The 51,464-nt window shown below is 49.7% G+C and carries 47 protein-coding genes and 2 tRNA genes; 30 read left to right on the top strand and 19 right to left on the bottom strand.

Annotated features, from left to right (window positions below; genetic code table 11):
* Positions 1-172: 172 nt before the first annotated feature.
* From HMPREF9370_RS01250 to HMPREF9370_RS01295, 10 genes are all read right to left on the bottom strand, one after another.
* Positions 173-1,012, bottom strand: coding sequence for a class I SAM-dependent methyltransferase (locus HMPREF9370_RS01250; protein ID WP_009115437.1), 840 nt, complete (start codon positions 1,010-1,012; stop codon positions 173-175).
* A 336-nt stretch (positions 1,013-1,348) separates the two neighbouring features.
* Positions 1,349-1,726 (bottom strand): hypothetical protein, encoded by a 378-nt coding sequence (locus tag HMPREF9370_RS01255; protein WP_009115438.1) that lies wholly within the window; start codon positions 1,724-1,726, stop codon positions 1,349-1,351.
* A gap of 271 nt (positions 1,727-1,997) precedes the next feature.
* Positions 1,998-2,222, bottom strand: coding sequence for a SlyX family protein (locus HMPREF9370_RS01260; RefSeq protein ID WP_009115439.1), 225 nt, complete (start codon positions 2,220-2,222; stop codon positions 1,998-2,000).
* Positions 2,222-3,604 (bottom strand): Na+/H+ antiporter family protein, encoded by a 1,383-nt coding sequence (locus tag HMPREF9370_RS01265; RefSeq protein ID WP_009115440.1) that lies wholly within the window; start codon positions 3,602-3,604, stop codon positions 2,222-2,224. Before HMPREF9370_RS01265 ends, HMPREF9370_RS01260 begins: the two co-directional genes overlap by 1 nt.
* A 305-nt stretch (positions 3,605-3,909) precedes the next feature.
* Positions 3,910-4,584: a TIGR02117 family protein gene (locus HMPREF9370_RS01270; protein ID WP_009115442.1), complete on the bottom strand. Its 675-nt coding sequence runs from the start codon at positions 4,582-4,584 to the stop codon at positions 3,910-3,912.
* Between the two features lie 8 nt (positions 4,585-4,592).
* Positions 4,593-5,210 carry a 3'-5' exonuclease gene (locus HMPREF9370_RS01275; protein ID WP_009115443.1) on the bottom strand — a complete coding sequence of 206 codons (618 nt, stop codon included), beginning with the start codon at positions 5,208-5,210 and terminating at the stop codon, positions 4,593-4,595.
* A gap of 10 nt (positions 5,211-5,220) precedes the next feature.
* Positions 5,221-7,026 (bottom strand): DUF294 nucleotidyltransferase-like domain-containing protein, encoded by a 1,806-nt coding sequence (locus HMPREF9370_RS01280; protein ID WP_009115444.1) that lies wholly within the window; start codon positions 7,024-7,026, stop codon positions 5,221-5,223.
* Positions 7,027-7,287: 261 nt separating this feature from the next.
* Positions 7,288-7,363: transfer RNA gene (locus HMPREF9370_RS01285), tRNA-Ala, on the bottom strand.
* Between the two features lie 6 nt (positions 7,364-7,369).
* A tRNA-Met gene (locus tag HMPREF9370_RS01290) sits at positions 7,370-7,446 on the bottom strand.
* A 151-nt stretch (positions 7,447-7,597) separates the two neighbouring features.
* Positions 7,598-8,755, bottom strand: a complete 1,158-nt coding sequence (locus HMPREF9370_RS01295) for a class I SAM-dependent methyltransferase (protein WP_009115446.1) — start codon at positions 8,753-8,755, stop codon at positions 7,598-7,600.
* Between the two features lie 328 nt (positions 8,756-9,083).
* Between HMPREF9370_RS01295 and mraZ the strand changes: the two genes are divergently transcribed.
* The 20 genes from mraZ to murG all read left to right on the top strand — a co-directional run bounded on the left by mraZ (position 9,084) and on the right by murG (position 26,423).
* Positions 9,084-9,539, top strand: coding sequence for a division/cell wall cluster transcriptional repressor MraZ (gene mraZ, locus HMPREF9370_RS01300; RefSeq protein WP_009115447.1), 456 nt, complete (start codon positions 9,084-9,086; stop codon positions 9,537-9,539).
* A complete protein-coding gene (gene rsmH / locus HMPREF9370_RS01305; RefSeq protein ID WP_009115448.1) occupies positions 9,536-10,498 on the top strand; it encodes a 16S rRNA (cytosine(1402)-N(4))-methyltransferase RsmH in 963 nt (320 codons plus the stop codon). Before mraZ ends, rsmH begins: the two co-directional genes overlap by 4 nt.
* A gap of 39 nt (positions 10,499-10,537) precedes the next feature.
* Positions 10,538-10,798, top strand: coding sequence for a cell division protein FtsL (gene ftsL, locus HMPREF9370_RS01310; RefSeq protein WP_009115449.1), 261 nt, complete (start codon positions 10,538-10,540; stop codon positions 10,796-10,798).
* A 17-nt stretch (positions 10,799-10,815) separates the two neighbouring features.
* Positions 10,816-12,582 carry a peptidoglycan D,D-transpeptidase PBP2 gene (penA, locus tag HMPREF9370_RS01315; protein WP_009115450.1) on the top strand — a complete coding sequence of 589 codons (1,767 nt, stop codon included), beginning with the start codon at positions 10,816-10,818 and terminating at the stop codon, positions 12,580-12,582.
* Between the two features lie 19 nt (positions 12,583-12,601).
* Entirely contained in the window at positions 12,602-14,077 is a 1,476-nt protein-coding gene (locus tag HMPREF9370_RS01320) for a UDP-N-acetylmuramoyl-L-alanyl-D-glutamate--2,6-diaminopimelate ligase (protein WP_009115451.1), read from the top strand.
* A 130-nt stretch (positions 14,078-14,207) separates the two neighbouring features.
* Positions 14,208-15,227: a hypothetical protein gene (locus HMPREF9370_RS01325; protein WP_040666756.1), complete on the top strand. Its 1,020-nt coding sequence runs from the start codon at positions 14,208-14,210 to the stop codon at positions 15,225-15,227.
* Positions 15,228-15,302: 75 nt separating this feature from the next.
* Positions 15,303-15,824 carry a M23 family metallopeptidase gene (locus HMPREF9370_RS01330; RefSeq protein ID WP_009115453.1) on the top strand — a complete coding sequence of 174 codons (522 nt, stop codon included), beginning with the start codon at positions 15,303-15,305 and terminating at the stop codon, positions 15,822-15,824.
* Between the two features lie 55 nt (positions 15,825-15,879).
* The gene (locus HMPREF9370_RS01335; RefSeq protein ID WP_050795366.1) at positions 15,880-17,043 is read left to right on the top strand and encodes a PIN domain-containing protein; all 1,164 of its coding nucleotides are present in this window, start codon (positions 15,880-15,882) and stop codon (positions 17,041-17,043) included.
* Positions 17,044-17,101: 58 nt separating this feature from the next.
* Positions 17,102-18,466, top strand: a complete 1,365-nt coding sequence (locus tag HMPREF9370_RS01340; RefSeq protein WP_040666758.1) for a UDP-N-acetylmuramoyl-tripeptide--D-alanyl-D-alanine ligase — start codon at positions 17,102-17,104, stop codon at positions 18,464-18,466.
* A gap of 58 nt (positions 18,467-18,524) precedes the next feature.
* Entirely contained in the window at positions 18,525-18,965 is a 441-nt protein-coding gene (locus tag HMPREF9370_RS01345; protein WP_009115456.1) for a lipoprotein N-acyltransferase Lnb domain-containing protein, read from the top strand.
* Positions 18,962-19,225, top strand: coding sequence for a hypothetical protein (locus tag HMPREF9370_RS01350; protein ID WP_009115457.1), 264 nt, complete (start codon positions 18,962-18,964; stop codon positions 19,223-19,225). Before HMPREF9370_RS01345 ends, HMPREF9370_RS01350 begins: the two co-directional genes overlap by 4 nt.
* A 47-nt stretch (positions 19,226-19,272) precedes the next feature.
* Positions 19,273-19,593, top strand: coding sequence for a hypothetical protein (locus HMPREF9370_RS01355; RefSeq protein WP_009115458.1), 321 nt, complete (start codon positions 19,273-19,275; stop codon positions 19,591-19,593).
* Positions 19,594-19,618: 25 nt separating this feature from the next.
* On the top strand, positions 19,619-19,789 hold the full coding sequence (locus HMPREF9370_RS12165; RefSeq protein WP_169311356.1) for a hypothetical protein: 171 nt from the start codon (positions 19,619-19,621) through the stop codon (positions 19,787-19,789).
* 95 nt (positions 19,790-19,884) lie between these two features.
* Complete coding sequence (gene mraY / locus HMPREF9370_RS01360; protein WP_009115460.1) at positions 19,885-20,967, top strand: phospho-N-acetylmuramoyl-pentapeptide-transferase; 1,083 nt, start codon at positions 19,885-19,887, stop codon at positions 20,965-20,967.
* 16 nt (positions 20,968-20,983) lie between these two features.
* Complete coding sequence (locus HMPREF9370_RS01365) at positions 20,984-21,481, top strand: group II truncated hemoglobin (protein ID WP_009115461.1); 498 nt, start codon at positions 20,984-20,986, stop codon at positions 21,479-21,481.
* Between the two features lie 203 nt (positions 21,482-21,684).
* A complete protein-coding gene (locus HMPREF9370_RS01370) occupies positions 21,685-21,975 on the top strand; it encodes a GIY-YIG nuclease family protein (protein ID WP_009115462.1) in 291 nt (96 codons plus the stop codon).
* A 173-nt stretch (positions 21,976-22,148) separates the two neighbouring features.
* Positions 22,149-23,486, top strand: coding sequence for a UDP-N-acetylmuramoyl-L-alanine--D-glutamate ligase (gene murD / locus HMPREF9370_RS01375; protein WP_009115463.1), 1,338 nt, complete (start codon positions 22,149-22,151; stop codon positions 23,484-23,486).
* Between the two features lie 131 nt (positions 23,487-23,617).
* On the top strand, positions 23,618-24,052 hold the full coding sequence (locus HMPREF9370_RS01380) for a hypothetical protein (RefSeq protein ID WP_009115464.1): 435 nt from the start codon (positions 23,618-23,620) through the stop codon (positions 24,050-24,052).
* 139 nt (positions 24,053-24,191) lie between these two features.
* Entirely contained in the window at positions 24,192-25,352 is a 1,161-nt protein-coding gene (gene ftsW, locus HMPREF9370_RS01385) for a putative lipid II flippase FtsW (RefSeq protein WP_009115465.1), read from the top strand.
* A gap of 3 nt (positions 25,353-25,355) precedes the next feature.
* Positions 25,356-26,423 (top strand): undecaprenyldiphospho-muramoylpentapeptide beta-N-acetylglucosaminyltransferase, encoded by a 1,068-nt coding sequence (gene murG, locus HMPREF9370_RS01390; protein ID WP_009115466.1) that lies wholly within the window; start codon positions 25,356-25,358, stop codon positions 26,421-26,423.
* Positions 26,424-26,508: 85 nt separating this feature from the next.
* On the opposite strand, the gene HMPREF9370_RS01395 is transcribed toward murG, so the two are convergent.
* The 3 genes from HMPREF9370_RS01395 to amgK form a co-directional block, all read right to left on the bottom strand.
* The gene (locus tag HMPREF9370_RS01395; RefSeq protein WP_009115467.1) at positions 26,509-27,066 is read right to left on the bottom strand and encodes an opacity family porin; all 558 of its coding nucleotides are present in this window, start codon (positions 27,064-27,066) and stop codon (positions 26,509-26,511) included.
* A 344-nt stretch (positions 27,067-27,410) separates the two neighbouring features.
* Positions 27,411-28,952 (bottom strand): murein biosynthesis integral membrane protein MurJ, encoded by a 1,542-nt coding sequence (murJ, locus tag HMPREF9370_RS01400; protein WP_009115468.1) that lies wholly within the window; start codon positions 28,950-28,952, stop codon positions 27,411-27,413.
* Between the two features lie 133 nt (positions 28,953-29,085).
* Positions 29,086-30,090 carry an N-acetylmuramate/N-acetylglucosamine kinase AmgK gene (gene amgK, locus HMPREF9370_RS01405; RefSeq protein ID WP_009115469.1) on the bottom strand — a complete coding sequence of 335 codons (1,005 nt, stop codon included), beginning with the start codon at positions 30,088-30,090 and terminating at the stop codon, positions 29,086-29,088.
* 61 nt (positions 30,091-30,151) lie between these two features.
* Between amgK and HMPREF9370_RS01410 the strand changes: the two genes are divergently transcribed.
* The 3 genes from HMPREF9370_RS01410 to gnd all read left to right on the top strand — a co-directional run bounded on the left by HMPREF9370_RS01410 (position 30,152) and on the right by gnd (position 35,111).
* On the top strand, positions 30,152-32,497 hold the full coding sequence (locus HMPREF9370_RS01410; RefSeq protein WP_009115470.1) for an LPS-assembly protein LptD: 2,346 nt from the start codon (positions 30,152-30,154) through the stop codon (positions 32,495-32,497).
* Entirely contained in the window at positions 32,494-33,429 is a 936-nt protein-coding gene (locus HMPREF9370_RS01415; protein WP_009115471.1) for a peptidylprolyl isomerase, read from the top strand. Before HMPREF9370_RS01410 ends, HMPREF9370_RS01415 begins: the two co-directional genes overlap by 4 nt.
* Positions 33,430-33,662: 233 nt before the next feature.
* Positions 33,663-35,111, top strand: a complete 1,449-nt coding sequence (gene gnd / locus HMPREF9370_RS01420; RefSeq protein WP_009115472.1) for a decarboxylating NADP(+)-dependent phosphogluconate dehydrogenase — start codon at positions 33,663-33,665, stop codon at positions 35,109-35,111.
* 87 nt (positions 35,112-35,198) lie between these two features.
* Here gnd and HMPREF9370_RS12555 read toward each other — a convergent pair whose 3' ends face one another.
* The 6 genes from HMPREF9370_RS12555 to HMPREF9370_RS01450 form a co-directional block, all read right to left on the bottom strand.
* Complete coding sequence (locus tag HMPREF9370_RS12555; protein WP_009115473.1) at positions 35,199-37,490, bottom strand: NosD domain-containing protein; 2,292 nt, start codon at positions 37,488-37,490, stop codon at positions 35,199-35,201.
* 281 nt (positions 37,491-37,771) lie between these two features.
* Positions 37,772-39,424: an ArnT family glycosyltransferase gene (locus HMPREF9370_RS01430; RefSeq protein ID WP_009115474.1), complete on the bottom strand. Its 1,653-nt coding sequence runs from the start codon at positions 39,422-39,424 to the stop codon at positions 37,772-37,774.
* A 147-nt stretch (positions 39,425-39,571) separates the two neighbouring features.
* Positions 39,572-39,787 (bottom strand): 50S ribosomal protein L31, encoded by a 216-nt coding sequence (gene rpmE, locus HMPREF9370_RS01435; RefSeq protein WP_040666761.1) that lies wholly within the window; start codon positions 39,785-39,787, stop codon positions 39,572-39,574.
* 195 nt (positions 39,788-39,982) lie between these two features.
* Positions 39,983-41,392: a cysteine--tRNA ligase gene (cysS, locus tag HMPREF9370_RS01440; protein ID WP_009115476.1), complete on the bottom strand. Its 1,410-nt coding sequence runs from the start codon at positions 41,390-41,392 to the stop codon at positions 39,983-39,985.
* A 388-nt stretch (positions 41,393-41,780) separates the two neighbouring features.
* Positions 41,781-42,917 (bottom strand): GTPase ObgE, encoded by a 1,137-nt coding sequence (gene obgE, locus HMPREF9370_RS01445; protein ID WP_009115477.1) that lies wholly within the window; start codon positions 42,915-42,917, stop codon positions 41,781-41,783.
* A gap of 168 nt (positions 42,918-43,085) precedes the next feature.
* Entirely contained in the window at positions 43,086-44,024 is a 939-nt protein-coding gene (locus HMPREF9370_RS01450) for a hypothetical protein (protein WP_244963462.1), read from the bottom strand.
* 403 nt (positions 44,025-44,427) lie between these two features.
* Between HMPREF9370_RS01450 and HMPREF9370_RS01455 the strand changes: the two genes are divergently transcribed.
* The 7 genes from HMPREF9370_RS01455 to HMPREF9370_RS01485 form a co-directional block, all read left to right on the top strand.
* A complete protein-coding gene (locus HMPREF9370_RS01455) occupies positions 44,428-45,663 on the top strand; it encodes a LysM peptidoglycan-binding domain-containing M23 family metallopeptidase (RefSeq protein ID WP_370992367.1) in 1,236 nt (411 codons plus the stop codon).
* A 1,157-nt stretch (positions 45,664-46,820) separates the two neighbouring features.
* Positions 46,821-47,180: a hypothetical protein gene (locus HMPREF9370_RS01460; protein ID WP_009115483.1), complete on the top strand. Its 360-nt coding sequence runs from the start codon at positions 46,821-46,823 to the stop codon at positions 47,178-47,180.
* Between the two features lies 1 nt (position 47,181).
* Entirely contained in the window at positions 47,182-47,571 is a 390-nt protein-coding gene (locus tag HMPREF9370_RS01465; RefSeq protein ID WP_009115484.1) for an acyl-CoA thioesterase, read from the top strand.
* On the top strand, positions 47,568-48,056 hold the full coding sequence (locus HMPREF9370_RS01470) for a peroxiredoxin family protein (protein WP_009115485.1): 489 nt from the start codon (positions 47,568-47,570) through the stop codon (positions 48,054-48,056). The genes HMPREF9370_RS01465 and HMPREF9370_RS01470 overlap by 4 nt, the downstream gene beginning before the upstream one ends.
* A 198-nt stretch (positions 48,057-48,254) precedes the next feature.
* A complete protein-coding gene (gene aroG, locus HMPREF9370_RS01475; protein WP_009115486.1) occupies positions 48,255-49,298 on the top strand; it encodes a 3-deoxy-7-phosphoheptulonate synthase AroG in 1,044 nt (347 codons plus the stop codon).
* 271 nt (positions 49,299-49,569) lie between these two features.
* Positions 49,570-50,574 carry a serine hydrolase domain-containing protein gene (locus HMPREF9370_RS01480; RefSeq protein WP_009115487.1) on the top strand — a complete coding sequence of 335 codons (1,005 nt, stop codon included), beginning with the start codon at positions 49,570-49,572 and terminating at the stop codon, positions 50,572-50,574.
* A gap of 38 nt (positions 50,575-50,612) precedes the next feature.
* Positions 50,613-51,464 (top strand): ParB/RepB/Spo0J family partition protein (locus HMPREF9370_RS01485; protein WP_040667317.1); only part of this gene is annotated, 852 nt, incomplete at its 3' end.

Raw genomic sequence — 51,464 nt, forward strand, 5'->3', positions numbered from 1 at the left:
TTTGTATTCCCGTTATTTTAAGATTGCGCTTTATGGCCGCGCGGCCTTGTTCCCCCGAAAATCACGCTCCGTTCGGCGGCGCCAGCGGGCGAGCAGTAATCGGCAAGATTTGCTAATGATTTAAGCATATGATTTTTTAAGTTGATTGACTTTACTTATTTGTAAAGCAAGATCAGCGAATGCCTGTCTGAAAACCCGCCACACGCAGATGAACAATCTGCATATCCAGATTGCGCAGCCCCCAAGCCGTCAGATAAATCAGGCGCAGCAGCCACGGGTAGCGTTTCCGGCAGATGCTGCTCAAACCTGTTTGCGACAGCAATTTAATCCCGCTGTGTAAGCCTTCTAAATCGGAAGCCTGAGCAACGCCCCATTTAAATTCCGGCGGCTTGGTGTTCATTTTGCTCAGCGCATCATGCTGCTTAGCGTGCCCGACCAGTTTTTTGGGCAAGATATCCAGAACCACTTCAGCACCCGGCAGCTTGCGGGAAACCATATCGAAAAAGGCTTTTACTTCATGCTCTTCGAAATACATCAACACGCCTTCCAGTAATACCGGCTTGCCATGTGTGGCCACGGAGTCTGCCCACGCTTCGTCAAACAATGAGGCGCCAATATAATGGTTGCTGCTTTCGGGCAGCAAACGGCGGCGCACTTCAATTACTTCAGGTAAATCCAAGTCATACCATGCGGCGATAGCCGGCCTACCCAAGCGCTCGAAGCGTGCGTCCAAGCCTGCGCCTAATTGAACGACCACTGCTTGCGGGTGCTCAGCGATAAAGTTGCGGGTGATATTGTCGATTAAGTATGCGCGGCCGCAACCGCCTACTTGGGAGGTTTTGGCTTTGGTAAATTTATCAAAATCATAGTCGATCAAACCCATCATCCGTAGGGCTTCGGCATCGTGCAAAATGCCGTCGGCGCGCATGGTTTCGGTTGCTTTCGCCCATAATGTAATCAACATGGTTTCGGAAAGCGCGGTTATGGAATCGGGCGAAAAACGGGTAGTCATGACTGCTCCTAAATAAGAATGATTTTAAATCATAGGCTTGTGGGGAGTGTTTGCCAAGCGTTTTAACGATAGGGAGTTTTATCGCTCAATATCAATCGGTAGGGAAATGCCGGAAGAAAGCTTTTGTTTATTTGTTATAGTTAAACCGCTTAATCTTGGTGACAGCTCCGTCATACTCGGGCTTGACCGGAGTATCTGGAGTTTCAGTAAATTTTGGGATACTCGGGTCAAGCCCGAGTATGACGTATGTACTTTTCCTTAAGTTGATTGGCTATATAAAACAATGCCTGTCTGAAAAAGTTTTCAGACAGGCATCATAAGTACGCTACGCAGGCGCTATGCCTTATCGAGCTCCAAATCGGCTTTGTACTCGATAATGCCGTGCTGCTTCTGCTCAATGGAAATATCCAATTCTTGGTTTTTGCGTTTGAATTTTAAATCGGCATCGTTCTGCTGCACGGCTCCGCGTACTTCTTTAAATCCATGGCTTTTGGCATGTCTGCGTACGGCTTGAGCCAGATTTTCTACGCTGGTGTGGCGGCTGTTGACACGGAATTTCACTTCAAACTCGCCGCTGCCGGGCAGCTCTGATCTAACGACAACGGCATCGGCAGGGCTGTAAATTTCGTGCGGAATCGGAGAGGTGGCAAATGCGCTGCTGGAAAACAGAGCGAGAATGCCGGTAAGCGCGGCGGCTTTGGTTGGGTATTTCATCAAACTATCCTTCTGAAGCCTGTTTTAAAGTGATTGATCGCTAAGCTTGTAAGCTCGTATAAGGTGTTTCAAATAGCCATATGGCATTAAAAAAGCCTGACAAAAAAGGAAGCCTGAAGGCTTCCTTGTTTTATTGCGGTTCAAATCATAGTAGAGGGCTATGTTATATGACAACAGTGTGTACATCTTTTTACCTGCTGTCCGACATATTCACTTTTCATTACGCTTTTTTGCGTCCATACTTGTGAACTTTCGGCGTACGCAGCTGCATTTAATAATGCGGCGGAATGTTTTCAGACAGGCTGTAAGACGCATCATCATCCTGCTCTTTGTCTTGCAAACGGTTGTAGAGCAGGCGTAGTTGGGCTTGCTGCAAATCCAGCGTTTGCTGCAAACGGGCGATGGTGTCACTCAGGCTTTGCAGCAAATCTTCCTGTAAAGCCTGCCGGATTTCCAGCTCGGTGACGCGGTTTTCCAAAGCGGTTTTGCTATCCATCACAACACCATCGCGGCTGCCCAGCCCGCCGCCATCAGAGGCAGGTTGTAGTGCAGGAAGGTTGGGATAACGGAATCGCGCATGTGGTCGTGCTGGCCGTCGGCATTCAGGCCCATGGTGGGGCCGAGTGTCGAATCGGAAGCGGGCGAACCTGCGTCGCCAAGCGCGCCTGCCGTGCCGATAATGGCAATGGTGGCCAAAGGCGAAAAGCCGAGGCTCAGGCACAAAGGCACATAAATGGCAGTGATAATCGGCAGGGTGGAGAAAGAAGAGCCTATGCCCATGGTAATCAGCAGGCCCACCATCAACATAGCCAAAGCTGCCATGGCTTTGTTGCCGGAGAACATGGCTGCGCTGGCGTCAACCAGCGGCTGGATTTCGCCTGTGGCTTTCATTACAGCGGCAAAACCCTGTGCGGCAATCATGATAAAGCCGATCATGGCCATCATTTTGATGCCCGCGCCGAACACATCATTGGCTTCATCGCGGCGCACCACGCCCAGCGCCATAAACACGGCAAAGCCCACCATCGCGCCCAAAAGCAGCGCATCGTCGTAAATTAATTGGATGGCGAAACACACCAAAATGGCCAAAGCCGCCACCAGGCTGCGGTAGCCCGAAGCTTTAGGCTGGCGCGCGGCGGCTTCGTTGCTTTCGATATCGACCTGCTTGTTTTCATAAACACGCGGTTTGCGATAGTGGAAAAACGCAAGAATCAGGCCGCACAGCATTCCGAGCGCCGGAATCGCCATAGCGTGCATCACATTGATGCCCTGCACGCTCAGGCCGGAGGATTCGATATTGGCCAGCAGGATTTTGTTTAAGAAAATGGCGCCGAAGCCGTAAGGCAGGAACATATAAGTGGTTACCAAGCCGAAAGTGATTACGCAGGCAACCAGGCGGCGGTCGACTTGCAGCCGGTTAAACACCAATAAAAGCGGCGGAATAATCATCGGAATAAAGGCAATGTGGATGGGCACGACGTTTTGACTGAGAATACCCATCACCAAAATGGCCAGCAGGATAAGCCATTTCACCGAGCCTGCGGCCGCAGAAATATGGTCGGGCTGCTTTCCGCCGTCGAGTTTGCGAACCACCACGCCCGCTAGCTGCTGCGGTAGGCCGGAGTGGGTTATCGCCATGGCAAACGCCCCGAGCATGGCGTAGGAAAGCGCGATTTTGGCGCCGCCCGCCAAGCCGTCTTGAAAATGGGTCATCACGCCTTTGGTGACCACTTCCCCCGCAGCGTTGCTCACATTGGCAAGCGGCAAGCCCGCCACCAGGCCGCCGACAAACGCACCCACCACCAGGCTGAGCACTACGTGCACCCGGGCGACGGATAAAGCCAGCATGATAACCACGGCAATCACTACTGCATTCATTGTTCAGTTTCTCCAATGCTTTTGATAAGGTTTTACAGTTAAAACCGCTTTAAGGCGTGTAGGCGTTTGCCGGCCTGCTTGGGAAGGAAACGTTAAATGCCTGTCTGAAAGCCGGTTTTAACAAAACCCAAATCATAACCTAACAGGATTTTACAAGCCAGTAGATTTGTTGCGAATGTCGGGAAATAATGGTTTGCAAGAAGATTAGGAGCCAAGGTCTGTCTGAAAAAAAGCAATGCGGGTTTTTGTGAGGCTGCGGTCAAACCGCTTATCCGCCATAAGACCGTTTTCAGACAGGCATTGGTTTATTTGCGGTAAACATCCATGACGGCGCCTGAAAAAGGTGTCCAAACCACGCTTTTCAAGCCGCTGTTTTTCAAATGCGTATTGGCCCAAGTGTTGCAGGTAACAAAAAGGCTGTATCTGCCCTGTGCTTCGTAAAACACATCGTAGCCGCTGTATCCTCTGCCTGCAATGGCGATGGCGCGGCCGTTTCTGTATTGGAATTGGGGCAGGATGCTGTTGATGAGTTTCCGGTATTCGGCAGGCTGAATCCGGATCGGGATGCTGTGGATGCCGACCTGCGGTTTAGGGGAAAACGTGGCGTGCACGGCGGTGCGGCTCAGGCCGGTGAGCGCTTTGAATGCGGTGGAGGCAGTTAAATCCGCCCAACGTGGTGTGTCTAGATAAAAAGCGCGGTCTCCCCAGCCAAGCGCTACATAATCGGACGGGGTGTGCGGATTACCTGTATCAGCGGGAGATATGACTGTGCGCCAGTCGAATTCTCTGCTGGTCAGCGGCATGGCAATATCAACGTGTATGCCATTGGAAAGCAGAAAAATGGTGATATCGCCTTGTTCGACGCGCTCGTTATTCACAGGAATGCGGCCGAGTATCCATGCCGAGGCAAAGTAAACGCCGGCGAGAAACAAAAGGGCAAGCAGGCTATTGAGCAGCAGCCGGAACATTTTTCGCAGCATACCGATGCCTACCGCCTGCCGCGGGCTTGCAGCGCCAGATACATCATCGCCACATTAATCGAATCGTTCATCGCATCGTGGCGCGGCAGATCGGGGATACCGAGTTTTTTAATCATCGGCGCCATGCGCATGTCGACATAGCTGTCGTAAAATTTCTTTCTGACTTCCTGCCGGTAGTAAATACTCGAAACTTCAATTTGCCGGTTGGGTAGCTGGATGCCGAGCATGGGTTTGAGGAATTTATTCACCATCGCCACATCGTATTCCAGAAAATAACCCACCACCGGCCTGCCGCCGATAAAATTCAGAAACAGGCGCAATGCTTCCTCTACCGGTAAGCCGTTGCTCAAATCTTTGGGACGCAGGCCGTGGATGGTAACGTTGGATGCCTCCATGATGCCTTCAGGCTTAACCAGCACATAAAACGCATCGCTGGTAAGTATCTTATTGCCGCGGATTTTTACCGCGCCGATGGAAATAATTTCCGCTTCTTTCACATCCAGGCTGGTGGTTTCGCAATCGAAACTCACCAGCTCGTCGGGGTGCCCGTCGAACAAAAAATCAAAGCTCGGATCAGTCAGTTTGCGGCGGTTGCGGTTGCGTTTGAATGTATCGAAAATACCCATCGCCGCGCTCCTAAGTGTTTAAATGGAAATGGTGGCGGACCACGCTTTTGAAGCGCTTAACCACTTGCAGCGCCTCTTTGAGCAAATCGCGCTCGAGCGTGGTAAGGCTTTGCAAATCCACTTGGTTTGGCTCGGTAACATGGCCATTGTGCATGCCCAAAAGGCCGGATTTGAGGCGCATTTCCATCAGATAGCGCAGCGCTTCGGCCACATCTTTGGCCAAATGCTCGTCGATAACGTTCATCTGCGCCAGTTTTTGCAGGCGGTCGAACGTGCCGGTATCTTCGATACGCGCTTCCAGAGCCAGCGCCCGCACACCGTGTACCACGGGAAACAGCCCCATTTTTTTGATGTCCATTTTTTCCTGGCGGTCGCGCCGCAAAAGCTGTGAGAAAAAGCCTTGTTCGTGGCTGTCGAACTGTTCTACCGCGCGGGCAAACGTCATTAACATGCCCACATCGTTGCCCAAATATTTGCGCAAATGCGCGTTCACTTCCGCCAGCAGCGAAGCGTCGCCCGCCACCGCTTTGGCATCGATAAAAATCGCCAGATTCATCATGGAAGCAGGGCTTGGCGAGCGCACCCAGCCGGCAACCATGCTTTTGAATTCATTGACAGGCTTGCGCCATTCAGGATTGTTAACCATGATTTTGCCTTTGCAAGGCGGATAGCCCAGCCGGGAAAGCGTGTCTGAAAATTGTTCGGCTGCTGCTGCGGCTTCAGCTTGGTCAAACCCCTCACGCAGAATCAGCGCATTATCCTGATCGGTTTTCAACACTTGTTCGCCGCGCCCCTCAGAACCCATCACTATCAGACAGGAGTTTTCATATAGTTCGGGCGAAGCAATCAGCCGCCAGGCTTTCTCAAACAGGCTGGAGTTTAATACCTGCATCAGTTGCGCCAGTTGCGGCGCACGCACGCCGTTTTTACGCAGCGCGCGGATAGATTCGGTCATTTGTTGCGCGATGCCCACCAAATCGTCGATGCTGTCGGCACGTTCCAAACGTTGTGCTACCAAATGGCTGTGGTTGGATACATAAGCCAATACGTCTATCTGCTCCAGTGAGCCGATAACCTCGCCGTGTTCGGTAACCACCACCCGTTGGATATAAAACTCCATCATGCGCAGCAGGGCGTTGAACACGAAGTCGTCGATGTCCACGCTGATTAGATCAAACGTTGTCAATTTATGTACGGCTTCGCTTGAAGGGATGCCGTCAATCAAAATATTGCGGAACATCGACTCTGTAAACAGCCCCACGCGGCCTTCATGGCGGATCAGCAGCGATTTGGTTTTGCCTTCTTTCATGGCGACGGCTGCCTCTAAAATGCTGGCATTGCCGTCCAGCCAAACGCTGTTTTGGCGGTAGGCATCGCGTACGCGGGCGGTAAACAGGCTGGCAAACTCTTCCTCGCTCTTGTTGCCCGACAAGCTGGCCAGCTTTTCCGCTACCGAGGCGTAAAAATAAGCACCGAATTGTGCATTCGATTCCACCAGCTCGGTTACCACTTTTTTCGGAATCAGATAAACCAAAGCTTCTTCCGCCACCACAAAGCGGTTTTGGCTCGCGCCTTCCACCAATGCGCGGGCTTCAAACGTGTCGTGCGCGTGATACAGCGCCACCACTTCTCCGTCTTTATTGATTTCTTTGATTAAGCCTTTGATCACCACATATAGATGCTCAATCGGCTGCTGCGGCTCGATAATGCAGGTGTCTTCATCGAAAAACGCAATGTCCACCGCTTCCTGCAAAATGCGGCGCTGCTGGCTGTTCAGGCTGTCGTAGGGGGCATAGCCGAAGTCGAAACGCTCCATAGGTTTTCTCCTTGTTTCCTTTTATATTCAGGCTTTTTGTTATGATTTTTGGATTATTATGCCATGTTTTCAGCATAAATAAATGCCTGTCTGAAACCGGTTTCAGACAGGCATGGATGTATATGGCAAATAAACTTAACTTGTGCGCCGTTATTGCTGCCCTGTATCAAAAAGAAGTTTATTTGTTATAGGAACACGCTTCAAGAAATACGGAAATGAATAAAGCCTGCTGATGTTCAGCAGGCTTCGATTTTGTTTCACTGGTGGAGGTAAGCGGGATCGAACCGCTGACCTCTTGCATGCCATGCAAGCGCTCTACCAACTGAGCTATACCCCCGGAATTTGGTGGCGAATCAGGGACTCGAACCCCGGACACAAGGATTATGATTCCTCTGCTCTAACCGACTGAGCTAATTCGCCTTGTTTGAGAGGGCGTAATTTAATGGTTTGCTCCGATTTTGTCAAACAGTATTTTGGTGTGTTTTTATTATTATTTGATTTTATTGAAAATAATACCTGTCTGAACGTGCGCCGGCGGTTTTCAGACAGGCATGTTTGACGGTTGGACAGTTTACAGCTTGTGGCAGATATCGCCGAAGGCAAAGCCCTGCCAATCTACGTCGATTTCCCGCCCGAATGCGATAACTTTGAATAATTCGCCCATTTCGTGCTGGGCGGTCAGTTTGTGCAGGTTGGCGGCTTCGCGGATGTAGTCGGGCGAGGCGGTTGCCTGCGGCGGGAAAGTTTCCGCCAGCAATTCGGTGATGCCTAAGTTCAGTAAAAACGCGGCCTGCGTGGTGTAGCCGATGAGGTCGAGGCCGGCGTCGGTGCCGGCTTGGGCGATGTCGGTAAAGTTGACGTGGGCGGTCAGGTCGGTGAGGCCGATGTTGAAAAAAGGATCGTGAATGCTGTGGTGGCGGTAGTGGCCGATGAGCGTGCCTTCGCTGCGCTGAGGGTGGTAATACTGGGCGGCGTCGAAACCGTAATCAATCAGGATGACGGCGCCGCGCGCCAAGCGTTCGCCCAAGGTGTGCACAAATGCGTATTGCTCCGGATGCAGCTCGCTGGTGTAGCCTTGCTGCGGCGGAATGTATTGTGCGGCAGCGGCTTGCAGCCCGGGTTGTTCGAGCGCTTGGGGCGTGAGGGTGAAATGCCTGTCTGAAAGGCTGACGCCGAGGCGCTGGTAATGTGGGCTGCTGTATTGAATGAGTTCGCACGGCATGGCGTCCAGCACCTCGTTGCCGATGATGATGCCGTTGAATTGTTCGGGTAAGGCGCTGAGGTGGGTAACTTTACCGGCATGTTCGGGCGCGGTTGCGGCGATGTGCTGTTTTTGGCGCTCCGCAAGCTCGGGCGAAAGTTCGATGATGTAGTAGTGCGATAAGGTGTCGGCGCAGCTTTGCAGCAATACGGCGGCCAAGTCGCCAGTGCCTGCACCGAATTCGTAGAGGTTGCCTTCGGTTTGGGGTAAAAGGGCGTTGAGCTGTCGGGCGAGTGTCTGCCCGAATAGCGGGGTGAGGGTGGGTGCAGTGATGAAGTCGCCTGCTGCGCCGATTTTGTGAGCACCGCCGGTGTAGTAGCCGTATCGGGGGGAGTAAAGCGCCAGCTGCATGAAGCGGGAAAACGGAATCCAGCCGTTTTGGGCTTGGATTTCTTCGCGGATGATGGTTTGCAATTGCTCGCTGGCGGCAGCCGCCTCTGCGGATGGTGGCGGAAGTGTTGTTTTCATAGTGTTATATTTTGTAAAAATAAGAGTGTTTGTTCTTATTATAACGTGTGAAGCTGTTTGCTGTGTATGCCCCGCTGATTAGCCTTTTCAGACAGGCATTTTGCCTATGTGTAAGTGTTTGTTGGGTTTTTCATGCGGGGTTGGCGTGTAAGGATAGAGTGTGTGTCAGTAATGAAAGGTAAGTGCTTGTCTGAGCGGTTGTTTTTTTGGATTGTATGCGTTTGACCAATAAGAAGTTTTTTTTTATAGTGTCACAAAGTGGGGTAAAGTGTATTAAAGTGCACCAAAATCCCAAAAGAATATTATTCCGGCCTTAGGAGAAAGCATTTTGTTTGGCGGCGTTCATGAATTAAGCATAGACAGCAAAGGGCGGTTGGCGATTCCTGCCAAGTTCCGCGAGCTTTTGCTGCGCCGCTATACGCCTTCTGTGGTGGTTACGTTGGATTCGCGCAGCCGCATGCTGATTTATCCCGAAAGTGTTTGGGAGGGCGTGGCAGCGCAGCTTTTGGCTTTGCCTGTGGCCGGGAAACCTGTGTTGCAGCGTTATCAAAACCTGCTTTTGCACAATGCCGATACTTTGGAGTTGGATGGAGCCGGCCGCATCCTGCTGCCTGCCAATTTGAGAAAACGCGTTGATTTCGATAAAGAAGTCACTCTGGTTGGTCGCGCCAACCGCTTGGAGCTTTGGGGGCGTGAGCATTGGGAAGCTGAAATGGAGCAGGCCTTGGATGCTGATCCTGAAGATCTGGAAATGGAATTGGCGCAAACGGATTTGCAGCTATGACGGAGCAGGCGGCATTTCAGCATGTAACCGTTTTGCTGAACGAGGCGGTGGATGCTTTGGCAGTTCGTGAAAACGGCATTTATGTAGACGGCACTTTCGGTAGGGGAGGGCATTCCCGCCTGATTTTGTCGAAGCTGGGTGAGGCGGGCCGTTTGGTGGTGTTTGATAAAGACCCGCAGGCAATTGCTGTGGCGCAGGCGCTGGCGGAGCAGGATAAGCGCGTGAGCGTGGTGCATAACGGTTTTGCCACGTTTCAGACAGCCTTGAATGAACTGGGTATAAATAAAATTGACGGTGCTTTGTTTGATTTGGGCATTTCTTCCCCGCAGATTGACGACGGCGCGCGCGGTTTCAGCTTCCGTTATGATGCGCCACTGGATATGCGGATGGATACGACGCGGGGTATGTCGGCCGCCGAATGGATTGCGGTGGCCCAAGAGCAAGAATTACATGAGGTGATTAAGAATTATGGTGAAGAGCGGTTTAGTCGCCAGATTGCGCGCGCCATTGTTTTGCAACGCGAGGAAAGCCCTATTGATACAACCGGCAAGCTGGCGAAACTCGTGGCACAAGCCGTCCGTACTCGTGAGCGCGGCCAAGATCCGGCGACCCGGACGTTCCAAGCCGTTCGGATTTTCATCAACCGTGAGCTTGAAGAGGTAAAGGCGGTGCTGCCGCAAGTGGTGGCAAGATTAAATGAAGGCGGCAGGCTGGCTGTGATTGCGTTTCACTCGTTGGAAGACCGTATCGTGAAGCAGTTTATCAAGCAGTATTCCACTCATGCTCCGCTGCCTAAGTGGGCAGCGATAAGGGAAGCAGATTTGCCGCAGCCTCCTTTGAAGGCAATCGGTAAGGCTGTTAAGCCTTCGGATGAAGAAATCAGAATGAATCCCCGCGCGCGCTCTGCGGTGTTGCGTGTGGCGGAGCGCACAAGCGGCGTGTTTGAACAAGATGCATAAAATCAGGGCAGGGTACTATGCCTGTCTGAAAAAGTTGATATGAATAAGTTGAATATTTTGCTGCTGGCATTGGCCTTGGTATCCGGTGTGTCAGTGGTAACCGTGCAAAACCAGTCGCGCCAGTATTTTATCGCACTGGATAAAGCGCAGAAGCAAAAAACGGTGCTGGAGCAGGAATATGCCCGTTTGAAATTCGAGCAGGCCAAGTTGGCGAACCACCAGCTGATTAAGGTGGCGGCAAAAGAACAAAACCTCCGTCCGCCCGCTCAAGAGGATACACAAATCGTGGAAGTAAAATAATTTTAGAGAATAGTTGCATGTTAATCAAAAACGAATATAAACCCAAAATGCTGGCCAAACAGCCTAAGGTACCGAAAGGAATCGGCACCAACGGTCGTATCCTGTTTGTGCTTGGCGGTTTGGCAGTGGCTTTCGTGGCCTTAATCGGTCGGGGCGTTTATCTGCAAACCAGCGAACATGCTTTTCTGAAAGATCAGGGGGATCGCCGTTTTGTGCGCACCGTTGCGCTTACGGCTTCACGGGGCATGATTTCCGATAGAAACGGCGCCACGCTTGCTCTAAGCGCACCTACGGAATCGCTGTATGCCATTCCTTCGGCAATGGATGAGATGCCGACTAATGCGCAAATCATCAAACTGGCGAAATTGCTAGGTATGCCTGAGAGCGAAGTTGAGGACAAGCTGTCGAAAAAAGATAAAGACTTCATATATATCAAGCGCCAGTTGCCGCATGAAGTGGCAAAGCAGATAGAAGATTTGGGGATTAAGGGTTTGGCATTCCAAAAAGAAGCCAAGCGTCAATACCCTATGGGTAATCTCTTTGCGCATGTAATTGGTTTTACCAATATCGACGGCAAAGGCCAGGAAGGCTTGGAACTTTCGCGCGAAGAAGAATTGCGCGGCGTTAACGGCGCCAAAGTGGTTTTGCGCGATAATAAAGGCAATATTGTCGATAGCTTGGATTCACCACGCAACAGCGACCCGAAAAACGGCAATGACTTGGTTTTGTCGCTTGACCAGCGGATCCAAACGCTTGCCTATGACGAGTTGAATAAAGCCATCGACCATCACAAAGCCAAAGCAGGCAGCGCTGTTGTGTTGGACGCGAAAACCGGTGAAATTCTCGCTTTGGTCAACAGCCCTGCTTATGATCCGAACCGCCCCGGCCAAGCCAGCAGCGAGCAGCGCCGCAACCGCGCGGTAACCGATATGATCGAGCCCGGTTCAACCATGAAGCCTTTCCCGATTGCAAAAGCCATCGATTCCGGCAAAGTAAACGAAGCATCTTGGTTTAACACGCATCCTTATTCAATCGGCGGTAATGTGGTGCGCGATACCCATGTGTATGCAGCCTTGAATTTGCGCGGCATTATGCAGAAGTCTTCTAATGTGGGCACCAGCAAACTTTCTGCGATGTTCAGCCCGCAGGAAATGTATGAGTTTTACAGCAGCGTAGGCATTGGTAAGCGCATGCATTCGGGTTTTCCGGGAGAAACCGCCGGTATTTTGCATAACTGGAAACGCTGGCAGCCGTTTAGTCAGGCAACGATGTCGTTCGGTTACGGCTTGCAAACCAGTCTTTTGCAGCTTGCCCGTTCTTACACTGTGTTTACCACTGATGGCCGTTTGTTGCCTATCAGCTTTGAGAAGCAGTTGATGGCGCCGAAAGGCGAGCAGGTGATTAAACCCGAAACCGCAGCGTTGATGCGTAAAATCATGGTTTCCGTAACGGAGCCGGGCGGCACGGGCACTGCCGGTTCGGTAGAAGGCTTTAATGTGGCAGCGAAAACCGGTACGGCGCGCAAATTGGTTAACGGCCGCTATGCCAATGACAAACATATGGCAACGTTTGTCGGTTTCGCACCGGCAGAAAATCCGCGCGTGATTGTGGCTGTGAATGTGGATGAACCCACCAAAAACGGCTATTACGGCGGCACGGTAGCCGGCCCGGTATTTAAGAGTGTGATGTCGGGCAGCTTGAACATTTTGGGCGTGGCGCCTACCAAGCAGTTGACCAACACAACCACAATCCACGTTGCTGAAAAAACCAACCAAACCTTATGAATTTAAGAGAAATTTTAATATGTTCAGCGACTTAGTTCCTTTAGCTGAAACCGACTTACCGCCCTTGCTGTGTGAAAACGCAGCAGGGCGTTTGTTGCATTCAGACAGCCGTAAAATCAAACAAGGCGACATTTTCATTGCCTGTCAGGGCGAATACACCGACGGGCGCGAGTATATCCCCGCTGCCGTTGCCAACGGCGCGGCTTTTGTTTTTTGGGATGACGACGGCAAATTCGCGTGGAATCCCGAATGGAACGTGCCCAATCAAGGCATTAAAAACCTGAAAACCCGCGCCGGAATCGTCGCCGCCCAAGTGTACGGCAATCTTTCAGACGGCCTCAAAGTGTGGGGCGTAACCGGTACCAACGGCAAAACCTCCGTTACTCAATGGCTGGCGCAGGTGGCTGATTTGCTAAATGAAAAATGCGCCATCATCGGCACCGTCGGCAACGGTTTCTGGGGCGAATTGCAGGAAGCCACCCACACCACGCCCGATCCCGTTTCCGTGCAAACCCTGCTGCACCGGTTCAAACAGCAAGGCGCAAAAGCCGTAGCGATGGAAGTGTCCAGCCACGGCCTCGACCAATTCCGCGTGAACGGCGTGCCTTTTCAGACGGCCGTGTTCACCAACCTCACCCGCGACCATCTCGACTACCACGGCAGCATGGAATCCTACGGCGAAATCAAATCCCGCCTGTTTTACTGGCAAGGTTTGCAACACGCCGTGATTAATGTGGACGACCCGTTCGGCGCAGCGCTGGCAGGCCGTCTGAAAACAGAACGCCCCAAATTAAACGTGTACGGCTACGGCTTTGCAGAACAAGCCGACATCCGCATCACCCGATTCACCGCCTCTTCAGACGGCATGACCGTGCAGCTCGACACCCCGTGGGGCAGCGGCGAAGTCAAAACCCGCTTGCTCGGCCGCTTCAACGCCCAAAACCTCGCTTCGTGCGTCGGCGTATTGTGGTCGGCGGGCTACCCGTTGGACGAAGTATTGCGCGTGCTTGCCCAAATCCGCCCCGCCACCGGGCGTATGGACTGCATCATGAACCCCGGCAAACCGCTTGTCGTCGTCGATTACGCCCACACCCCCGATGCCCTCGAAAAAGCACTTGCCACCTTGCAGGAAATCAAACCGCAAGGCGCAAACCTGTGGTGCGTGTTCGGCTGCGGCGGCAACCGCGACAAAGGCAAACGCCCGCTGATGGGCGCGGCTGCCGTAGCCGGCGCGGATAAAGTCGTCGTGACCAGCGACAACCCGCGCATGGAAGAGCCTGCCGACATCATCAACGACATCCTCCCCGCCGTACCCTACCCCGAACACGTCGAAACAGACCGCCGCTCGGCCATCGAATACGCGGTTAAACACGCCGCCGCCAACGACATCATCCTGATTGCCGGCAAAGGCCACGAAACCTATCAGGACGTGCAGGGTCAGAAGCACTATTTTTCCGATTTCGACGAAGCGCAGAAAGCTTTGGCGGGAAGGTAGTTTTGGCGAAGCTCACAAAGTTCGCTTTCAGACGGCCTTAGTATGGGCATATTTCAAATGCCTGTCTGAAAAGGCTGTCTGAACAATAAAAATATTTAAAACTCACTAAACAAAACGGAAAGGAAAACGTATGGGTATTTATCGTTGCAACAAATGTGGATATTTGGCAGAACATGCTTGGCAGCCGAATATGGCGGAAGTAGGTTGTCCTAAATGTCATGCACCCAATAAGGTTTACGACACTTTGTTTTTTGTTCAAAAACTTTTAGAGCGTTATTTTGCGGTAAATCGGGAGTTGCAGGCTTTAAAAATCCAAGAGCAGGAATCCACAGAAGAGCATAATCAGCAACAAGCACAGCAAGCGGAACATGAGCAAAGTAATTTATTGATAGGTGTAAACCTTGCCGCCACCGATGTATTAGCTACGGCAGAACAGCATGAGCCGCTGAAACAATGGTTTTTTAAGCAAAATATTATGCCTACGTTTGATTATTCCGCAGTGGATATGAGCGGTTATTTCGATGAGGCTGCAGCAGAAATCGGCGATAAATACCACATTACCAAAGACATTTTAGGGCGTATTGGATGGGCATACCGCAACAGCCATACCGGCATCAACATTGATGTCGGCAAAATGGCGCAAAAAGATGCGCAATTAATCAATAATCTGTGCCGTCAGTTTTACAGCCACACATTGTTTGCGAAATATTTTTATCAAAAACAGGAAAAAGTTATCCGGTTGAATTTACAAAAAGCTGCGGCCATCAAACATTTCTTTAGCGGTGGTTGGCTGGAGTGGTACGTTTTGGGAAAAATGCTAACCGAGGCCAAGCAGCGGGGCAAAGCCTATGCTTTTTCTTGTGCTCGCAATGTAAAAATCAAGTTTGGCAATGAAGATATTTATGAGTTGGATGTGGTGTTTATGCCGCTTGGGCAGCCGCCGTTGATTATTGAATGCAAGTCGGGCGAGTTCCGCAAAGACATTGAAAAATACGTACGTTTGAAAAAAAGGCTGAACCTGCCTGCCGAGCGGTTTATCGTATTGGCAACGGATTTGGAAGCTACCCAAGCCGCTGCCTTAAGCAGTATGTATGAATTAACGTTTGCTACGCCGAAAACGTTAATGAAACATATACGGGACACTATGTAGTAAGACAGGCAACTTTTTCAGACGGCCTCTTCCTAACTCAAAGGCCGTCTGAATAAAAGAAAGGATGTTAACCAAATGATGTCGAAGTACAGTGGCCGGATATTGTGCGTTATCGGCTTAGTCTTTATATGGGGCTGCCAAACCAAACACGCCCCGCGGCCAACCCAAGAATTAGCCGCACTCAGAGCCATGCCCGCACCTACCGAGCAAAGCCTGATCAACCCCGTTAAAGGCCACTCTTTCGACGACAGTTGGCATGCACCGCGCAGCGGCGGCCGCAAACACGAAGGCGTGGATATTTTCGCCAAAACAGGCACGCCGGTACGCAGCACCACCGCAGGCATTGTTACCAAACTCGGCAAAAACCGCTTGGGCGGCAAAGTGATCGGCATACAAGGCCCGGGCGCGTGGCATTATTACGCCCACCTAGACAAATTCGCCGGCCGCAAACTCTACCGCCGCGTGAAAGCGGGCGAAGTGATCGGCTATGTCGGTAAAACCGGCAATGCTAAAAATACCCGCCCCCATCTGCATTACGGTGTTTACCTGCCGGGCGGAGCGGTGAATCCTTATCCGTTGATTGATCAGAGTAGATAGGCCGTCTGAAAAATATATAAAATAAATAATGTTACTAAATAATAAAAGGGGAATTATGAATCACTTACTGATTGATTTTGAAAACATTCGACCGGAAAATTTAAACAAGCTGAATGAAGAAAATACCCATATTTGGCTTTTTCTTGGAGTGAACCAACAGAAAAACATTGCTTTGGAACTTTGCGAATCTTTGTGCCGTTTTGGTAAAAATGTTCATTTTGTGCGTGTAGCAAAAGCAGGTAAAAATGCTTTGGATTTTTACCTGAGTTTTTATCTCGGCAAAATTACCGAGCAAGATCCTCAGGCACTTATCGGTATTCTTTCCAAAGATGGTGGCTATGATGTCCTGATAGAACATATACAGGATAACGGATTGGCAAACGGGATAGTGCGGCTGGTCAGTCTGGATGATATTCAGCTTCTGCCGAATACATCTAAGCCTTCTGAAATTGTGATTCCTAAAATTGCTGCCGGGTCAGCGGAAAGCGCGTCAGAAAATCAAATTCAATCGGGCGGTTATTCGACGAAAGATTTATTCTTGGTCATGCAGGCGTTGAGGGAACCGCAAGCGTTTCTGCCGCGCAGTTACGGTAATTTGGTCAGCAGGATTCAAAATATTATCTTGGCAGATCAATGGACAAATTACACAGATGAATTGCGTCAAACACAAGCTGAGAATCTGGTAGCCGCATTATTGAAAAAAGGCTTGATAGAGAAACAACCTGATGGTTTGCTGACCTATCATCTTGATGCTGAATTTATTTTGAAAAAAATTGAAGAAAGAGCCTTATCGAGCAAGGCTAAAACATTGGAAAAACTATACAACGTTATACGAAGCAGTTTGGCCGGTTTCGGTATTGAGGCAGATAGTCATTCTATGCAGCAGTTTGCCAGCAGCCTTGAAAAACGGCAGTTGATTAGAATAAAACAAAGCAAAATCATTTATGCACCGTTTATGCCGTCTGAAAAAATAGAAGTGTTGCCTCAAACGGAGTCGAAGATGACAGCGTATCAGCCTAATACATCTGTTTGGCAGAAAATACTGGCTTTACTGAGTAAAAAGAATCGCCCGACTAAATTAAGCGGTTTGCGTAATATTCTCAAATCGCAAGAAAAATCATTAGGTTTAAAAGACGGTGAAATAGAATTGCTGCTTACCCGTTTGCAAACTAAAAAGCATATCAAAGTGGAAAATGGAAAACTTCAATATAAAAGCTGAATTACTCTATTTTTCCGATATTTCAGGCCGTCTGAAAATACAAATTAATTGAATAATGATGAATACTTTAAATCTATCTTTTATCTGCCAAACCATAAACCTCCCGATGCCGTCTGAAAACCAAACCGTCAAACGTATCGTTACCGACAGTCGTGATATTCAAAGCGGCGATGTCTTTTTCGCGCTGGCGGGCGAACGCTTCGACGCACATGATTTTGTGGCAGACGTATTGGCAAAAGGCGCGGCCGCGGCCGTGGTGTCGCGTGAAGATTGCGCCGCGCTGCCGGGTGCGTTGAAAGTGGCCGATACGCTCAAAGCCCTGCAAGATTTGGCGCGCGCGTGGCGGGAAAATATCAACCCGTTTGTGTTCGGCATTACCGGCTCATCCGGCAAAACCACCGTCAAAGAAATGCTGGCCGCCGTGTTGCGCCACCGTTTCGGCGAAGAGGCCGTGCTGGCGACGGCGGGTAATTTCAACAACCATATCGGCCTGCCGCTCACTCTGCTCAAGCTCACGCCCGCGCACCGCTATGCCGTGATTGAAATGGGCATGAACCACTTCGGCGAGTTGGCCGGGCTTACCCGCATTGCCAAGCCCGATGTCGCGCTCGTCAACAACGCCCTGCGCGCCCATGTCGGCTGCGGCTTCGACGGCGTGGGCGATATTGCCAAAGCCAAAAGCGAGATTTATCAAGGGCTGGATTCAGACGGCCTCGCCCTGATTCCCTGCCAAGACCCGAATGCCGCTGTTTTCCAAGCCGCAACACAAGGCTTGAAATGCCAAACTTTCGGCGCGGAAGAGGGCGGTATCCATGCGGAAAATATCGTGTTGAATCCATTGTCGTGCGAATTTGATTTGGTGTGCGGCGACCAGCGCGCCGCCGTCAAACTGCCCGTGCCCGGCAAACACAACGTCCACAACGCCGTGGCCGCCGCCGCGCTCGCCCAAGCAGCCGGATTGAGCCTGCAAGAAATTTCAGACGGCCTCGCCGGTTTTGCCAACATCAAAGGCCGTCTGAATATCAAAAAAGGCATCAAAGGCACAACCGTGCTCGACGACACCTACAACGCCAACCCCGACAGCATGAAAGCCGCTATCGACGTGCTCGCCCAACTCCCCGCCCCGCGCGTGTTTGTGATGGGCGATATGGGCGAACTCGGCGAAGACGAAACCGCCGCCATGCACGCCGAAGTGGGCGCATACGCACGCAACAAAGCCATCGAAGCGGCCTATTTTGTCGGCAATGACAGCGCACACGCGGCGGAAACCTTCGGCGGCAACGGCCTGTGGTTTGCCGACAAAGACCCGCTGATTCAAGTGCTGGCACACGATTTGCCGCAAGGGGCGAATGTGTTGGTAAAAGGCTCGCGCTTTATGAAGATGGAAGAAGTGGTTGAGGCGTTGATTAATGAGAGTAAATAAGAAGTAAGCAGTTTTTAGTTATTTATCACTTTAATTATATTTATGCGTGGAGTATTTTATGGAAGAAACAGTCGAAATCTTAGTTAGTGATTCAAGTTTGCGGCATATGGGTTCTCAATTTGGACATGTTGCAGTTGATATTGACGGAACTGTTTATGGAAGAGCGGTTAGAGCTTGGGATGTCGACCACAAGGTAAACTATGTACTTAGGCAACAGTCAAGAATGCATAGAGATACTTGGGGCTATACTTTGGCTGTTACTAAGGAAGAGAAAAACGCAATTTTAAGAGAGATACAAAAGCAGAGAAAAGATAATAAACCATACAATTTGATTAATAATAGTTGCTCTTCTGCTATGGCAAATGTATTTGGTGTAACTGATATTCTTATAGTTGATCCTCGTTGGAGCTTAGGTGGAATGCTTTCTCCTTCAGACATAATGGATGGCTTAAATAAATCTCCTCGAGTAATTAAAAGAAGGATTTATCCTAAAAAATGAAAAAATATTTTTGCATGATATTTTTCCTGTTGGGTGCGTGCCATTCACAAGAAATCAAAGTAAAAGCGTTAAGAGACGTACATGGATATAACAGTACAGATGCGGCTTACAGCCTTGTGGATTTTGTTATTCCCAAGGGAAGCATATGTTTTTTAGGCGAAGAAAAATATGGTAAAACCGATCGGTTTGTAGAAATTCGTTGTGAAAATGGGCTTAAAGGACTGGTCATTGAAGACGAAGCCTTCAAGCCTGCGGAGTAAATGAATTAGAGAGATATAGCCTAAAACAGCCTCGGATAGTTTTTTAAATGAAAGTCTGGGTAGCCCATCAAATGAAGCAATACTTTTGCATGATATTTTTCCTGTTGGGTGCGTGCCATTCACAAGAAATCAAAGTAAAAGCGTTAAGAGACGTACATGGATATAACAGTACAGATGCGGCTTACAGTATATCTGATACGGGTGAGGTGGACTTATCAACTGTAGATTTCATGATACCCAAAGGAAGTGTCTGTTTTTTAGGTAATGAAAAATATGGAAAAACCGATCGGTTTGTCGAAATCCGTTGTGAAAACGGTTTAATAGGGCTGATTATCGAAGACGAAGCTTTTATGCCTTTGGATGAATAGGAAATTAAATTCAAAAATCTTAAATATGAACAAAATACTCAAAACCATTATTTTCCTCGCTGCTTTGATGGCCGCTTTTTACGCAGGCATGAAATTCCAAGCCTATGTTTATGATGATTTATGTCTGGATTTGGGCGGCGGCAAGCAGCCCGGGGATTATCCGATATGCGTGATGGAGCGCAAAACCGATCAATAAAATGCCTGTCTGAAAACAGGTTTGAAAATATTTGAAGCTTTTTCAGACGGCCTGAACAACATAAAAACACGACAACAAAAAAGGAAGTAAACCCCATGTTTCTATGGTTAGCACACTTCAGCGACTGGATTTCCGCGCTGAACGTTTTTCAATACACCACATTCCGCGCCGTGATGTCGGCATTGACCGCTTTGGTCTTTTCACTCCTGCTCGGCCCGTGGACCATCCGCAAGCTTACCGAGTTGAAAGTCGGCCAGGCCGTGCGCCACGACGGGCCGCAAACCCACCTGATTAAAACCGGCACGCCCACGATGGGCGGCTCGCTGATTCTTACTGCGATTACCGTGTCCACACTGTTATGGGGCAATCTCGGCAACATCTACATCTGGATTCTGCTGCTGGTGCTGCTGGCTACCGGTGCGCTGGGTTTTTACGACGACTGGCGCAAAGTGGTTTATAAAGACCCGAACGGCGTGTCGGCGCGGTTCAAAATGGTGTGGCAGTCGGGCGTGGCACTGGCGGCGGGCTTGCTGCTGTTTTATGTGGCGCAGAATTCGGCCAACAATATTCTGATTGTGCCTTTCTTCAAACAAGTCGCCTTGCCGCTGGGCGTGTTCGGCTTTGTGGTGTTGGCTTATCTAACCATCGTCGGCACGTCCAACGCCGTGAACCTTACCGACGGCTTGGACGGTTTGGCCGCTTTCCCCGTGGTGCTGGTGGCGGGCGGTTTGGCGATTTTTGCCTACGCCAGCGGCCACTCCGAATTTGCCGCCTATTTGCAGCAGCCGTATGTGGCGGGCGCGAACGAAGTGGTGATTTTCTGCGCGGCCATGTGTGGTGCATGTTTGGGCTTTTTGTGGTTCAACGCCTACCCCGCGCAAGTGTTTATGGGCGACGTGGGTGCGTTGGCTTTGGGCGCGGCACTCGGCACCGTGGCCGTGATTATCCGCCAAGAGTTCGTGCTGGTGATTATGGGCGGCCTGTTTGTGGTCGAAGCCATTTCCGTGATGTTGCAGGTGAGCTGGTACAAACGAACGAAAAAACGCATTTTCCTGATGGCGCCGATTCACCACCATTACGAACAAAAAGGCTGGAAAGAAACGCAGGTGGTGGTGCGCTTTTGGATCATTACCATTGTGCTGGTGCTGATTGGTTTGAGCACGCTGAAAGTGCGTTGAGGCCGTTTGAAAAGAGATGACACAACAAACCTTCTACAACTTATTGGGCGGCGAAGCGGGCGTGCGGGAATTGACCGACCGCTTCTATGATTTGATGGACTTGGAGCCGCAATACGCCGAACTGCGCGAACAACACGGCGAAACGCTGGATTATGCCCGCGAACGTCTGTTTCAATTTTTAAGCGGCTGGCTAGGCGGCCCGCCGCTGTACGAACAGGCGCACGGCCATCCGCGCTTGCGCCAGCGGCATTTTCCTTTTGCCGTAAGCATGAACACGCGCAACCAATGGATCGCCTGTTTCGCTCAAGCCTTGCAGGAATTGTCGGTTAAACCCGAGTGGGCGGAACCGCTGCTGCTGCGTCTGTTTGTGTTGGCCGACTGGATGCGCAACCAAAACGAACCGGAATACGCACCTCCCATGCCGCCGATGGCGGGGAATCCTGAAGATAGGCTGCCGGAGTTGGCGGCGGTGTTGAAGGCGTTTGGGGTGGAGGGGGTTTTTGAGGCCGTCTGAAAAAAATGATAGATATAAAAATAGCGCGTCATACTCGGGCTTGACCCGAGTATCTCCCAAACGGTAGGGAAAGGTTTTTCAGACGGCCTGACAGATAACAAGATACTCGGGTTAAGCCCGAGTATGACGACCGCTGAGACGGGTGTGTGGCAGTTGGCAGTTAAAGAGTGTTCAAACGGCGAATTGAAAAATAAGGATATAACATGAAGCAGCCGGCCGTTTATATCATGGCCAACCGCAAAAACGGCGTGTTGTATTTAGGCGTGACATCTAATTTAGTACAGCGTGCTTATCAGCATAAGCAGCATATCGTAAAAGGCTTTACCGACCGCTACAATTTGGAAATGTTGGTGTGGTATGAATTGCATAAAACAATGGAAAGCGCCATTCAACGCGAGCATACGATGAAACATTGGTTGAGAAAGTGGAAACTTGAATTGATTGAAAAAAACAATCCGGATTGGCGGGATTTGTGGCAGGAAATAATCGGTTAGTGATTGATTCGCCAAAGGCATTACCTTTTCAGACAAGCTTGTTCTGTACCGTCATACTCGGGCTTGACCCGAGTATCTCCCAAATATCAGGGGGGAGGTTTTTCAGACGGCCTTGCAGATAACAAGATACTCGGGTCAAGCCCGAGTATGACGGACATATTCAGAGTAATAAAATGAACTGGCAAAACAAAAAAATCCTAGTCGCCGGCTTGGGCGGCACGGGTGTTTCGATGATTGCGTTTTTGCAGCAGCAGGGCGCGCAGGTGGCGGCTTATGATGCCTGTCTGAAACCCGAACGCGAGGCGGAATTGAAGCAGCGGTTTAACGGCTTAAGCTGCTATGCAGGCCGTCTGAAAGATGCTTTGGCGCACGGCTTCGATATTCTCGCCCTCAGCCCCGGCATCAGCGAGCGAGTGCCTGAAATCGAAGCGTTCAAGCAAAGCGGCGGCGTGGTGTTGGGAGACGTGGAAATTCTGGCGCACGAGTTGAAAGGCAAAAGCGACAAAATCATCGCCATCACCGGCAGCAACGGCAAAACCACCGTTACCAGTTTGGTCGGTTATCTGTGCGAAAAATGTGGGCTGGACACCGTGGTGGCGGGCAATATCGGCACGCCCGTGTTGGAAGCCTATATGCAGCGCGACGGCAAAGCGGCGGACGTATGGGTGCTCGAGTTATCCAGTTTCCAGCTTGAAAACACCGACCATCTTGCCGCCGATGCCGCAGTGGTGCTGAATATTTCCGAAGACCACCTCGACCGCTACGACGACCTGCTCGACTATGCCCACGCCAAAGACAAAATTTTCCGCGGCAACGGCGTGCAGGTGCTCAATGCCGACGACGTGATGTGCCGCGCCATGAAACGTCCGAACCGCGACATCAAATGGTTTTCATTGGAAGGGCAGGCCGATTATTGGGCGGACGTTCAGGCAGGCCGTCTGAAAGCCGGAGCGGACGATTTGCTGGATACCGCCGCCATTCCCCTGCAAGGCTTGCACAACGCGGCGAACGTGTTGGCAGCTTTGGCTTTGTGCGAAGCCGTCGGCCTGCCGCGAACCGAATTGCTGCAACACATTCAAACCTTTAAAGGCTTGCCGCACCGCGTGGAAAAAGTCGGCGAGAAAAACGGCATCACGTTTATCGACGACAGCAAAGGCACCAATGTCGGTGCCACCGCCGCCGCCATTGCCGGTTTGCAAAGCCCGCTGGTGTTGATTGCGGGCGGGCAGGGCAAAGGGCAGGACTTCACGCCCCTGCGCGCCGCGCTGCACAACAAAGCCCGTGCCGTGCTGCTGATCGGTGTGGACGCGCCGCTTATCCGCCGCGATTTAACCGGCTGCGGCGTGGATTTGATTGACTGCGCAACGCTGGAAGAAGCCGTTCAGACGGCCTACAAGCTGGCGCAAAGCGGCGACATCGTTTTGCTCAGCCCTGCTTGCGCGAGCTTTGATATGTTCAAAGGCTATGCGCATCGGGCGCAGGTGTTTGTTGAGGCGTTTGAAGCTTTGTAAGGGTTTTCAGACAGGCCTTTTAAAAAAACAAACTAAAACAAAGAAACACCGGTTGGGCAGGAAAGCAGATAAAGCGCATGTCATTCATGTCCTCGGTGAATCCGATGTTTGCAGGGGATGGGGAAAATTGAATGAACGTCGTGAATCATCAACCCAAAGAGTCGTTTAAACCGTTGGAAGAGCGGGATTATTTGCTTTTGCTGCTGCTTATATGCCTTTTCGGCGGCCCTTTGGGAATGGTGGTCGTGTTCATCACCAGATTGTTTTATCACGAGCTTTTGCCCGGCAATTTGTATTTTCAAGATTTAGGCATTTTTATGTTGGCTAGCTGGTTGGTTGGTGCTTTGCCGGCCATGATGACAGGTTTTGCCGTGATGGGCTTGAGATTGTTCAGAAGCATTTGGGGCAGCGCCGTCATGACTGTGCTGGGCATGCTGTTTGCCGGCGTGTTTGGCATTTGCTTGGGCACTGCTTCTTTGTTATTTGTGGTGGCAGGCGGCGGCTCGGCACTTATTTGTTCTGCATTGCTGCCTAAAAGAAGATCATCTGAGAAAGCTTTGGCATAGTTAATATGCCTGTCTGAAACTCTTCGATGGTAAAAAACTCTTTAAATAACGACAGTAGTTTTTTCAGACAGGCATTGTATGTCTAATCTTGCCAATGCCTGTCTGAACACCGATTATTCAAATTAGATTAAGTTGTATCATGATTACCGAATCCAAACTTCTCGACCGCAAAATCCTCAGAAAAGGCTACCGCTACGACCAGAATTTAATTTGGGTGGTGGTGCTGATGACGGCGTTCAGCATGATGATGATTTATTCGGCATCCGTTGCGTATGCCGGGCACGATGGCGGCAGCCAGTGGCATTATTTAACACGCCAGATGATTTTTGTCGGCATAGGTGCTGTGTTGGCGTGGGTTACTGCCACTCAAGTGCCCATGCAACTGTGGAAAAAGGCAACGCCCGCGTTGCTGATGATTAGCTTGACGTTGCTAATAGTGGTGCTGTTTGGGCGGGAGATTAACGGCGCCAAACGCTGGATTGCCCTGGGGCCGTTTAATGTGCAGCCTTCTGAAGTATTCAAGCTTACCACCATTCTTTATCTGGCCAGCTTCTTCACGCGCCGCTCCGAGATTCTGCGCGATTTGAAAAAAGTGTGGTATGTGGGGCTTCCGGTGGTGATAGGCCTGTTTCTGCTGATGATGGAGCCGGATTTCGGCTCAACTGTGGTGGCCTCGGCGATTTTCCTCGGTTTGGTTTACTTGGCGGGGCTGCCGCTCAAATGGTTTGGTATTATTGTGTCGGTAAGCGTGATCGGGATGGGCGCGTTGATTGTGATGGCGCCTTACCGTATGGCGAGGATAACCTCGTTTCTCGACCCGTTTGAAGACCCGATGGGCAAAGGTTATCAGCTTGCCCACGCCCTGATGGCGATTGCACGCGGCGAGTGGTTTGGTGTGGGGTTGGGCGCGAGTTTGGAAAAGCGCTTTTACCTGCCCGAAGCGCATACCGATTTTATTCTGGCGGTAATCGCTGAAGAATTCGGCTTTTTCGGAATGCTGGCACTGATTTGCTGCTATGCGTGGCTGGTGTTGCGCGCGTTTTCCATCGGCAAGCAGGCGAGGGATTTGGAGCTTTATTTCAGCGCATTTGTTGCCAAAGGCATCGGTATTTGGCTCGGCATTCAAAGTTTTTTCAATATCGGCGTGAATATCGGCTTGCTGCCCACCAAAGGGTTGACGCTGCCGCTGATGTCATACGGCGGTTCTGCAGTGATAGTGATGCTGGTGTGCATGGCGCTTTTAGTGCGGGTGGACTTTGAAAACCGCCAGAAAATGCGCGGCTATAAAATTGAAGGATAAAACATGAGCGGTAAAACTTTTCTTGTGATGGCAGGCGGCACGGGCGGACACATTTTCCCCGCGCTGGCGGTAGCGCAGGCTTTGCAAAAGCGCGGGCACAGAGTGGTGTGGCTGGGCAGCGAAGATGCAATGGAAACGCGCATCGTGCCGCAACACAATATTCCTTTGGAAACGCTGGCCATTAAGGGCGTGCGCGGTAACGGCTTCAAGCGCAAGCTGATGCTGCCTGTTACCTTGATGAAAACCGTTTCCGCAGCGAAGGAAATTATTCGAAAACACAATATCGCCTGTGCCATTGGCTTCGGCGGCTTTGTAACGTTTCCCGGCGGAGTGGCGGCCAAATTAGCCGGTGTGCCGTTGGTGATACACGAGCAAAATGCCGTGGCGGGTTTGTCGAATAAGATGCTTTCCCGCTGGGCGCGCCGTGTGCTGTATGCCTTCCCGAAGGCATTTGACGCGCCCGACGGCTTGGTGGGCAATCCCGTACGTGCCGAAATTTCCGGTATGCCTGAACCGGAGGCGCGTTTTGCCAAGCGCGACTGCCGGTTGAAAGTATTGGTGGTGGGGGGCAGCTTGGGCGCGCAAGTATTAAACGAAACCGTGCCAGCCGCATTGGGTATGCTGCCGCCGGAAAAGCGGCCGATTGTGTATCATCAGTCGGGGCGCGGCAAACTGGATGCTTTGCAGGCGGCATATGCCAAACATGGTGCAGAAGCCGAATGCAGGGAATTTATCAACGACATGGTAAAAGTATATAGCCATGCCGATGTGGTCATCTGCCGTGCCGGCGCGCTGACGATTGCCGAACTGACCGCCGCCGGCGTAGGCGCGTTGCTGGTGCCTTATCCTCATGCGGTTGACGATCACCAAACCGCCAACGCCCGTTTTATGGTAAAAGCCGATGCCGGCCTGCTGCTGCCGCAAAACGAGCTCACGGCAGACAAACTTGCCACTATTCTCGGCGGCCTCACGCGCGAACAGTGCCTGACTTGGGCAAAGAACGCGCGCACGCTGGCCATGCCGCATAGTGCGGATGATGTGGCGGATATTGCGGTGCACGTGGCTAATTAGTGGGTTTGTTCCTCATGCTATATAGCTATACAAAACAAATGCCTGTCTGAAATTTTTTCAGACAGGCATTTTGATTAAAGGCGGTTTAGAATTGATAACGCAAACCGGCGCTCACTTCATGCGCATTGAAATCAGCAGCCAGGCGGTTGAAGCGGTAGCCTACGTCGAGCGTCAGGTTGTCGTTAAACTGATAAGCGCCGCCGGCCAAAAAGCCTGAGCCGAATTTGGTTTCATCAGAGGCGGCGCGGTATCCTGCGCGGGAAGCGTCCATTTTGATGTTGTTCATTGCCAGGCGCGAGCCCATGTAAAACTCGAAATTGTCTGAAACGGGCATGTCGTAAACTACGGATATGCCGGCGCTTTTGGCTTTTACTTCGGCGTTCAAACCGTTTTGGCGGGCGCTCATGTCTTGATAGTGGGTGTAATCGGCGGCAACGCGGATGGTGCCGAAGTCATAACCGGCGCTGATGCGCGGTGTGAGGCCGGTTTTTTTGAATTCCAACACTTTGGCGTCGGCTTTAACGCGTGAAACGCCCAAATCGCCTTGTACATAAAAGCCTTTGTCTCCGGCAGCCAAGGCTGGAGCGGAAACGGCGGTTAATGCGGCGAGCAGCAAAGCGGTTTTGTGGTAAGTATGTTTCATGATGTTTTCCTTATAACGTGGTGTGTTGCGGAATGGGTGAAAGCGGCGATAGGCTGGTAAACCGAGCCTTTCAGCCGTGAAATTTATGAAGAATCAATTATAAGGAAATGGTAAAAGAGAAAAAGCTTGTTGGAGCTGCGCTTTGGTTAAAGTAAGGTAAAAGTGGCTGATTATTACTAATTGAAATTATTTTAAATGATTTTATTTTTTAGTTTGTTGAATTGAAAGAGAAAAATAAAATGGAGCGGAAAGCTGTAAGATGAGCTATGAGGCGTGCATGATGTGGTAAAGGCGATACAGGTTGAAGCAATGCCTGTCTGAAAATGGTTCAGACAGGCATTTTATCATTGTAATTCGGAGCGTTTGAAATCTCGCGGTCGGAAGCCCAATATACCTAAAGTTGAGAAATAAAGCACTACACCCAGCACAATCAAGCCGAGAAGCTGTAAGGCTTTGCGCCCGCTACCGGCGTTAACCCAATCCATAGGCAGATAACTCATTGCAGCCCATAAGCCGCCGCCCATCACCAGTAAAGCGGTTGCCAGCTTTAATAGAAAGGATGCCCAGCCTTTGGCGGGTTGGTAAATATCTTTAACGCGCAGCAGCACAAACAGCAAGCCCGCGTTCAAACAGGCGCCCAATCCTACGGCGAGCGAAAGGCCGACGTGTTGCAGCGGGCCGACGAAAGCCAAGTTCATCAATTGGGTAACAACCAGCGTAAAAAGGGCGATTTTTACCGGTGTTTTGATGTTTTGTTGGGCATAAAATGCCGGTGCCAACACTTTTACCATAATCTGGCCAACCACACAGAATGAGTAGGCCATTAAGGCTTTTTGCGTCATGGTAACGTCGTAAACCGTAAAACCTTTGCTCATGAAGAGCGTGGAAATAAGTGGGAAGGCCAGCACGGTTAAGGCCACGGCAGCCGGCGCGGAAAGCAGGAAACACAGGCGCAAACCCCAGTCGAGCAGTTTGGAAAACTCTTTCGGGTTGCGCCCGCCCGCGTGTTTTGAGAGCGTGGGCAGCAGAATGGTGCCCAAAGCCACGCCGAGCACGCCGGTGGGCAGCTCGGTTAAGCGGTCGGCATAATACATCCAAGTTACGCTGCCGGTTTGCAGGAACGAAGCAAAAATGGTGCTGATAATCAGGGAAATCTGGGTAACGCTGGCAGCGAAAATGGCCGGCCCCATTTTGGTAACCACGCGGATAACGGCGGCATTTTTAAAATCAAGCTTGGGCATCTTTAAAAAGCCTTGTTTGGCCAACCAAGGCAGCTGGAAGCCCAATTGCAGCAGACCGCCCACAAACACCGCCCATGCCAAAGCCATAATCGGCGGGTCGAAATAGGGCACGAAAAACAGCGAGAACACGATAAACGAGATGTTCAGAAGCGTGGGCGTAAACGCGGGGATGCTGAATTTATGGTAAGTGTTCAGAATCGAGCCGACAAAAGAAGAGAGGGAAATAAAGAGAATATAAGGTGCCATCACGCGCAAAAGGTCGGAAGCCAACATGGCTTTTTCAGGCGTTTTGGCAAAACCGGTGGCGGTGGCATAAATAATCCACGGCGCGGCCAACACGCCGATGGCGGTAACGGCAGTCAGCGCAAAAGTGAGCATGCCGGCCACATGTTGCACGAAATCGCGTGTTGCCTCGGGCGAGCGGGTTTGCTTGTATTCGGCCAGAATCGGCACGAAAGCCTGCGAGAATGCGCCCTCGGCAAAGATGCGGCGCAACATATTGGGCAGTTTGAACGCCACAAAAAAAGCATCGGTGGCCGCCGAAGCGCCGAAAACCCGTGCAATAATCATATCGCGTATAAAGCCGAGTATGCGCGATACCATGGTTAGGCTGCTGACTTTGGCCAGCGCGTTGAGTAAGTTCATGATGCTGTGAGGATTAGGTTAGCCAATATTAATGATGATTGGCTGAAATGGTTGGTTGATTACCAATGCCTGTCTGAAAACGTGTCAAACAGGCTTTCAGACAGGCATTGGCTGTTAAGCCGGACGGGCAGGCTTAGAAAGTGTAGCCCGTTTCCAGTTCATCGTCGCCCACCAGTTCCACCAAGAGCGCGTACAGCGGGGCAAGCTCGGCATAGCGGCGGGAGGCGCGGCGCAGATAATTCAAAAAGCGCGGGATTTCGGGGCGGTATTTGTCTTTGCCGTCGCGATAGTACAAGCGGGCGAAGATACCGGCCACTTTCAAATGGCGCTGAACGCCCATCCATTCAAACCAGCGGTAAAACTCGTCAAATTGGGCGGGCACGGGCAGCCCGGCGGCGCGGGCTTTTTCCCAGTAGCGGATCACCAAATCCAGCACGAATTCTTCTTCCCACTCAATAAACGCATCACGCAGTAGCGATACCAAATCATAAGAAATCGGCCCGTAAAGCGCATCCTGAAAATCCAATACGCCCGGTTTGCCCGGTTGCAGCATCAGGTTGCGCACGATGAAATCACGGTGTACATAAACCTGAGGTTGTGCCAAAAGCGGCGGCAGCAGCGTTTCCACCGTTTGCTGCCACAGGCCGCGCTGCTTGAAATTCAATTCCTTGCCCAATTCTTTGGACACAAACCATTCCGGAAATAAGTTGATTTCACGCAGCATGACTTCGCGGTTATATTCCGGCAGCACGCCTTGGCGGCTGTTTTGCTGCAACACCACCAGCTCGTCAATTGCCTCCAGCAAAAGCGCCTTATGCGCTGCTTCGCTCGGGTCAATCTGCATGGCGGTTAAAAATGTGGTATTGCCCAAATCGTTCAACGCAACAAACCCTTGCGCTTCGTCCGCATGCAGAACTTTCGGCACATTCACCATATCAAAGAGCTTTTGCACTTTCAGATAAGGCGTCACGCTCATTTTATCGGGCGGCGCGTCCATACAGACAATACTGTGTCCGTCGTCGAATACGGCGCGGAAATAGCGGCGGAAATCCGCATCCGCAGCAGCAAAAGACAAGGTAAACTTATCGGCAGGATAAACCGTTTCCAACCAGTTTTTTAATTCGTTTTCTCGTTGCATAGGTGTTTTCGGGTTAAAATAAATGCTATTTTAACTGGCAAAACCGATTTAAGGTGATATTTTGGCACGCTTGTTTACACTAAAACCCGTTGTACTCGCTTTAGGCATGGCCTTCAGCGCAGGATCGGTCCATGCCGATAACCTTTCTTTGGGCGAAACTTGCCTGCGCTGCGATCCGGAAAAAATCCGAGCAGCCGCCGGAGAAAAACCGCAGGTAAAAACCAGCGGCGAAGAAAAGCTGCCTGCCGATTACACAAGAATCACGGCGGATAAAGTGCAAGGGCAGAGCAAGGTTGCTGTTGCGGCGCAGGGTGATGTCATCGTGGAGCATAACGATAAAGTGCTCAATGCGGCATGGGTGGAATACGACCAAACCCGCGATATCGTGCGCGCCGGCGACTCTTTTGTGCTGTATGAAAACGGTTCGACTGTAACCGGTAAAAAGCTTGTATACAATCTTGCAAAAGGTACGGGCTCTACCGAGAACGCCCGCCTTGAAGCCGAACACGAAGGCCGCCGTCTGCAGTCGGTCAGCGAGAAAGCTGAATTGAAAGGCAAAGACCAATACGTTTTGTACAATACCAAATTCAATACCTGTTCGCGCGGTGATGCAAGCTGGTATATCGCGGCAAGCAGTATTGAGGCGGACTACGACAAAGGTGTAGGCGTAGCCAAAAACGCCAGACTGGTATTCGGCGGTGTGCCGGTGCTTTACACGCCGTGGGCAGATTTCCCGCTTAACGGCAACCGGAAAAGCGGCTTGTTGGTGCCTACTTTAAAAATAGGCTCAGACGGCACGGAAGTCGAGCTGCCTTATTATTTCAACTTGGCGCCGAACTATGATGCAACGCTTGCGCCGGGCCTGATTTCAGGAAGAGGTGCGAAATTGCGCGGTGAATTCCGTTATCTCACGCCGAAACTGCGCGGTGAAACTTCTGCAACTTGGATGCCGAACGATAGACGCAGCGATCACAACAACCGCTATCATGCCAAATGGCAGCATCAGCAAACCATCACTCCGTCCGTGAACGCGGGCGTGGATTTCAACCAAGTTTCAGACGACGACTATTTCCGCGATTTTTACGGCAGAAACGACATTGCCACCAATGTCAACCTCAACCGCCAGATATGGCTGAACCACAATATGCGCTTGCTCAACGGCTCGCTCGATAGCTACGCTACTGTGCAAAAATACCAAACGCTGGCCAATGCTAACGGCTACAAAGACGAACCTTATGCACTGATGCCGCGGTTGAGTACCCGCTGGCAGAAGAATTTCGGCAATCTGCAATTCAATGCGTTCGGTCAGTTTACCCGCTTCCAGCATGACGACAAGCAGTCGGGCAACCGTATAGTGATTTATCCGAGCGCAAGCTGGAACTTCCATAATGATTGGGGCTTTGTGACGCCTAAAGTCGGCGTACACTACACTCATTACAATCTTGATGCATTTGGCGGTAGCAACAGCCGTTCAGCTTCCCGAGTGCTGCCGGTGGTTAATGTAGATGCAGGTATGACATTCGAGAGGCCTACTTCGCTGTGGGGTAAAGATTATGTGCAAACGCTGGAACCGCGCTTGTTTTACAACTATATTCCCACCAAGTCGCAAAATGATTTGCCCAATTTTGATTCGTCGGAAAATAGCTTCAGCTACGAGCAACTGTTCCGTGAAAACCTTTATTCGGGCAACGACCGCATCAATTCATCCAACAGTTTGACCACCGCCATACAAACCCGTTACCTCGACCGGCAAACCGGCGTAGAACGCTTCCGTGCCGGTATCGGGCAGAAATTTTATTTCACCACCGACAGCGTGGCTTTGAGCGGGCGTGTTGAAGAGCATCCGCGCAACCGTTCCGACTGGATAGCGTTCGGCCACGGCCGCATCACCGATACCGTAAGCGGCCATGCCTTGGTGCATTATAATCAAAACAAAGAGCGTTTCGACAATATCGACACCGGATTGCGCTACAATCCCGAGCAAGGCAAGGTATTGAGCGCCCGTTATAAATATGGCCGCTACGAACCGATTTATTTGGAGCAAAACGCCGACGGCACATCGCAATATGTGTATGAAAAGCTCAGGCAGGTTGATCTGGCCGCACAATGGCCGTTACGCCCCAATCTTTATGCCGTTGCCCGCTTTAATTACGGCTTGGATGTGAAAAAACCGCTGGAGCAGCTTGTCGGGCTGGAATACAAAAGCGGCTGCGGCTGCTGGAGCGCCAGCGTGGTGGCTCAGCGTTACGTAAACGGTTTGGATTCGGCTAAAAACAGTACATACAAAAACGCTGTGTTTCTCAATCTCCAGCTGAAAGATTTAAGCAATATCGGCAGTAACCCCTACAACGAGCTGAGCCGCGCGATTCCCGGCTACAGCCAAAGCAACGAGGTGATAAAAAAATGAAAGTAAAACAACTGATTCTGGCTTTAGTGGCCGCTACCGCCATCGGCGCCCAAGCTGCCGACATTAAATATGTTGACGGCGTGGCCGCTATCGCCGATAACGACGTGATTACCCAGCGCAATTTGCAAGCCGCGATTGCGCGCAGTGTGAAGCCGAAAGGTATGAGCGATGCGGATCACCGCAAAGAAGTGCTCACCCAATTAATCAATCAGTCGTTGGTGGCCCAAGCAGGCAAGCGCCGCAATATCGTGGCGGAAGATGCAGAAATTGATAATGTGATTGAGCAAACGGCTGCCAGCCGCAAAATTTCCGTAGAAAAACTGTATGCCACATCCGGTTTAAGCCGCGATGCCTTGCGCCGCAACGTGGCAGACAGCATCATCGCCAATAAAGTGCAGAAGCAAGTTGCCGCAGAAAATGCCCGCGTCAGCGATGCCGAAGTGAAGGCAGCGATTGCCGATGCACAAGCCAAAGGCCAGGTGCTGCCCGAAGGCGAAGCCATCCGCCAATACCGTGCACAGCATATCTTGGTGAAAGCAGGCCAGAATGACCCGACGGCAGAAACGGCCATTCGTCAAATTTGGCAACAGGCGCGCAGCGGTAAAAACTTCGACCAACTGGCCCGCCAATATTCGCAAGACAGCAGCGCAGCAGCTGGCGGAGATTTGGGTTGGTTTACCGACGGTCAAATGGTGCCTGAATTTGAAAATGCCGTGCATCAGCTTAAACCCGGCCAAGTCAGCCCACCCGTACGTTCCCAATTTGGCTGGCATATCGTTAAGCTGAACGAGGTGCGTGAAGCCGGTACACCCGAAGAGCGCTCCCATATGGCGGTACGCCGCGCTTTAGAGCAACAAAAAGCCCAGAATGCCACTTACCAATTGCTGCAGGATCTGCATAAAAACGCTTATATTGATATCCGTGTACAGTAGGTCGGTTTGATACAATGCCTGTCTGAAAAAATTTCAGACAGGCATTTGCCTAATTAAAGGGAAGGAAAATAAAAAAGCATGTTGTAAAACAACAAAAAAGTAGAAGAAATCTTGTAGTAATAAGCACGAATAAGGTAAAGTATCGCCTTAAGAAAGCTGCATTATGGCAGCTTAAAAATTAAGCATCCGCTTGTTCAAGACGGATTAAGGCTTCACAAATACAAGGATAAACAATGAAAGGCGACATTGGTGTAATCGGTTTGGCTGTCATGGGCCAGAACCTGATTCTCAACATGAACGACAAAGGCTTTAAAGTTGTTGCCTACAACCGAACCACTTCCAAAGTAGACGAATTCATCAAAGGCGCCGCACAAAACACCCAGGTTATCGGAGCCTATTCCCTGCAAGATTTGGTTGAAAAGCTGGAAAAACCCAGAAAAATCATGCTGATGGTTCGTGCAGGCTTTGTGGTCGACGAATTCATCCGGCAATTGGTACCGCTTTTGGATAAAGGCGACATCATTATCGATGGCGGTAATGCCAATTATCCTGATTCCACCCGCCGAACACACGAGTTGGCTGAAAAAGGCATTTTATTTGTTGGGGCCGGCGTTTCCGGCGGAGAAGAAGGCGCGCGCAACGGCCCGTCGATTATGCCGGGCGGCCATGCCGAGGCATGGCCGCATGTACAGCCGATTTTGCAGGCGATTGCCGCCAAAACGTCAAACGGCGAGCCTTGTTGCGATTGGGTGGGAGCCGATGGTGCCGGCCATTTTGTGAAGATGGTGCATAACGGTATCGAATACGGCGATATGCAGCTGATTTGCGAAGCTTATCAGTTTATGAAAGACGGCTTGGGCATGTCTTACGAGGAAATGCACCAAATATTCAGCCAATGGAACACAACTGAGTTGGATTCTTACCTGATTCAGATTACTGCTGATATTCTCGGTTTCAAAGATGAAACCGGCGAAGCGCTGGTTGAAAAAATTCTTGATACCGCAGGCCAAAAGGGCACAGGAAAATGGACGGGTATCAACGCGTTGGATTTGGGTATCCCGCTCACTTTAATCAGTGAGGCCGTGTTTGCCCGCTGTGTGTCTGCATTTAAAGAGCAGCGTCGCGAAATGCACGCGCTGTTTGACAAAACCATCCGGCCTGTTGCAGGCGATAAAGCCGAATGGGTGGAGGCTTTGCGCCAAGCTTTGCTGGCTTCCAAAATTATTTCTTATGCACAAGGTTTTATGTTGATTCGTGAAGCAAGCGAAATCAATAACTGGTCGTTGAATTACGGAAAAACCGCGCTGCTTTGGCGCGAGGGCTGCATCATTCGTAGCGCATTTTTGGGTAATATCCGTGATGCTTACGAAGCCAATCCTGATTTGATTTTCCTCGGTGCCGACCCTTATTTCAAACGCATTTTGGAACAATGCTTGCCTGCATGGCGTAAAGTGGTCGCAAAATCCATTGAAACCGGTTTGCCCATGCCTTGCATGGCTTCAGCCATTATGTTCCTCGACGGCTATACCACTGAGCGTCTGCCTGCTAACTTGCTGCAAGCCCAACGTGATTACTTTGGCGCGCACACATATGAGCGCACAGATCAACCGCGGGGCGAATTTTTCCATACCAACTGGACCGGAAAAGGCGGCGATGCGGCTTCAACTACATATCATGTATAAGTTTCAAAGCCATATGGCTGTTTAAGCTTTCTTACAACAATGCCTGTCTGAAAACACGTTTTCAGACAGGCATTGTTTTATTAAAGGCTATTTGAAATGTCCTGTATTAAGTTGGAAATTGTTAGGCAAAACCGCGAATTTTACCGGTTGGAATGCGCTGCCGCTGCCATCAGCATCGTAATAGAGGGCATTGCCTTTTTGGATAACGCGCGTGGCAAACGTTTCCGAGCCTGCTTTGGCAAACCAAACTGCCGGCGGTTTGCCGCCGCTTAGTGCGGGGTGCAGGCTGATTTTGTCGCCTTCTTTCGGGTTGAAGTCCGCCAGCATATTTACATTTTCCGTATCACTCAATTTGCTGCTGAACACGAACGTGTCCGCGCCTGCGCCGCCGGTTAACACATCATGCCCGTAACCGCCGTCCAGAGTGTCGTTGCCGGCGCCGCCGTTTAATACATTGGCTTGGGCGTTGCCGGTGATTATGTCATCTTGGGCGCCGCCGCTTCCGTTGATAGTTTGGTTGCCCATCAATATCAAGGTGTTGTCTTTGCCGTTTAAGCTGTGGTTGTGAATAGTATATACAGTATGATTGCGGCGGGTGATGCCGTTTTCTCCAATCTGCAAGCCCTCCAGTTTCTTTCCTCCGTTTACCGTTGCGCCGCCGTTTTCATGTTTGCGGATCAGCTCGCCGAAGTGCGTACCTTGTGTGCCTAAAATAATGTTGCTTTTCAGGCTTAGGCCGGTGATGTGGCCGATGATGTTTCTAGCCGGGAAATCGAATGAGCCGTCGCTGCTTTTTTTGTTCCAGCCTTTAGATGTGTCGGCGCCCACATACAACACGGGTGCAGCGGCAAAGGAAGGAGCGATGATGTTGCCGGAGATGCTTACGTTTTTGGTGCTGCCGTTGCCGCCGTTGTAGTGTATCGGTAGCCCGGTGGCATAGGCAGCGCGTTCGCCTGAAGCGGAAGCTCTGTCCCAAATGGCTTCCAAGCCCAGTGCGCTGCCTTTGGCGGAGCCGGAAATGATGTTGTCGGTAATGTGGTTATCGCTGGCATCAGAGCCTGCGTAAATCAGCCATTTACCCGGTTCATGCCTGCCTGATGGTTTGGCGGCATCAAGGTGGTTGCGGGTGATGGTGTTGTGGTTGCTGCCTTGCACGGCAATGATTAATGCTTGGCCGATAAAGCGGGTGCTGGAGATGATGTTGCCGCTGATGGTGTTGTGATCGGCGTTGTAGCCCAGTAACACACCGGCTGATAGGGCGTCGTTGAGCAGGTTGTTTTTAATGGCGACATTAAACACGTTGTTTTGCAGGGAAATGTTGCGGGTATTGTTGGTAAGGTAGTTGTGGGTGATGGTGCTGTTGCCGCTCACTTCGTTAAATCCGATGCCGTAGCGGCCGCCGTCGATATAGTTGCCTTGAATGGTGATATTGGCTGCTTTGGCTTCCGGATTGGTTTCCGCTACTTTGCCGTTGCCTTTGGCGTAAAGGCTCCAGCGGCCTAAGTCTTGGCCGGCAGGCACATCTTTTGCCGCTGCTTCATACAAGCGTCGCTCGGCCTGAGTTTTGCTTTTGGGCGCTATGGGATAGCCGCCCACGTAAATGGCCGTGCCGCCGCTGCCGCGCTCCATTTTGCCGCCGGGCATAATGATTCGGTTGTTTAAGATGGATACGTTGTTGGTGCTCAAGCGGTTGTTGGGGTTGGAAACGCCGGTAATGGAGATGGCGGCTTTGTCATTGGCACCGGTGTTGTAAACCGTGTTGTTGCTGATGGTCGTGTGCTGCGTGCCTTGTGCCAGAATGCCGCTCAGGGGGCGGTTGTTCATATTCAGCACCAAACCGTCTATGGTTGAGTTTTGCAAACCGGTTTCAAATTTTACGGCTGATTCACGCACACTGGCGCCAACCTGAATGGTGCTGCCGTTGCCATGCAGATATTTTACGCCGTGCAAAACTTTGATTTGAGATTCGCTGGTGTACGTTTGATTTACACCCAGTTTCACACCTAATCCTGCTTTTTTCGCGGAAATCATAGCCTTATTGACGGCAGCTGAAATTTCGCCGCTGCCGCTGTAAAAAGCGGCAGCCGGTACATAACCGGCTTTGGCAAAATAAGCACTCCAGCCGCCGAGACCTGCGCCGGTATCGCCGTTTCCGTCTTTTTGAAACAGGGCATGATGTTCGCCATCGCTGATAATCAGGTAACGCAGTGCTGGGTCTTGCACGGCTTTTTGTGCTTCACCGAGGTTGGCAACGATTTTAAAGTGTTGCCCCTTAGGGATGTGGCTGGTTGCGAAGGTTTGAGCAGATTCAGCAGTAGTGACCGCTACGGCAGGGTAGGCTTCAAAATAGAAATCAATCGGCATGGATAAGAAAAACATAGGCTTGGCATGTAACCTGTTGGTTTTATTAATTTAAAGTGTCGCCATTTAAAAAAGCGGGCGATGTATGGTCGTGAAACTTATATAGCAAAAGTTAAGTTAATTGACTATATAGTGTATCCCGATATTATGTAAGTCTATGTGAATCATGCGCTATTTTTTTGAAAGTCGGTTTCAGGCGGGCATAAGCGGATTGATTTGACTATAGATTCTGAAAAACCAATGCCTGTCTGAAACATTTTCAGACAGGCATTGATTATGTATTTTAATTGTCGTAAAAATCAGTGTTCAGTATGGTTAGACTTTTTCGTTAACACAAAAACCATCTCTTTGCTGCGCGGGCGGTTGCCTTGCCATACTTTCTGCCAGCCGGAAGGCGGAGTATCATCAGTACGGGTACGGACAAGCCTGTAGGTGCAGCTTTCATCTTGAATGCGCAAAGGCAGGCGGCTGTATTCGCCCCATGCCAACCGCGCGGTGTGTTCATTTTTAGGAATGTTGATGCATGCTGTGCCTGTCTGTAAATCAGCCGGTGCGGCAGCTTCCATCTGCTCAACCACAGGGCGGTAGCTTTTTGCCCGGTCCAGCCAATGGAGAAACAGGGTCATTAACAAAGCCCATACTAATGTCATGCCTGCGGCCCAGTTCGTTACGGCCTGTCGCCCGCGGATATTTTTCCGCGTGATGGCCCAGAGCCAGATCGGGCTGAATAAAATAGCCACCAGCATCGGAATCAGCGCAATATGAGGTGTGTAAAACGGGCTGAAATATGCGGCGCGTTCGGCCAGTTTGGCAGGCCAGCCATAATTCATAGCAAAAAAGCCCATCCATAGAAACACGGCGGCTAAGCCGAAAGTCATGATGCCGAACCAGTTGAGGAAAGCGGCAGGGCCACGTCGCAGGCTGTCGAGTCGGGCGGCACCCAAAAGCGCGAGCGGTGGCAGAATCCATAGCAAATTATCTTGATGAGACGACGGATCTGCGGCTAACAGCAGTCCCATCTCAGCCAGCCATGCTAAAGAAAGCGCCATCCATGGCTCTTTTGCCAGATCGCCGCGCAAAAGTGTCCAAATAGCCAGCGGCCAAGCGGGGAAGGCAAACCATAACAGGTTTTTAAGATAATATCCCGCGCTAAATGCTACACGGAAGTTTTCAAATCCCCCAAAGCTGCCAAACGCGTGATACAAACGCCATGTTTCAAATGCCACTGGGTCGGTTTTAAACAAAGCGGAAGGGTAAACCGCCATCAGCGGTAAGCCTACTGCCAGCGCACCGAAAAGCGAAATATAGTACCGTTTATGTTGCCAATGCGTGCTCGACAGCAAAGAAACTGCGGTCAGCACAACAGCCAACGGTACTAAATAGCCGGCAGAAAGTGAAAGTAATGCCAGCCCGATACCCAAGAGCAAGGAGGCCATAATAACGCGGGTACGTGCCAGTGCAAATCCATATAGAATCAAGCCCAGCGCTGCAAATTGCACCGACATACCGCCTAACATATGCGCCGCGCCAATCAAGCCTGCCGAGCCGACCATTATTAGCACCACGCTGCGCCCCTGATGGCGGTCAAGTAAATGGAAGCCTGCCATGCCGGAGGCTGTCAGGCCGATAACGGTAAAGATTACGCTGGCGAATCGGGAGGCGGAATAAGCATCTGCCAGCCAAGGGGAAAAGAGTTGGCGGCAGGCTGCAGCCAGCCAGATATATACGGGCGATACTTTGTAAAGCGGTTCGCCCAATACAGTAGGCAGCCAAGCGCGCCCGCCGGCCAATATTTCATTTATGGAGGCATTAACCGTAGGTTCGGCAGGATTCCATAAATCGTGTGAAAACACGCCGGGCCACAACCAAGCAAATACCAGTAGCAGTAGCAGCCACGGTTTCTCATAAGTAGGGGCAGGAGGGCGTTGATCGGGGGGCAGATAGGTCAGCATAATGCGATAGACGTGTTGCTCGATGGAAAGAGTTTAGCAGGATTATTGTGAAATTACTTTAAAGTGCAATGGTTTCTGTATTTTCCGGCTGTTTCGCCGGCGGTTAAAAAAGGCTGCCGAAGCAGCCTTTTGCAATTTATCCAAAGATTAACGTTTGAACATATTGCCGTATTTTTGTTTGAACTTGTCCACTCGGCCGGTGGTATCAACGATTTTTTGTTGGCCGGTGTAGAAAGGATGGCATTGTGAGCAAACCTCAATGGTGAAGTTTTCTTTTTCCATTGCAGATTTGGTTACGAATTTGTTACCGCAAGAGCAGGTTACGTTTACATCATGGTAATCGGGATGAACACCTTGTTTCATTTTCATTTCCTTTTGGTTAGCGGGCATAGGGGTTGTGCCTATGCTTCAGATGAGATAAGAGCGGAATTATCGCAACTTATTGGTGTTTTGGCAAGTTTTTCATTTTGATGGGAATGCCTGTCTGAAAATAACCGCTATGTCCGGGCTTATTTCGTTGCAGGCATAGCGGTTATTTTCAGACAGGCATATTGAAACTTATGCTCTTCGCCAAGTTGTACCGTTGGCACCGTCTTCGAGAATAATGTTTTCAGCTGTGAGCAAATCGCGGATGCGGTCGGACTCGGCCCAATTTTTCTCGGCGCGTGCCTGTTTACGTTGGGCAATCAGGTTTTCGATTTCTTCATTGGAAAGTGAACCTGAAGCAGCACAGCCCTGTAAGAATTCGAGCGGATCTCGCTCCAACAAACCGATGATACTGCTCAATGCTTTCAAGCATCCGGCAAGCTCTGCGTTGTTGGTTTTATTGACTTCGTTGGCCAGCTCAAACAATACGACCACGGCTTCTACGGTGCCGAAATCATCGTTCATGGCGGCGAAGAAGCGGCGGGTGTAGTCATTGGTGTTTTCGCTTACTGCACATTCCGCGGGGGGTGTGTTTTTCAACGCGGTATAGAGGCGGGTAAGCGCGCCTTTGGCATCGTCCAGATGGGCATCGGAATAGTTCAGCGGGCTGCGGTAGTGTGCGCGCAAAATGAAGAAACGCACCACTTCGGCATCATATGCTTTCAGCACATCGCGTATAGTGAAAAAGTTGCCCAATGATTTCGACATTTTTTCGCCATCCACACGGATAAAACCATTGTGAAGCCAGTATTTAACGTGGCTTTCAATGGTTTTCCCGCCGTGGTTGTGGCCGCAGCTGCCGCCATGAGCACCGCAGCTTTGGGCAATTTCGTTTTCATGGTGGGGGAACTGTAAATCTGCACCGCCGCCGTGAATATCGAAAGTATCGCCGAATAATTCTTCACTCATGGCTGAACATTCAATGTGCCAACCGGGACGGCCTTGCCCCCATGGGCTTTCCCAGGCCGGTTCGCTAGGCTTGGCGGCTTTCCATAACACGAAATCCAGAGGATCGCGTTTGAATCCGTCCACTTCGACACGCTCGCCGGCACGCAGGTCGTCCAGAGATTTGCCGGAAAGCTGACCGTAGGCGGAGAATTCGCGCACGGCGTAATAAACGTCGCCGTTTTCGGCGGGATAGGCTTTTCCGTTGTCAATCAGGCGTTGAATCATGGCCAGCATCTGCCGCACATGTTCGGTGGCTTTGGGTTCGACATCGGGGCGGATAACGCCCAATGCAGCGGCATCTTCGTTCATGGCTTGTATGAAGCGCGCGGTTAGTTCGCCGATGGTTTCACCGTTTTCTGCGGCGCGGGCGATGATTTTGTCGTCGATATCAGTGATGTTGCGTACATAAGTGAGCGGATAGCCGCATTGGCGCAACCAGCGGGCAATTATGTCGAACACGACCATGACGCGGGCGTGCCCTAAATGGCAATAGTCATAAACGGTCATGCCGCATACATACATGCGCACGTTTTGGGGATTGAGTGGAACGAACTGTTCTTTTTGACGGGTTAGGGTGTTGTAAACAGTAAGCATACAGTTTGACTCTGTGTTGGAAGTTGGGTAAGTGTTTCGGGAATTTGTTTGGAAAATGATGCGGCTTATTATATTAATTGGAATATATAACTGCCGTTTCGTATTATCCTGCCCGATGGTATCTGCGTGTGAGTAGGTTTATAAATGGTAGGTTTTGCCGCTATACGGGCGGTATTATCAAATTGCTTTGACATTTAATACTTTACCATTCTGTCTTAATTAATCTGTCTTAATGTAAGTGTTTAAATTATTTTAACCATATTTAACTATAAAGAAAATCTTGAAATCTTTCACGGTGTTGGTTCGACTTATACTGGATATGTCAGTTTTTGGTGATACAAAACCATGCTGCTTGCGGTGCCTGTTTGAAATGATTTTCAGACAGGCATTATTCTGCTTTGAATATCAAAGTATCAGTTTGTGCAGCAGGGATTTCCGAATCGCCCGCTTCGGCTGTTTCTGCTGCCAACCGTTTTTTCTCTGAAAGATACAGGCTGATTTGATGTATTAAATCTTGTGTGCCTTCGTGGGTTAGGGCGCTGATTTTGAAGAGGCGAGGGGTGGTCATGTCGAAGCCGAATCGGTCGTCCGGCTCGGGGTAATCCCAGCCGATGGCGTTTAAGAACTCGGCTGCACGGGTTTCTGCTTCTTCGGGTGTGAGCATGTCGAGCTTGTTTAACACCAGCCAGCGTGGTTTATCGTAAAGCTCTTCGTCGTATTTGCGCAATTCGTTGATGATGGCCAAGGCTTCTTCAGCCGGAACGACGCTTTCGTCAAATGGGGCTAAGTCCACAACGTGCAGCAAGAGACCGGTGCGGGAGAGGTGTTTCAAAAAACGGTGGCCGAGACCTGCGCCTTCTGCGGCGCCTTCAATCAGGCCGGGAATGTCGGCCATGACGAAGCTGTTATTTTCATCAATCCGCACCACGCCGAGGTTGGGGTGTAATGTGGTAAACGGGTAATCTGCCACTTTAGGGCGGGCGGCGGAAACGGCGCGGATAAGGGTGGATTTGCCGGCATTGGGCATACCCAGCAAACCAACGTCGGCCAACACTTTCAGCTCTAAAATCAGGCTGCGTGCTTCGCCTTCTTCGCCCGGCGTGGCTTGCTTGGGTGCGCGGTTAACCGAAGATTTGAAATGGATGTTGCCCAAACCGCCTTTGCCGCCTTTGGCTAAGCAGACTTTTTGGCCGTGGCGGGTCAGGTCGGCCACGATTTCATCGGTGTCCGCGTCGCGGATAAGGGTGCCTACCGGCATGCGCAGTTCGATATCGTCGGCACCTGCGCCGTAGCGGTCGGAACCGTGGCCTTTCTCGCCGTTTTTGGCTTGGTAGCGTTTGACGAAACGGTATTCGACCAGAGTATTGATGTTTTCGTCGGCCACTGCATACACGCTGCCGCCGCGTCCGCCGTCGCCGCCGTCGGGGCCGCCGCGCGGTACGAATTTTTCACGGCGGAAGCTGACTGCGCCATTGCCGCCACGGCCTGCTGCAACTTCGATTTTTGCTTCGTCTATAAATTTCATAACTGTATTTCTTTATAGGTAAGATGTTTTCAGACAGGCATTGAATGCCTGTCTGAAAAATATTCGGTATTTAATAATGTACGGCTATATTATAAAGAATAATAATGCACGTTTGGGATATTTGCATGCCTGTCTGAAATATGGTTTTCAGACAGGCATTGATAAAATTTAAGCTTGATTCCAGTTGCCTTGGAAGTTGCGTTTGCGTTTCCAGAAAGCGCGCCCGGCTTTGGCTTTGATGTTTAATGTGCCGCCGGCAGGGCCGTCGGTCGCCAGTGTAAGCTGCTTTAATCGGCCTTGTTTCAGCGCCTGCCAGGCCGGGGCGAAAAAGCGTTCGTCCCAAGCTTCCAAGGTATGTTTGTATGTCCACACATCACCGGTGTGGGCAGTGTCGGCCAAGTCGTCCAGAAAGATAAGATGCCTGTCTGAAACGGGCGCTTCTGCCGCCAAATTTTGCCAGGCGGCGTAGTCGTAAGGAGCATCGAATTTCGGGCCGGTGTGGGCTTGAGCCCATTCGTTGTCGGTGGCAAGCGGCGCAGCAAAGGTTTGTGTGCCAATCAGGTCGGACCATAACCAGATGCCGTTAACCGAAGGCTGGCCTTGGGCGGTGCGTTCAGTGTTGATGCTGCATGAGTGCAACCACATCTGGATTTCGGTTTCATATCGCATCCATTGTATTGAGTCGGCTCCTTCCGCGCGCGTTGCGCCGTCTAGTGAGCCCAAAACATCAAGTATGCAGGGAACCTGCCAGTCGGGCTGATCGGGTGTTTCTACCAGCCATAAGTCCGGTCGGTAAACGTGGAAATGCCAATCTGAGTCTGCATAGAAATGATTTAACCCTCGGCAAAAGTCTTCGGCTTGCTGTGCTGAAATACCTAAGCCCGCACCGCCCAGCATACTGGCGTTGTGCATACCCATCTGTTGCCATACCGGGCTGGCAAATACGGCGTTTTGCTGCGGTGCGATGCCAAGTGCCTGTTTGGCATGTGTAATCAAGCTGCCTTGCCATAGAAAAGATGCAAAAAATGAAGAAGCAACGGTAGGGCGGTGGGTAAGCGTGCCGAAACGCAACAGCTCGTTTAAAACAGGTGTGTGCAAGGACGGCATCTGGGCCGGATTGTTTTGATTCAGTGCCGGAAGGGCGATGGTTAGCTCCATGCTGGATACAACGAAAAATATAAAAACCGCATTCTACGTTATTTTTTAAGCGCTTGCCGTAGTTTGGCATATTTGCGTTCGGAGCGGGAGACAGTTTTATGTTAAAATATTTATAGAGATAAATTGGGTAAAAAAGAGAAAACCATAATGTCAATTCGACAGATAGCCCTGATAATACTGACGAAAAATTTATTTATCTGACATTAATTAAAAAATTGTGAAACGTCATCTTGAAGGCGTAAACGGTGTGCAATCCGCACCACGAAACATTCAGGACAGAACCGTGACAACAGAAAAGAAACCAATAGCAACAACAGTTAAAAAACCGATCCGCTGGACTTTATTGGGCATTATGCTGCCCGTGTCCGCCGTGATGACCACTTATGCTGTAACCGAGCCGTTACCCAAAGGGCTTTATAAAGCTGAGCGTGTCTCGCAAGAGCTGCCGGCTGTGTTTGTAAAAAGCAATGAAGTACAAAGCAGTTATTGGGCTGCCGAAACCGTTCAGGTGGGTGACAGCCTGAGCGATGTGCTGGCGCGTGCGGGTATTTCGGAAGGCAGCATTAAGAAAGCTTTACAGCAAAGTAAAATCGATAACAACCTGAAAAAACTAAATCCGGGGCAAACGGTGAGTATCCGTTTGGATTCAACAGGCGATGCCACCGATATTCAGTTTTTCTCCAATGACGATAATGGTGAAAGCAACTTGGTAGCCATTCAGAAAGTCAACGGCCAATGGCAGGCTTCTACATCTGAAATTACCATGAAGACCATGCCGTCTTTGCGCTCCATTGTTGTGCGTACATCTGCGCAAGGTGCGTTGGCACAGGCGGGTGTCGGCATTGAGTTGCGCGAATCTTTGCGCGATATTTTCAGCGACAAAGTGAATGTTGACGAGCTGCGCCCGGGCGACCAAATCCGGCTGTTGTATAACAGTATGTATTTCCGTGGTCAGGAGATGGCAGCAGGCGACATTTTGGCAGCTGAAGTGATTAAAGGCAACAAAACCTACAAAGCCTATTATTATGATAAAGGCGATGAGGGCGGCAGCTATTATGATGAGCGCGGCAAATCATTAAAGCATACCAGTGCATTTAATGTGAAGCCGGTTGAATATACTCGAATTTCGTCGCCTTATGGTGTGCGTATGCACCCGGTGCTTCATACGGTAAAAATGCATACCGGTATCGATTATGCCGCGCCTGAAGGTACACCGATTCGTGCACCTGCCGATGGTGCGGTAACATGGAAAGGCTGGAAAGGCGGCTACGGCCATACCGTTATGCTGATGCATGCGAATGGTGTGGAAACCTTGTATGGACATATGAGTGCTTATGCACCGATAGGTTCTGCTGTGAAAGCAGGCGACGTAATCGGTTATGTGGGCAGCACAGGCCGCTCCACCGGCCCGCACCTTCATTACGAAGCGCGTATTAACGGCCAGCATGTGAACCCCACAACGGTTGCCTTGCCGACGCCAAAAATGGAACAGGTTAATATGGCGCGTTTCAATCAGCAACGCGAGAAATCAGACACTATGCTTTCGGCGATCCGTAATCTTCCGGTAACGGTGGCGCAGGTGGATTAATTCTGACTTTGTGTATTGCCATATAGAAAATGCCTGTCTGAAAAATACTTTCAGACAGGCATTTTCTATATTTCTATGAAAGATTATTTCTATGAAAGACCAGGTTTTATCGTTATGTGAAAGAAATATGACAAAAAATGTCATCGGCAATTTGGCAGTAAATGTTCGTTATGACAAAAAATGGCAAAAAATATACGTATCATGATAGGAGATAATTTGCCAATCAGTTGGAAAGTTTGTTTATTTTTGTTTTAATTTATATTAAAAACAATAATATATAATATATTTCCAATTTAATTTATAAATTGGCATGATAAATGCTGAGTATTTTATGTCTGCAAAGCAGCGCAGACACAATTAAGGGAAATTAATTTAATTAAAGCCAAACACATTACGGTAAGCGTCTCAAACGCAAAAAAACTTAAAGAAAGAAAAATACCCAAACACATCACACAATCAAGCAGGAAAGGGGAAGCGTTAAGCAAATACATTATTAGGGAAACGTCTGATTACTCAAAAAAATTAATTCAAGGGAAACAACAGGCCAAATACATTAAAGGGATAGCGTCAGCAGTAAAAAGCGCAAAAAGAACACAGGCCAAACACATTAAGCAGTCAATGCACTATCTAATGCGGGCGCAGCGGGTTATCGGAATCACCGTAATCTGTTGGTTTAAGATCCGCAGTTAAAGGATTCAGTCGGTTGAGCAGTATGATCGGGGGAAAATCTGTAATCCGGCTGGCAGGCATAAATATTTTTGCATGGATTTGTGCCTGCAATCCATTATCGGGCAGACAGGGGGTGTTTGCTTTGATAATTTAAGCTGTATTTCTAACTTAAAGCTTCTTTAATAGTCTTATTAAAGAAGCTCTTTTTTTGCTTTTTTATTTCATAGCTATAAAGAATACTCGGGGCAAGTTTGAATATGCCGGCAAGTATTATGAATGATGAGAATGCCTGTCTGAAAAGAAAGTTTTCAGACAGGCATAACGTTGTGTCGCTTTGTCGGGAATTTCACTATATATTCCAACTTTTTGCTTAAGACTATTTCAATAGTTGAATGCCAGACCTCTAATTTAGCTGCAAATAATGACGTGCAGGCCGTTTAGCATTATCATTAACCAACCAAGCCGGTTGTGATTTAAAGGAAAAGACTATGTATGAAGTAAACCGAAGTGTATTTTTGCTGATTCCGCTGGATCCTTTCTGGAACTGGTTACAGGATATTGGTGTGGATGCAGAAGACTTTACTTTAGAAGATTTGCAAGCTGATGCGAATTCCTATCTGATCAGCCCTTGTGATGATGTTGAGCAGGTGTGGGAAGAAATTAAATCACGTTTTGAAGAGATATTTGCTGCCGAGTTGGCTGACTGGTGTGAAGATGAAAGCCTGTGGCCGGACTTACACCCTGATATTTTTCAAGAATGGTTTGATATCCAGCTTTCCACTATCGTTACCGATTTGTCTGCCGAGCCGTTGGCGCGTGAATCTTTTCAGCCGATTGCGATAAGTTGATATGGCTATTTCTGTACGCAGCTATCATCTTGATGGTTATGGCCATGTAAACAATGCGCGCTATCTTGAGTTTCTCGAAGAAGCCCGTTGGGCTTTTTTTGAGCAAAAAGGGTTGTCTGATCTTTTGCAAGGCATACAGATGGTGGTGTCGCGCATTGATATCCGCTACCGACGCAGTGCTACTGAAGGTGATGTTTTGGAAACGGATACCCGCTTGACTGAAATTCTGCCGCGCCAGATTAAATTTAAACAGGCCATCTTTTTTGTTCAAGGGGGAAAAGCGGCGGTAGAAGCTGAAGTAACTTTGATGAGTACGCAAAATGGAAAAGCTGTTAGCTTGCCTGCGCCTTTGAGAGAAAAGTTGGGTTATTTGTTTGAGGGGAATGTGTGAAAAAAATTTTGATATTGGCCGTGTTGGTGCTGATTGGCGGCCTAATTGTCTATGTTTTAATGCCCAAGGCAGATCCTGCGCCTGATTTTTCATTAAAGGGTTTAGACGGTAAAACATATAACAATGCCAGTCTGAAAGGTAATGTGACTTTCATTAATTTTTGGTTTCCCACATGCCCCGGTTGCGTGAGCGAGATGCCGAAAGTTATCAAAATGGCGCAGGATTATCAAGGTAAAAACTTCCAGGTATATGGAATCGCCCAGCCGATAGATCCGCTGGAAAGTGTGGAAAACTACGCGCAGACCCGGGCGCTGCCTTTTCCTGTTATGTACGATGCAGACGGTAAAGTAGGAAAAGCGTTTAATACGATGGTATACCCGACTTCTGTATTGATTAATAAAAATGGTGAAGTGTTAAAGACTTTCGTGGGAGAACCGGATTTTTCAGCTTTGTATCAGCAGATTGATGTGGAATTGACTCGGTAGTTTAAGTATGCCTGTCTGAATTTTAATAAGGCATTTTATGCTTTGTATATGATAATTATACAAATTAAATTTTATAATTAATCCAATATAAGAAATTTACGCAATTAAATAACAATTTAATCTGAAAATGGCTTGTCAAAATCTGATAAAAACGCTAACCTAAGTAGCATTATTTACCAAAAATAAATTGAGAATAATATGAACCGCTTACAAAAAACAGATGATGTACGCATCAATGCTATTGACGAATTATTGCCGCCGATTGCCCATTTATACGAGCTGCCGGTTACCGATCAAATTGTTGATTTGGTTGTGAAAACCCGCCAGGAAATTGCTGATTTGGTACATGGAAAAGACAACCGCTTGTTGGTTATCATTGGCCCGTGTTCCATCCATGATCCGAAAGCCGCAATCGAATATGCGCAACGCTTACTACCACTGCGGAAAAAATATGAAAAAGAATTGCTGATTGTGATGCGCGTTTATTTTGAAAAGCCGCGTACCACCGTAGGCTGGAAAGGTTTGATTAACGATCCACACATCGACGGTACATTCGACATCAACTTCGGCCTGCGCCAAGCGCGTAAATTATTATTAGATTTAAACACTTTAGGTATGCCGGCGTCCACAGAATTTCTAGACATGATCACGCCGCAATATTATGCCGACCTGATTTCGTGGGGCGCTATCGGTGCGAGGACAACCGAAAGCCAAGTCCACCGTGAGCTTGCGTCCGGCTTGTCTTGCCCTGTCGGATTTAAAAACGGAACAGACGGCAATTTGAAGATCGCCATCGACGCAATCGGCGCAGCTTCCCATACGCACCATTTCCTTTCAGTTACCAAAACAGGCCACAGCGCCATCGTACATACTGCCGGTAATAAAGATTGCCACGTTATCTTGCGCGGCGGCAAAGAACCGAATTATGACAGTACGCATGTGAAAGCGGCGGCAGAAGAGTTGGTTAAAGCGGGTGCAACCCCAAAATTGATGGTTGATTTCAGCCATGCTAATAGCCGTAAAGATTACAAACGTCAAATGGAGGTGGCGCAAGATGTTGCACAGCAGCTTCGCAACGGCGAAAACAACATTATGGGCGTTATGGTCGAAAGCCATCTGGTAGAAGGCCGTCAAGATAAACCTGAAACTTATGGCCAAAGTATTACGGATGCCTGTATCGGCTGGGGGGAAACTGAAGCGTTGCTTGAGCTGCTGGCTGAAGCAAACCGAAGCCGTGTGTAACGCAGAGTGTAGTAGATGTTTCCATATGCCTGTCTGAAAATATTTTCAGACAGGCATGTTTTATTTCAGAGTAGGGCTAGTTGATTCACTATAATATTGTCTAAATTAAAAGAGGGATTATAGAAAATATAACGATGTTGCTCATTGAGGGAGGAAAGTAAAGATGAAATAGATGCTTTTCTCCTGTGAGCGGGAAAACTGCCTGTGAGAGCAGTTTCTGGTTTTTGAATAGGGATGGTAAAACGAAAGGGGAGTAGAAAAGAATGAAGCAATGACAAATTTTCTAAAAAATAAAGCTATTTACGATGCTACGCTGTTGGCATACCGCGGTGGTGTCAAGTGTATTGACGAGTCTAAAGGTAATATGACTAGTGACTCGCTGTTTGCTGTCGCCAGTATTTCAAAGCTGTATACGCATGCACTGATCTTTCAGCTAATTGATGTTGGCGCATTGAGTTATGGAACAAAACTGACTGATGTTTTGTCACGCGACCTTACCGAACGTTTGCCGCAGGTTGAGGATGTAACGATCCGCCATCTTGTTGACCAGAATACTGGTTTCCCTAATTATGAAATGGATCGCCAGCCAAATGGTAAAGTGTTGATGAATGAGATTTTTCAACATGATCGGCGGGTAGAGTTTGAGGAGGTGCTTGAGATTGTTTCCCGGTTGGCGCCAAAATCAAAGCTGGGCGGACAAAAGGCATACTACGCTGATATCAATGCTATGCTGTTAGGGAAAATTGCTGAAGTAGTTACCAGCAAATCTGCCAAGCAATTATTGGCTGATCATATTTGTCGGCCACTTGGCCTTGTGCGGACGCATTGGGCGGATGGCAGAGAAAAAATAGTGCCAATATATAATGGCGTGCACATTGTCGTCTGCCAAGAGTACCTCTCAAGCCAAGTCTATCAAGGCGGCATCATTGCAACTAACAGTGAGCTAATGCGCTTTACGCGTGCATTTTTTGGTGGTAAGCTTTTCAGCCCCTCGCATATTGCCCACCCAATATTCCGCACCATCCAGTTCCGTCCCATCAAGTACGGCAGCGGCATGATGCAACTAACAGTTGCATCGTTGGTAGCATATTTCTTAGGTGGTGTTCGCGAGATTCGCGGCCATAGCGGCATCACTGGTAGCTTTGCATTTTATTGTTCACAGAAAGATGTGTTTGTTACTGGTACAGTCAATCAGCTCAAATACAAACCGTACGCAACAATATTTCGATCAATCGCGGCGTGTGATAAAAATCGGAAGTCAAACGATGAAAACTAATGCCTAAAATAGCCGCAACAATTACAGGAAACATCATTATGGCAAAACCAAAAGGCGGTCTTGGCGGTAAAGGCTTAGATTCATTATTGGCCGGCAATATAGAAGATAGTAGCGGCGACAAACTAACTACCGTTCCCATCGGCGACATTAAGCCCGGTCGTTACCAGCCGCGTGTACAAATGGATGATGAAGCTCTGCAGGAATTGGCTGAATCCATTAAAGCACAAGGCGTAATTCAGCCAGTTATCGTACGTGAGCATGGGCTCTCACAATATGAGTTGATCGCAGGAGAGCGCAGATGGCGGGCCAGCCAATTGGCGGGATTAACCGAAATTCCGGTTGTAATTAAAAGTATTAGCGATGAAACTGCGCTGGCAATGGGTTTGATTGAAAACCTGCAGCGGGAAAATCTCAATCCTATTGAAGAAGCTCGCGGTTTGAAACGTCTTGCAGATGAATTCAGCCTTACGCATGAAACCATTGCCAAAGCAGTTGGAAAAAGCCGCAGCGCCATTTCTAATAGCTTGCGTTTGCTTGGTTTGCCTGTGCCGGTGCAAGATATGTTGTATCAGCGCCGATTGGAAATGGGGCATGCTAGAGCATTATTGACCTTGCCGGTTGTAGAACAGCTTGAGCTTGCGCAAAAAGCTGTGAAATATGGTTGGTCGGTGCGGGAAGTGGAGCGCAGAAGCCAATTATCGCAACACGGCAAGAAAACAGAATCATTAAAAAAGAATGATCCGGACATTCAGCGTATTAATGATTTACTGACGGAAGCGCTTGGCGTAAATGCAGAGATACGTAGCACAAATAATAAAAAAGGCAAAATTGTTTTGCACTTTGATAGTCCGGAAACATTGGATGCTTTGTTGCAAAAATTGGGTATTCAA

Origin of the sequence: Neisseria wadsworthii 9715 (assembly GCF_000227765.1) — a bacterium.
In the GTDB taxonomy this organism is placed as follows: Bacteria; Pseudomonadota; Gammaproteobacteria; order Burkholderiales; family Neisseriaceae; genus Neisseria; species Neisseria wadsworthii.

What these genes read in the sequence shown, in the direction of transcription:
- HMPREF9370_RS01250 (WP_009115437.1), bottom strand. Translation starts at nt 1,012, where the DNA reads ATGACTACCCGTTTTTCGCCCGATTCCATAACCGCGCTTTCCGAAACC.
- HMPREF9370_RS01255 (WP_009115438.1), bottom strand. Translation starts at nt 1,726, where the DNA reads ATGAAATACCCAACCAAAGCCGCCGCGCTTACCGGCATTCTCGCTCTG.
- HMPREF9370_RS01260 (WP_009115439.1), bottom strand. Translation starts at nt 2,222, where the DNA reads ATGGATAGCAAAACCGCTTTGGAAAACCGCGTCACCGAGCTGGAAATC.
- HMPREF9370_RS01265 (WP_009115440.1), bottom strand. Translation starts at nt 3,604, where the DNA reads ATGAATGCAGTAGTGATTGCCGTGGTTATCATGCTGGCTTTATCCGTC.
- HMPREF9370_RS01270 (WP_009115442.1), bottom strand. Translation starts at nt 4,584, where the DNA reads ATGCTGCGAAAAATGTTCCGGCTGCTGCTCAATAGCCTGCTTGCCCTT.
- HMPREF9370_RS01275 (WP_009115443.1), bottom strand. Translation starts at nt 5,210, where the DNA reads ATGGGTATTTTCGATACATTCAAACGCAACCGCAACCGCCGCAAACTG.
- HMPREF9370_RS01280 (WP_009115444.1), bottom strand. Translation starts at nt 7,026, where the DNA reads ATGGAGCGTTTCGACTTCGGCTATGCCCCCTACGACAGCCTGAACAGC.
- HMPREF9370_RS01295 (WP_009115446.1), bottom strand. Translation starts at nt 8,755, where the DNA reads ATGAAAACAACACTTCCGCCACCATCCGCAGAGGCGGCTGCCGCCAGC.
- rsmH (WP_009115448.1), top strand. Translation starts at nt 9,536, where the DNA reads ATGACGGAGCAGGCGGCATTTCAGCATGTAACCGTTTTGCTGAACGAG.
- ftsL (WP_009115449.1), top strand. Translation starts at nt 10,538, where the DNA reads ATGAATAAGTTGAATATTTTGCTGCTGGCATTGGCCTTGGTATCCGGT.
- penA (WP_009115450.1), top strand. Translation starts at nt 10,816, where the DNA reads ATGTTAATCAAAAACGAATATAAACCCAAAATGCTGGCCAAACAGCCT.
- HMPREF9370_RS01320 (WP_009115451.1), top strand. Translation starts at nt 12,602, where the DNA reads ATGTTCAGCGACTTAGTTCCTTTAGCTGAAACCGACTTACCGCCCTTG.
- HMPREF9370_RS01325 (WP_040666756.1), top strand. Translation starts at nt 14,208, where the DNA reads ATGGGTATTTATCGTTGCAACAAATGTGGATATTTGGCAGAACATGCT.
- HMPREF9370_RS01330 (WP_009115453.1), top strand. Translation starts at nt 15,303, where the DNA reads ATGATGTCGAAGTACAGTGGCCGGATATTGTGCGTTATCGGCTTAGTC.
- HMPREF9370_RS01335 (WP_050795366.1), top strand. Translation starts at nt 15,880, where the DNA reads ATGAATCACTTACTGATTGATTTTGAAAACATTCGACCGGAAAATTTA.
- HMPREF9370_RS01340 (WP_040666758.1), top strand. Translation starts at nt 17,102, where the DNA reads ATGAATACTTTAAATCTATCTTTTATCTGCCAAACCATAAACCTCCCG.
- HMPREF9370_RS01345 (WP_009115456.1), top strand. Translation starts at nt 18,525, where the DNA reads ATGGAAGAAACAGTCGAAATCTTAGTTAGTGATTCAAGTTTGCGGCAT.
- HMPREF9370_RS01350 (WP_009115457.1), top strand. Translation starts at nt 18,962, where the DNA reads ATGAAAAAATATTTTTGCATGATATTTTTCCTGTTGGGTGCGTGCCAT.
- HMPREF9370_RS01355 (WP_009115458.1), top strand. Translation starts at nt 19,273, where the DNA reads ATGAAAGTCTGGGTAGCCCATCAAATGAAGCAATACTTTTGCATGATA.
- HMPREF9370_RS12165 (WP_169311356.1), top strand. Translation starts at nt 19,619, where the DNA reads ATGAACAAAATACTCAAAACCATTATTTTCCTCGCTGCTTTGATGGCC.
- mraY (WP_009115460.1), top strand. Translation starts at nt 19,885, where the DNA reads ATGTTTCTATGGTTAGCACACTTCAGCGACTGGATTTCCGCGCTGAAC.
- HMPREF9370_RS01365 (WP_009115461.1), top strand. Translation starts at nt 20,984, where the DNA reads ATGACACAACAAACCTTCTACAACTTATTGGGCGGCGAAGCGGGCGTG.
- HMPREF9370_RS01370 (WP_009115462.1), top strand. Translation starts at nt 21,685, where the DNA reads ATGAAGCAGCCGGCCGTTTATATCATGGCCAACCGCAAAAACGGCGTG.
- murD (WP_009115463.1), top strand. Translation starts at nt 22,149, where the DNA reads ATGAACTGGCAAAACAAAAAAATCCTAGTCGCCGGCTTGGGCGGCACG.
- HMPREF9370_RS01380 (WP_009115464.1), top strand. Translation starts at nt 23,618, where the DNA reads ATGAACGTCGTGAATCATCAACCCAAAGAGTCGTTTAAACCGTTGGAA.
- ftsW (WP_009115465.1), top strand. Translation starts at nt 24,192, where the DNA reads ATGATTACCGAATCCAAACTTCTCGACCGCAAAATCCTCAGAAAAGGC.
- murG (WP_009115466.1), top strand. Translation starts at nt 25,356, where the DNA reads ATGAGCGGTAAAACTTTTCTTGTGATGGCAGGCGGCACGGGCGGACAC.
- HMPREF9370_RS01395 (WP_009115467.1), bottom strand. Translation starts at nt 27,066, where the DNA reads ATGAAACATACTTACCACAAAACCGCTTTGCTGCTCGCCGCATTAACC.
- murJ (WP_009115468.1), bottom strand. Translation starts at nt 28,952, where the DNA reads ATGAACTTACTCAACGCGCTGGCCAAAGTCAGCAGCCTAACCATGGTA.
- amgK (WP_009115469.1), bottom strand. Translation starts at nt 30,090, where the DNA reads ATGCAACGAGAAAACGAATTAAAAAACTGGTTGGAAACGGTTTATCCT.
- HMPREF9370_RS01415 (WP_009115471.1), top strand. Translation starts at nt 32,494, where the DNA reads ATGAAAGTAAAACAACTGATTCTGGCTTTAGTGGCCGCTACCGCCATC.
- gnd (WP_009115472.1), top strand. Translation starts at nt 33,663, where the DNA reads ATGAAAGGCGACATTGGTGTAATCGGTTTGGCTGTCATGGGCCAGAAC.
- HMPREF9370_RS12555 (WP_009115473.1), bottom strand. Translation starts at nt 37,490, where the DNA reads ATGTTTTTCTTATCCATGCCGATTGATTTCTATTTTGAAGCCTACCCT.
- HMPREF9370_RS01430 (WP_009115474.1), bottom strand. Translation starts at nt 39,424, where the DNA reads ATGCTGACCTATCTGCCCCCCGATCAACGCCCTCCTGCCCCTACTTAT.
- rpmE (WP_040666761.1), bottom strand. Translation starts at nt 39,787, where the DNA reads ATGAAACAAGGTGTTCATCCCGATTACCATGATGTAAACGTAACCTGC.
- cysS (WP_009115476.1), bottom strand. Translation starts at nt 41,392, where the DNA reads ATGCTTACTGTTTACAACACCCTAACCCGTCAAAAAGAACAGTTCGTT.
- obgE (WP_009115477.1), bottom strand. Translation starts at nt 42,917, where the DNA reads ATGAAATTTATAGACGAAGCAAAAATCGAAGTTGCAGCAGGCCGTGGC.
- HMPREF9370_RS01450 (WP_244963462.1), bottom strand. Translation starts at nt 44,024, where the DNA reads ATGCCGTCCTTGCACACACCTGTTTTAAACGAGCTGTTGCGTTTCGGC.
- HMPREF9370_RS01455 (WP_370992367.1), top strand. Translation starts at nt 44,428, where the DNA reads ATGCTGCCCGTGTCCGCCGTGATGACCACTTATGCTGTAACCGAGCCG.
- HMPREF9370_RS01460 (WP_009115483.1), top strand. Translation starts at nt 46,821, where the DNA reads ATGTATGAAGTAAACCGAAGTGTATTTTTGCTGATTCCGCTGGATCCT.
- HMPREF9370_RS01465 (WP_009115484.1), top strand. Translation starts at nt 47,182, where the DNA reads ATGGCTATTTCTGTACGCAGCTATCATCTTGATGGTTATGGCCATGTA.
- aroG (WP_009115486.1), top strand. Translation starts at nt 48,255, where the DNA reads ATGAACCGCTTACAAAAAACAGATGATGTACGCATCAATGCTATTGAC.
- HMPREF9370_RS01480 (WP_009115487.1), top strand. Translation starts at nt 49,570, where the DNA reads ATGACAAATTTTCTAAAAAATAAAGCTATTTACGATGCTACGCTGTTG.